At 72.8% G+C, this 55453-nt stretch carries 56 protein-coding genes and 1 pseudogene; 25 read left to right on the top strand and 32 right to left on the bottom strand.

Going from position 1 to position 55453, the window contains the following annotated elements; genetic code table 11:
• Positions 1 to 279: 279 nt before the first annotated feature.
• From TOK_RS24900 to TOK_RS24885, 4 genes are all read right to left on the bottom strand, one after another.
• Positions 280 to 1551: a RidA family protein gene (locus TOK_RS24900; protein ID WP_098960408.1), complete on the bottom strand. Its 1272-nt coding sequence runs from the start codon at positions 1549 to 1551 to the stop codon at positions 280 to 282.
• A 124-nt stretch (positions 1552 to 1675) separates the two neighbouring features.
• The gene (locus tag TOK_RS24895; protein WP_098960407.1) at positions 1676 to 2230 is read right to left on the bottom strand and encodes a dihydrofolate reductase family protein; all 555 of its coding nucleotides are present in this window, start codon (positions 2228 to 2230) and stop codon (positions 1676 to 1678) included.
• 43 nt (positions 2231 to 2273) lie between these two features.
• The gene (locus TOK_RS24890; protein WP_172457770.1) at positions 2274 to 2834 is read right to left on the bottom strand and encodes a DUF998 domain-containing protein; all 561 of its coding nucleotides are present in this window, start codon (positions 2832 to 2834) and stop codon (positions 2274 to 2276) included.
• Between the two features lie 84 nt (positions 2835 to 2918).
• The gene (locus TOK_RS24885; protein WP_098960405.1) at positions 2919 to 3131 is read right to left on the bottom strand and encodes a hypothetical protein; all 213 of its coding nucleotides are present in this window, start codon (positions 3129 to 3131) and stop codon (positions 2919 to 2921) included.
• A 143-nt stretch (positions 3132 to 3274) separates the two neighbouring features.
• Here TOK_RS24885 and TOK_RS24880 point away from each other — a divergent pair, with 143 nt between their 5' ends.
• Positions 3275 to 3937, top strand: a complete 663-nt coding sequence (locus tag TOK_RS24880) for a maleylpyruvate isomerase family mycothiol-dependent enzyme (protein ID WP_098960404.1) — start codon at positions 3275 to 3277, stop codon at positions 3935 to 3937.
• Between the two features lie 6 nt (positions 3938 to 3943).
• On the opposite strand, the gene TOK_RS32900 is transcribed toward TOK_RS24880, so the two are convergent.
• From TOK_RS32900 to TOK_RS24865, 4 genes are all read right to left on the bottom strand, one after another.
• Complete coding sequence (locus TOK_RS32900; RefSeq protein ID WP_172457769.1) at positions 3944 to 4120, bottom strand: hypothetical protein; 177 nt, start codon at positions 4118 to 4120, stop codon at positions 3944 to 3946.
• A gap of 72 nt (positions 4121 to 4192) precedes the next feature.
• Entirely contained in the window at positions 4193 to 5896 is a 1704-nt protein-coding gene (locus TOK_RS24875; RefSeq protein WP_098960403.1) for a GMC family oxidoreductase, read from the bottom strand.
• Positions 5893 to 6348, bottom strand: coding sequence for a gluconate 2-dehydrogenase subunit 3 family protein (locus tag TOK_RS24870; RefSeq protein WP_098960402.1), 456 nt, complete (start codon positions 6346 to 6348; stop codon positions 5893 to 5895). The genes TOK_RS24875 and TOK_RS24870 overlap by 4 nt, the downstream gene beginning before the upstream one ends.
• Positions 6345 to 7184 (bottom strand): fumarylacetoacetate hydrolase family protein, encoded by an 840-nt coding sequence (locus TOK_RS24865; protein ID WP_098960401.1) that lies wholly within the window; start codon positions 7182 to 7184, stop codon positions 6345 to 6347. The genes TOK_RS24870 and TOK_RS24865 overlap by 4 nt, the downstream gene beginning before the upstream one ends.
• 419 nt (positions 7185 to 7603) lie before the next feature.
• Between TOK_RS24865 and TOK_RS24860 the strand changes: the two genes are divergently transcribed.
• A complete protein-coding gene (locus TOK_RS24860; RefSeq protein ID WP_098960400.1) occupies positions 7604 to 9274 on the top strand; it encodes a CocE/NonD family hydrolase in 1671 nt (556 codons plus the stop codon).
• A gap of 6 nt (positions 9275 to 9280) precedes the next feature.
• Here the strand turns inward: TOK_RS24860 and TOK_RS24855 are convergent, their stop codons facing one another.
• A complete protein-coding gene (locus TOK_RS24855; protein ID WP_098960399.1) occupies positions 9281 to 10312 on the bottom strand; it encodes an AraC family transcriptional regulator in 1032 nt (343 codons plus the stop codon).
• 255 nt (positions 10313 to 10567) lie between these two features.
• On the opposite strand from TOK_RS24855, the gene TOK_RS24850 reads away from it, so the two are divergent.
• Genes TOK_RS24850 through TOK_RS24835 form a run of 4 tightly spaced genes read left to right on the top strand, consistent with a single transcriptional unit; the run spans position 10568 to position 14170 of the window.
• Positions 10568 to 11653 (top strand): LLM class flavin-dependent oxidoreductase, encoded by a 1086-nt coding sequence (locus TOK_RS24850; RefSeq protein WP_098960398.1) that lies wholly within the window; start codon positions 10568 to 10570, stop codon positions 11651 to 11653.
• Positions 11654 to 11655: 2 nt separating this feature from the next.
• The gene (locus TOK_RS24845) at positions 11656 to 12624 is read left to right on the top strand and encodes a 3-carboxyethylcatechol 2,3-dioxygenase (RefSeq protein ID WP_253258622.1); all 969 of its coding nucleotides are present in this window, start codon (positions 11656 to 11658) and stop codon (positions 12622 to 12624) included.
• Complete coding sequence (locus TOK_RS24840; protein ID WP_253258621.1) at positions 12621 to 13361, top strand: dienelactone hydrolase family protein; 741 nt, start codon at positions 12621 to 12623, stop codon at positions 13359 to 13361. The genes TOK_RS24845 and TOK_RS24840 overlap by 4 nt, the downstream gene beginning before the upstream one ends.
• Positions 13358 to 14170 (top strand): alpha/beta fold hydrolase, encoded by an 813-nt coding sequence (locus TOK_RS24835; protein ID WP_098960397.1) that lies wholly within the window; start codon positions 13358 to 13360, stop codon positions 14168 to 14170. Before TOK_RS24840 ends, TOK_RS24835 begins: the two co-directional genes overlap by 4 nt.
• A gap of 339 nt (positions 14171 to 14509) precedes the next feature.
• Here TOK_RS24835 and TOK_RS24830 read toward each other — a convergent pair whose 3' ends face one another.
• A complete protein-coding gene (locus TOK_RS24830) occupies positions 14510 to 15520 on the bottom strand; it encodes a Dyp-type peroxidase (RefSeq protein ID WP_098960822.1) in 1011 nt (336 codons plus the stop codon).
• A gap of 355 nt (positions 15521 to 15875) precedes the next feature.
• On the opposite strand from TOK_RS24830, the gene TOK_RS24820 reads away from it, so the two are divergent.
• Positions 15876 to 16502, top strand: coding sequence for a TetR/AcrR family transcriptional regulator (locus TOK_RS24820; protein WP_098960395.1), 627 nt, complete (start codon positions 15876 to 15878; stop codon positions 16500 to 16502).
• 121 nt (positions 16503 to 16623) lie between these two features.
• Here TOK_RS24820 and TOK_RS24815 read toward each other — a convergent pair whose 3' ends face one another.
• Positions 16624 to 17274, bottom strand: coding sequence for an enoyl-CoA hydratase/isomerase family protein (locus TOK_RS24815; RefSeq protein WP_098960394.1), 651 nt, complete (start codon positions 17272 to 17274; stop codon positions 16624 to 16626).
• Complete coding sequence (locus TOK_RS24810; RefSeq protein WP_172457768.1) at positions 17271 to 18002, bottom strand: enoyl-CoA hydratase/isomerase family protein; 732 nt, start codon at positions 18000 to 18002, stop codon at positions 17271 to 17273. Before TOK_RS24810 ends, TOK_RS24815 begins: the two co-directional genes overlap by 4 nt.
• 214 nt (positions 18003 to 18216) lie before the next feature.
• Here TOK_RS24810 and TOK_RS24805 point away from each other — a divergent pair, with 214 nt between their 5' ends.
• From TOK_RS24805 to TOK_RS24745, 13 genes are all read left to right on the top strand, one after another.
• Complete coding sequence (locus TOK_RS24805) at positions 18217 to 19380, top strand: ABC transporter substrate-binding protein (protein ID WP_098960392.1); 1164 nt, start codon at positions 18217 to 18219, stop codon at positions 19378 to 19380.
• Between the two features lie 80 nt (positions 19381 to 19460).
• Entirely contained in the window at positions 19461 to 20519 is a 1059-nt protein-coding gene (locus TOK_RS24800; protein WP_098960391.1) for a branched-chain amino acid ABC transporter permease, read from the top strand.
• On the top strand, positions 20519 to 21286 hold the full coding sequence (locus tag TOK_RS24795) for an ABC transporter ATP-binding protein (RefSeq protein WP_098960390.1): 768 nt from the start codon (positions 20519 to 20521) through the stop codon (positions 21284 to 21286). The genes TOK_RS24800 and TOK_RS24795 overlap by 1 nt, the downstream gene beginning before the upstream one ends.
• Positions 21283 to 21990 carry an ABC transporter ATP-binding protein gene (locus TOK_RS24790; protein ID WP_098960389.1) on the top strand — a complete coding sequence of 236 codons (708 nt, stop codon included), beginning with the start codon at positions 21283 to 21285 and terminating at the stop codon, positions 21988 to 21990. Before TOK_RS24795 ends, TOK_RS24790 begins: the two co-directional genes overlap by 4 nt.
• Before the next feature lie 4 nt (positions 21991 to 21994).
• On the top strand, positions 21995 to 22861 hold the full coding sequence (locus TOK_RS24785) for a branched-chain amino acid ABC transporter permease (protein WP_098960388.1): 867 nt from the start codon (positions 21995 to 21997) through the stop codon (positions 22859 to 22861).
• A complete protein-coding gene (locus TOK_RS24780) occupies positions 22858 to 23673 on the top strand; it encodes an enoyl-CoA hydratase/isomerase family protein (protein WP_098960387.1) in 816 nt (271 codons plus the stop codon). Before TOK_RS24785 ends, TOK_RS24780 begins: the two co-directional genes overlap by 4 nt.
• On the top strand, positions 23670 to 24731 hold the full coding sequence (locus TOK_RS24775) for a zinc-binding dehydrogenase (protein WP_098960386.1): 1062 nt from the start codon (positions 23670 to 23672) through the stop codon (positions 24729 to 24731). The genes TOK_RS24780 and TOK_RS24775 overlap by 4 nt, the downstream gene beginning before the upstream one ends.
• Positions 24732 to 24744: 13 nt before the next feature.
• Positions 24745 to 26088: an MmgE/PrpD family protein gene (locus tag TOK_RS24770; protein ID WP_098960385.1), complete on the top strand. Its 1344-nt coding sequence runs from the start codon at positions 24745 to 24747 to the stop codon at positions 26086 to 26088.
• Positions 26085 to 26591 carry a MaoC family dehydratase N-terminal domain-containing protein gene (locus TOK_RS24765; protein WP_172457767.1) on the top strand — a complete coding sequence of 169 codons (507 nt, stop codon included), beginning with the start codon at positions 26085 to 26087 and terminating at the stop codon, positions 26589 to 26591. Before TOK_RS24770 ends, TOK_RS24765 begins: the two co-directional genes overlap by 4 nt.
• Entirely contained in the window at positions 26588 to 27010 is a 423-nt protein-coding gene (locus TOK_RS24760; protein WP_098960384.1) for a MaoC/PaaZ C-terminal domain-containing protein, read from the top strand. The genes TOK_RS24765 and TOK_RS24760 overlap by 4 nt, the downstream gene beginning before the upstream one ends.
• 40 nt (positions 27011 to 27050) lie before the next feature.
• Positions 27051 to 28601: an AMP-binding protein gene (locus TOK_RS24755; protein ID WP_098960383.1), complete on the top strand. Its 1551-nt coding sequence runs from the start codon at positions 27051 to 27053 to the stop codon at positions 28599 to 28601.
• Between the two features lie 9 nt (positions 28602 to 28610).
• The gene (locus TOK_RS24750) at positions 28611 to 29243 is read left to right on the top strand and encodes a TetR/AcrR family transcriptional regulator (protein ID WP_253258620.1); all 633 of its coding nucleotides are present in this window, start codon (positions 28611 to 28613) and stop codon (positions 29241 to 29243) included.
• A gap of 93 nt (positions 29244 to 29336) precedes the next feature.
• Positions 29337 to 31328, top strand: coding sequence for an NAD(P)/FAD-dependent oxidoreductase (locus tag TOK_RS24745; protein ID WP_098960381.1), 1992 nt, complete (start codon positions 29337 to 29339; stop codon positions 31326 to 31328).
• Here the strand turns inward: TOK_RS24745 and TOK_RS34810 are convergent.
• The 3 genes from TOK_RS34810 to TOK_RS24735 all read right to left on the bottom strand — a co-directional run bounded on the left by TOK_RS34810 (position 31286) and on the right by TOK_RS24735 (position 34650).
• The gene (locus TOK_RS34810; RefSeq protein WP_256388004.1) at positions 31286 to 31420 is read right to left on the bottom strand and encodes a hypothetical protein; all 135 of its coding nucleotides are present in this window, start codon (positions 31418 to 31420) and stop codon (positions 31286 to 31288) included. The genes TOK_RS24745 and TOK_RS34810 overlap by 43 nt on opposite strands.
• A 160-nt stretch (positions 31421 to 31580) precedes the next feature.
• Positions 31581 to 32624 carry an alcohol dehydrogenase catalytic domain-containing protein gene (locus TOK_RS24740; RefSeq protein ID WP_098960380.1) on the bottom strand — a complete coding sequence of 348 codons (1044 nt, stop codon included), beginning with the start codon at positions 32622 to 32624 and terminating at the stop codon, positions 31581 to 31583.
• Between the two features lie 157 nt (positions 32625 to 32781).
• Positions 32782 to 34650, bottom strand: a complete 1869-nt coding sequence (locus TOK_RS24735; RefSeq protein WP_098960379.1) for a helix-turn-helix domain-containing protein — start codon at positions 34648 to 34650, stop codon at positions 32782 to 32784.
• A 202-nt stretch (positions 34651 to 34852) separates the two neighbouring features.
• On the opposite strand from TOK_RS24735, the gene TOK_RS24730 reads away from it, so the two are divergent.
• Positions 34853 to 35146 carry a BMC domain-containing protein gene (locus TOK_RS24730; protein WP_098960378.1) on the top strand — a complete coding sequence of 98 codons (294 nt, stop codon included), beginning with the start codon at positions 34853 to 34855 and terminating at the stop codon, positions 35144 to 35146.
• 9 nt (positions 35147 to 35155) lie between these two features.
• On the opposite strand, the gene TOK_RS24725 is transcribed toward TOK_RS24730, so the two are convergent.
• The 8 genes from TOK_RS24725 to TOK_RS24690 all read right to left on the bottom strand — a co-directional run bounded on the left by TOK_RS24725 (position 35156) and on the right by TOK_RS24690 (position 43255).
• Positions 35156 to 37336: a helix-turn-helix domain-containing protein gene (locus TOK_RS24725; RefSeq protein WP_098960377.1), complete on the bottom strand. Its 2181-nt coding sequence runs from the start codon at positions 37334 to 37336 to the stop codon at positions 35156 to 35158.
• 14 nt (positions 37337 to 37350) lie between these two features.
• On the bottom strand, positions 37351 to 38385 hold the full coding sequence (locus TOK_RS24720) for an alcohol dehydrogenase catalytic domain-containing protein (RefSeq protein ID WP_098960376.1): 1035 nt from the start codon (positions 38383 to 38385) through the stop codon (positions 37351 to 37353).
• The gene (locus tag TOK_RS24715; protein WP_098960375.1) at positions 38382 to 39671 is read right to left on the bottom strand and encodes a malate dehydrogenase; all 1290 of its coding nucleotides are present in this window, start codon (positions 39669 to 39671) and stop codon (positions 38382 to 38384) included. The genes TOK_RS24720 and TOK_RS24715 overlap by 4 nt, the downstream gene beginning before the upstream one ends.
• Positions 39668 to 40309, bottom strand: coding sequence for a BMC domain-containing protein (locus tag TOK_RS24710; RefSeq protein WP_098960374.1), 642 nt, complete (start codon positions 40307 to 40309; stop codon positions 39668 to 39670). Before TOK_RS24710 ends, TOK_RS24715 begins: the two co-directional genes overlap by 4 nt.
• Positions 40306 to 41103 carry an ethanolamine utilization protein EutJ gene (gene eutJ, locus TOK_RS24705; protein WP_253258619.1) on the bottom strand — a complete coding sequence of 266 codons (798 nt, stop codon included), beginning with the start codon at positions 41101 to 41103 and terminating at the stop codon, positions 40306 to 40308. Before eutJ ends, TOK_RS24710 begins: the two co-directional genes overlap by 4 nt.
• A gap of 8 nt (positions 41104 to 41111) precedes the next feature.
• The gene (locus tag TOK_RS24700; protein WP_098960372.1) at positions 41112 to 42500 is read right to left on the bottom strand and encodes an aldehyde dehydrogenase family protein; all 1389 of its coding nucleotides are present in this window, start codon (positions 42498 to 42500) and stop codon (positions 41112 to 41114) included.
• 83 nt (positions 42501 to 42583) lie between these two features.
• On the bottom strand, positions 42584 to 42898 hold the full coding sequence (locus TOK_RS24695) for a BMC domain-containing protein (protein WP_098960820.1): 315 nt from the start codon (positions 42896 to 42898) through the stop codon (positions 42584 to 42586).
• Between the two features lie 63 nt (positions 42899 to 42961).
• Positions 42962 to 43255, bottom strand: a complete 294-nt coding sequence (locus TOK_RS24690) for a EutN/CcmL family microcompartment protein (protein ID WP_098960371.1) — start codon at positions 43253 to 43255, stop codon at positions 42962 to 42964.
• 195 nt (positions 43256 to 43450) lie between these two features.
• On the opposite strand from TOK_RS24690, the gene TOK_RS24685 reads away from it, so the two are divergent.
• Genes TOK_RS24685 through TOK_RS24675 form a run of 3 tightly spaced genes read left to right on the top strand, consistent with a single transcriptional unit; the run spans position 43451 to position 46255 of the window.
• Positions 43451 to 44458, top strand: a complete 1008-nt coding sequence (locus TOK_RS24685; RefSeq protein ID WP_098960370.1) for a hypothetical protein — start codon at positions 43451 to 43453, stop codon at positions 44456 to 44458.
• 7 nt (positions 44459 to 44465) lie between these two features.
• Positions 44466 to 45506: an HAD family hydrolase gene (locus TOK_RS24680; protein WP_098960369.1), complete on the top strand. Its 1041-nt coding sequence runs from the start codon at positions 44466 to 44468 to the stop codon at positions 45504 to 45506.
• Positions 45503 to 46255 (top strand): tyrosine-protein phosphatase, encoded by a 753-nt coding sequence (locus TOK_RS24675; RefSeq protein WP_098960368.1) that lies wholly within the window; start codon positions 45503 to 45505, stop codon positions 46253 to 46255. The genes TOK_RS24680 and TOK_RS24675 overlap by 4 nt, the downstream gene beginning before the upstream one ends.
• Before the next feature lie 114 nt (positions 46256 to 46369).
• Here the strand turns inward: TOK_RS24675 and TOK_RS24670 are convergent, their stop codons facing one another.
• The 5 genes and pseudogenes from TOK_RS24670 to TOK_RS24650 form a co-directional block, all read right to left on the bottom strand.
• A complete protein-coding gene (locus TOK_RS24670; protein ID WP_098960367.1) occupies positions 46370 to 48829 on the bottom strand; it encodes a pyruvate, phosphate dikinase in 2460 nt (819 codons plus the stop codon).
• Positions 48826 to 49446, bottom strand: coding sequence for a hypothetical protein (locus TOK_RS24665; RefSeq protein ID WP_098960366.1), 621 nt, complete (start codon positions 49444 to 49446; stop codon positions 48826 to 48828). The genes TOK_RS24670 and TOK_RS24665 overlap by 4 nt, the downstream gene beginning before the upstream one ends.
• A gap of 77 nt (positions 49447 to 49523) precedes the next feature.
• The gene (locus TOK_RS24660; RefSeq protein ID WP_098960365.1) at positions 49524 to 50954 is read right to left on the bottom strand and encodes a hypothetical protein; all 1431 of its coding nucleotides are present in this window, start codon (positions 50952 to 50954) and stop codon (positions 49524 to 49526) included.
• 17 nt (positions 50955 to 50971) lie between these two features.
• Positions 50972 to 51391, bottom strand: a complete 420-nt coding sequence (locus TOK_RS24655) for a PEP-utilizing enzyme (protein WP_098960364.1) — start codon at positions 51389 to 51391, stop codon at positions 50972 to 50974.
• A gap of 394 nt (positions 51392 to 51785) precedes the next feature.
• Positions 51786 to 51902, bottom strand: a pseudogene (locus tag TOK_RS24650) (bifunctional 5,10-methylene-tetrahydrofolate dehydrogenase/5,10-methylene-tetrahydrofolate cyclohydrolase); the annotation flags it as partial.
• Between the two features lie 61 nt (positions 51903 to 51963).
• Here TOK_RS24650 and TOK_RS24645 point away from each other — a divergent pair.
• Complete coding sequence (locus TOK_RS24645; protein WP_098960362.1) at positions 51964 to 52257, top strand: BMC domain-containing protein; 294 nt, start codon at positions 51964 to 51966, stop codon at positions 52255 to 52257.
• 115 nt (positions 52258 to 52372) lie between these two features.
• On the opposite strand, the gene folD is transcribed toward TOK_RS24645, so the two are convergent.
• The 4 genes from folD to TOK_RS34445 form a co-directional block, all read right to left on the bottom strand.
• Positions 52373 to 53206 (bottom strand): bifunctional methylenetetrahydrofolate dehydrogenase/methenyltetrahydrofolate cyclohydrolase FolD, encoded by an 834-nt coding sequence (folD, locus tag TOK_RS24640; RefSeq protein ID WP_098960361.1) that lies wholly within the window; start codon positions 53204 to 53206, stop codon positions 52373 to 52375.
• Positions 53203 to 54201 carry a carbohydrate kinase family protein gene (locus TOK_RS24635; RefSeq protein WP_098960360.1) on the bottom strand — a complete coding sequence of 333 codons (999 nt, stop codon included), beginning with the start codon at positions 54199 to 54201 and terminating at the stop codon, positions 53203 to 53205. Before TOK_RS24635 ends, folD begins: the two co-directional genes overlap by 4 nt.
• A gap of 13 nt (positions 54202 to 54214) precedes the next feature.
• A complete protein-coding gene (gene purU, locus TOK_RS24630) occupies positions 54215 to 55120 on the bottom strand; it encodes a formyltetrahydrofolate deformylase (RefSeq protein ID WP_098960359.1) in 906 nt (301 codons plus the stop codon).
• Positions 55117 to 55453 (bottom strand): methionine adenosyltransferase domain-containing protein (locus tag TOK_RS34445; RefSeq protein ID WP_253258618.1); only part of this gene is annotated, 337 nt, incomplete at its 5' end. The genes purU and TOK_RS34445, both read right to left, overlap by 4 nt.

Below are 55453 nucleotides of genomic sequence, written 5' to 3'. Positions count from 1 at the left end.
GGCGAACCCCGCGAGCACGTACACGCCCGCGAGGTCAGCGGCGAGCTGCTCGAGACGATCGACGCCGACGTGATCATCGTCCACCCCGGCTCCCCGGAGTCGCGCACCGAGCTCGAGGGGCAGGCGCACCTGGCAGGTGCTGCGCGGGGTGCAGGGCGGCGGCGTGGTCTTCCTCGCCGGTCTGACCCCGGCGCCGGCCGAGGCGACCGGGGCCCGAGCCGACGCGCCCCCGTGGCCGGCGAGATCGCAGCAGCCACGGGGGACGGGCTCGGGGCGTGGTTACCTCGCCGGAGGGGTTCCCTCGGCATTCGCGACGACGGCGTCGACCTGGATCAGGGCACCGCCCGGCAGGGCGGAGACACCGACGGTCCTGCGGGCGGGCACGCCACCCGGGAAGAACGTGGAGTAGACCTCGTCCACGGCGGCGATGTCGGCGATGTCGGTGAGGAAGAGGTTGACCTTCACGACGTCGTCCAGCGAGTGGCCGATGCTCTCCACGATGGCCTTGATGTTCGCGAGGCTCTGACGCGCCTGGGCAGTGACGCCACCGGAGACGAGCGTGCCGGTCGCCGCGTTGACGCCCTGCTGGGCGGAGATGTGGTTGTAGTGCGAGAAGGCGACGGTCTGCGTCGACAGCGGGCTGCGGGGCGCCTTGTCGGTGTTGTTGGCCCGGATGACGATCCCGTGCCGGTCCTCCACGGCCTGCGGCGGCGTGCCGTCGCCGTGCGAGACGACCGCCTCGATCTGCACGCGGGCACCCAGGGGCAGGGCCGAGGCCTCCACCACGGTCCGGGCCGGGAGGTAACCCACGGCGCGGGCGATGGCCGTGTCCGGGAAGAAGGTGGAGTAGACCGCGTCCACCGCGTCGATGTCCCTGAGATCGGTGACGAAGATCGTGACCCGGACGATGTCGTCCAGGGGAACGTCGATGCCCAGCAGTATGGCCCAGACGTTGGCCAGGGCCTGCGCGGTCTGCTCGGCGACGCCGCCGGCCACCAGCCTGCCCGTCGCCGGGTCGATCGGGAGCTGCGCGGTGATGTTGCTGTAGTGCGAGAAGGCGACGATCTGCGAGGAGTCCGGGCTCTGCGGCGCGTCGTCGGTGTTGTTGACCGTCTTGACGAGGTCACCGGCCTGCGGGGCGTTCGGGATCGTGCCCTCGCCGTGGGTGAGGAGCGCGTCGATCTGCACCGCGGCACCGAGCGGGAGCGCGGCGACGGCGACCGTCGTGCGGGTGGGGACGTAGCCGAAGAAGGAGGCCGCGATCACCGAGTCGACGACATCGGCGTCGGCGATGTCGGTGACGAACACCGACAGCCGGACCACGTCGTCCATGACGTGGTCGATCCCCTCGACGACGGCCCGGATGTTCGCGAGGACCTGCTTGGCCTGCTCCGTCACGCCGCCCGACACGATCTTGCCGGTCGCCGGGTCGATCGGCAGCTGGGCCGAGATGTTGTTGTAGTGGGAGAAGGCCACGGACTGGGAGTACGGACCGATCGGCGTCGGCGCCTGCCTCGGATTCCGCGCCAGTACTGCGTTGTAGGCACTCATGTCGGGCGCCCCTTTCTCGTCGATTTTGACAGGCATGCTGCCAGGCCTGCCGGGTGAGGGTCAGCCGCGTCGGGGGGATCGGCCGGGGGAGACCGGCCGCGAACGGTCCTGCCGCGCCGCCCGGTCAGCTTGCCCGCGCGTACCGCAGACAGACGGCTCCGCTGCCGAAGGTGCGCTGCTCGACCAGCCGCAGCCGCAGGTCGGCGCCGAGTGGGAAGTAGGGCTTGCCGCCGCCTGTGACGGCCGGGACCACGTTGGGCCGGAACTCGTCGATCAGGTCGACCAGCGACGCGGCCAGCGCGGCCCCGCCGACGGACAGGTCGCCCTCGATCTCCTTCTTGAGCCGGACGACCTCGTCGAACGCGTCCGCGCGGCGCACCAGCCGGCAGCCGGGCGGGACCGACTCCAGCGAGTCGGAGAACACGATCCGGGGTGTCGCGGCGTACTCGCGGGCGAACTCCGCCTCCACCTCGCCGCCGTCGGCGCGCTCCGGCGCCGTCCAGAACTCCTCCATGACCTCGTAGAGGCCGCGGCCGAGCAGCATCGCCGCCGTCTCACGGGTCTGCCGGTTCGCGAAGCGGTGCAGCTCGTCGTCCGGCTCGGCGAACATGAAGCTGCCGGTCGGGTCCTCGATGTAGCCGTCGAGCGACATGGTCATCGTGTAGCTCAGGGTGCCCATGCAGGGGTGGACCGCGCGGCCCTGCCGAACTCATCGGCGCCGGTCACGACATGCGCGCGGCGCGGCCGGGCGGGTTCGCGAGGCTCACCGCGGCGGCGGCGAGCATCCACAGCGAGCAGCCGACGAGGTAGACGCGCTCGGCGACTCCGAACGCCCCGTGCAGGTCGGCCGCGAGCACGGCCACGACGGCGCCGACGAGCGCCACCGCCCCGCCCACGGCCCACCGCCGTCCCGGCACGAACGCGCGGATCCCGAGGACTGCCGCCAGCGGCAGCGCGAAGAACGCGATCGTGCCCAGGACGTCGTGCACCAGCCCCGTCGTCGACAGCGCGCCGAGCGGGTCGATCGGGAAGAACGCCTGCGGCACCTTCACTGCGCCGAAGACCGCGAGCACGAGCGCCGCCGGCCCGGCCTGCTCACGGACGGCCCAGGCCAGCGCCAGCGCGCCGAGGCCGACGAACGCCGTCGCGCCGCTCGCCACCACCCCGAACGTCCCGAGGGTGTACTCGCTGGTGGGACGGGTGACGGGGTCGACGTCCGGGCGCGCGACATGGAACACCGCGAGGACGACCAGGTCCACGACCGCCGCGACGATCGTGACCACCAGCAGGACGGTCGTCGCAGACCCGTGCGAAGCAGACATATCAGCCTTTCGTGACAGGCTGAGGATATGCCCGGTTTCGCCCTCTCAGTGGTCGAAGCGCTCCGTGTCGGCGTGCGGCTCCGTCGGGCACCCGAGGAGTGGTTCGGCGAGGTCGCCGTCGGCGGTCGTCCGGAACGCGTGCGAGTGGTGCAGGCCGAGAACGGTGCCCGCGATGATGACGACGCACAGCGCCAGCGGGATCACCCCGAACACCATCAGGGCTTCGCCGGTCGTGAGCTGGTGGAGGAAATGGTCCATGGGCGCGGCTCCTCTGCTGGAGGGTCGACCGGACGGGTGAGACTCAGGACACATACGGTACCGATCATCGCCCGTGCCGTATGGGTGAAGTCGTCGGGGAGCGGGGCTGATGACTTTCCGGGATCGGAACGGTCGTACCGGACATGAGCCCCGCATCCTCGCCCCTGCTGTCCCGTGACGTCGTCGACGCGGCGGTGGCCGCGGAGCGCCGTCGCCTCGCCGACCACGTCGCCACCCTCGGTGGCGGCCAGCTCGCGACCCGGTCGTTGTGTACGGAGTGGACGGTGCGCGACGTCGTCGCCCACCTCACGACGACCACCCGGCTGACCGTGCCGCTGGTGCTGCGCGCCGCGGTGCGGGCCCGCGGGTCGTTCGACCGGATGGAGGTCGACCTCGCTGCCCGGCGGGCGTCGGCGTTCACCACCGAGCAGCTGGTCGCGCAGCTGCGGGAGAGCGCGGAGTCGTCGCGCCGGTTCCCGGGCAGCGGACCGATGGACCCGCTGATGGACCTCGTCATCCACGGGCAGGACATCTCGCGGCCGCTCGGCCTCGCGTACGCCTCACCGCCGGAGGTGGTGACGGCGAGCCTCGCCCACGTCGCGGACAACAAGCTGATGGGCGGGCCGAAGCGGCTGGCGGGGGTGCGGCTCGTGTCGTCGGACTCCGGCTGGACCCACGGTGAGGGCGCGGAGGTACGCGGGTCGGACGTCGACCTGCTGCTGGTCGCGTCGGGTCGTCGCGCCGGGTTGGCAGGGCTGGAGGGCCCGGGTGTCGACGTCGTCGCGGCGCGCCTCGGCCCGGTGTGACGCGGGTCAGCCGTCGACGGTCGAGACCTTCACGATCTCGCCGCGGAGCGTCGCGGTGATGGTGGGCGATCCAGGCGCGCGACCCCCGCCGGGCGGCGGCGGTGTGCCCTGCAGGTCGGCGGTCACCGTGGCGAGGTCGGCGAGCGTGGTGGCCGTCATCGCCGCTGACCCGTCGGCACTCATCCCGACCTCCCCGTCGGGTGGAGGAAAGTGGTCGCGACGCCGAGGACGAGCGGCGCAGACCGGAGGTCCGGTCTAGGCCGCTCCGAGGTGCTCACGGATCGCGTCGGAGGCGCGGTAGGCCAGCGCGCAGATCGTCGCGGTGGGTCCGGTGCCGGCGCTCTGCGGGAACGCCGAGCCGCCGACGACCCACACGTTCTCGTTCTCCCACATGCGCATCCGGGTGTCCACAGTGGACCTGGCCGGGTCGTCACCCATGATCGCGCCGCCGGTGTTGTGAGTGCTCTGGTAGCGGGTGGTGTCGAAGTGCGGTTCGAGGTCCGACGGTTCGGAGACGAGGGTGGGGGCCATCTCGTGGAGGACCTCCGACAGCCGGGAGCCGAGGAAGCGGTGCAGGGCCCGCTCGTTGGGTTTCCAGTCGAAGGTGATGCGCGCCAAAGGGTCTCCCCAGGCGTCGCGGTAGACCGGGTCGAGGTCGATCGTGTGGTCGCGGTAGGGGAGCACCTCGCCGTGACCCACCCCGAGGACGACGCGGTCGTGCCACTGCCGCAGCGCCCGGGTGAACCCCGTGCCCCAGCGCGGGGTGCCGGGCGGCAGGATCGCGCCGCCGATCGGCCCGGTGACGTGCGCCGCCGACCACAGCAGGCCGCCGCCGACGAACCCCAGTCCGGTGTGGTCGACGTTGTCGGCGTTGAGGTCCGCGACGTACTCGGCCGCCCCGCCCGCGCCGATGTGGCTCGCGATGCGGCGGTCGGCGAAGAAGGCGGCGCCCGTCGTCAGCAGGTTGTAGGAGTAGTTGGCCCCGACGGTGCCGGTGCCGGTCGCCGGGTCGTAGGGCGTGCCGAGCCTCGACAGCAGCAGGAGCCGGACGTTGGTGAACGTGTACCCGGCGAGCACGACGACCCGGCCGCGCTGGTGGTGCACCTCGCCGTCGGCGTCGCGGTAGAGGACGCCGTCGGCGCGGCCGTCGCGGTGGGTCACCCGGAACACGGTGGAGTCGCAGCGCAGGTCCATGCGGCCCGACCGGAACGCGACGGGCAGCACGGTGGCGAGTGCGTCGGCCTTCGCGCCGATCTCGCAGGGGGTGCCGATGCAGTAGCCGCAGCGGGTGCACGCGGGACGGGAGACGCCGTCGGGGTTGGTGTAGGGCAGGGGGAGCGTGCCGTTGGGGACGGGGAACGGGTGCATCCCGAGACGGCGTGCGGCCTCGGCGAACAGGGTCGGCCCGGGTGTCGGGGGCAGCGGCGGCATCGGGTACTCGCCGGAGCGCGGGCCCTCGAAGGGGTTGGCGCCGGCGCGTCCCGACACCCCGGCCATGAGCTCGAAACGGTCGTAGTCGGGGGCGAGGTCGTCGTAGGTGATGCCCCAGTCGGCGAGCGTGGAGTCGGCGGGGATCGCGTCGGCGCCGTAGCGCCCGGTCAGTGCGCTGCGGGCGACGAAGTCGTGCGGCTGCAACCGTTGCAGCACACCGCCGTAGAGCATGCTGGAGCCGCCGACGCCCGTCCCTGGTGTCCACGCTCCGGCACGGCGGATCGGCAGCGCGGGCTCGGACCCGTCGTGGCGCAACGTCCAGGTGTCGACGGCGGTGTCCTGGGTGTGGACGAGCCGGCGCGGGAGCATCTCGTCATGGCTGCCTGCGACGGCCTCGCGGTCACGCCAGGGCCCGCGCTCCAGGACGACGACGTCGGCACCCGCCTTGGTGAGCTCCGCCGCCACGATGCCGCCGACCCACCCGCACCCGACGACCACGACGTCGGTCCCGGGGTGCTCGCGGGTCATCGCACGCCACCCGCGTAGCCGATCCAGCGCCAGGCCGCGCCACCCGCGTTGCCGCCGTGGCGCGGATCGGAGAGGGCGCCCTCCAGCACCCAGGTGCAGAGCAGCGCGAACGCGGCGCGGGCGAGCGGATCGCCGATGCGTCCCTCGTCGAGGTCGGTGAGCAGGGCGGTGCGGGCAGTGTCGTCGAGGGTGCACAGCGGTCCGCCGGCGGCGTCGGCGAGCATCGTGAGCAGGTGCGCGAGGCCCTGCGCGGGTGTGTCCGCCCACTGCCAGCCGTGGCCGCCGTGGTCGGGCGACCGGTGTGGCCCCGCGGCGTAACAGTGCTCGCCGCGCCCGAGCGGGCCGTCGAGGGTGGCTCGGACGTAGTCGACCGCACCGAGGTCGCTCGCGGACCCGAGCCCGTCGGTCGCGGGGAAGATCGTGTCGGCGAGGGCGGCGAGATCGTCGGTCATCGGGGCGCCACGACAGGGTTGGTGAGCGTCCCCAGCCGCTCGACCTCGACGGTCACGACGTCGCCCGCCTGCAGGTAGCGGCCCGTCGCCAGCGCGACACCGGCCGGGGTACCGGTGCAGATCAGGTCGCCGGGGCCGAGTGGGATCCGCCGGGACACGGCGGCGACGATCTCGGAGATCGTGAAGATCATGTTCGAGGTCCGGTCGTCCTGGACGGCGACTCCGTTGAGGAGGGTGCGGATCCGCAGGTCGGGGTCGCGGTCGAACTCGTCGGCGGTGACCAGGCACGGGCCGGTGGGCTTGAACGTCGGATGCCGCTTGGCGTGGGCCAGCGCGACGACGTCCCAGGGCTGGGCGGCCATGGCGCGCATCTGTTCGGTGCGTTCGGAGACGTCGTCGACGATCGTGAGACCGGCGATCGCGTCCCACGCCGCCGCCGGGTCGAGGTCGGCGGCAGTGCGGCCGATCACGACGGCGATCTCGCCCTCGTAGTCGACGCGGGCGTCCGGGTCGGCGGGCAGCCGGATCGGGGCGCCGGGGTCGTCGAGGTCGCCGCCGGGGGCGGGCAGGAACGTCGGTGCCGCCGGCCGGGGCTGACCCGCCTCGACGACGTGGTCGGCGTAGACCAGCCCGTGCAGGACGAGCTGTCCGGGGTGCGTGACAGGGGAGCGCAGCGCGGCTGCGGCGAGGGGGATGCGTTCGCGCACAGGGGCTGTCGCGGGATCGACACCGTCGCTCACCAGGGCGCCGACGTCGGGGTGCGGGAGGTCGAGGACGGCGAGCCCATCGTCGCCGTCGGCGCGGGCGATCCCGTCCGCGAGCCGGTACAGCCTCATGCGACTCCCGTCCCCAGTGACGCGACCGACCAGTCGGTCGGCGGTGAAATCTAGGCGGCCGACGCGGTCGCGGGCAAGACCGCGCCGGCCCGGGGGCCGAGCGCGGCCACGGCTGCAGGCCGATGCCGAACGAGGGGTGACGGTGCGTCATCCCGTCGTCGCCGGCGCCGTCCGCAGCGCGCGGTGCGACCGGATGCCGAGCTTCCCGTACACGTTGCCCAGGTGGTGTTCGACCGCCTTGTCAGAGCTCCGCCGCGACCTCCCGGGTCGGTCATGCCCCGCACCACGAGGGCGACGACATCGCGCTCGCGCCCGATGAGGTCGGTGCGCGAGGGCGTCGCGAAGAAGGTCGAGGCCGCACTCTGATCCGTCGGTTCGGCTAGCGTCGGGGCCGGGAACCCGACGGAGGGGAGACGCGCATGAGCAGCACGGTCGGTGCAGCACCGGCAGGGACGCAGCCGGGACGGGGAGCGCGCCTGGCCGACCGGGTGATCGACCGGGTCTGGAAGCTCCCACCCGGCGGCGCGTACACCGTCACCCTCGGCCTGCGAGCGCCCATGCGCGACGGGGTCGACCTGCTCGGCGATCTCTACACCCCCGCCGACGTCATTCCGCTCGGCACGATCCTCGTCCGCGGCCCCTACGGCCGCACCACGCTCAACAGCCTCGCGTTCGCCCGCGTCTACGCCGCCCGCGGCTGGCAGGTGCTGCTGCAGAGCGTGCGCGGGACGTTCGGCTCGGGCGGGGCGTTCGAGCCGATGCGCCGCGAGATCGAGGACGGCCAGGACACCGTCGCGTGGATGCGTGAACAGCCGTGGTTCGACGGCACCTTCGCCACCCTCGGGCTGTCCTACCTGGGCTTCACCCAGTGGGCGCTGCTCATGGACCCGCCGCCGGAGCTGAAGGCGTCGGTGATCGTCGTCGGGCCGCACGACTTCAACCGCTCCGCCCATGGCATCGGTTCCTTCTCCCTCGCCGACTTCCTCGGCTGGAGCGACATGGTCGCCCACCAGGAGGAAGGCTCCCTGTTCGGGCGGCTCCTGCGGGAGCGCTCGACGCAGCGCCGCCAGCGGGCCGCGATGGACGGCATCCCCCTCGTCGACGCCGGCGAGACCCTCCTCGCGGGCCAGGCCCCCTGGTACAAGGACTGGGCGTCGCGACCCGAGGCCACCGACCCGTTCTGGGAGCCGATGCAGCTCTCCGCCGCGCTCGACCGCGTGCAGACGCCGGTGCTGCTCGTCGGCGGCTGGCAGGACATCTTCATCCGCCAGACCCTCGACCAGTGGGCGCACCTGCACGGCCGTGGCCTCGACGTGTCGCTGACCGTCGGGCCCTGGACCCACACCGACGCCGCCGCGCGCGGCGGGGGCCGCGTCGTCAAGGAGGCGCTCGACTTCCTCGGCTCGCGGCTCGCCGGCCGGCCCGCGACGCGACCCACGCCCGTGCGCGTCTACGTGACCGGTGCCGACGCGGGCTGGCGCGGCTCCGCCGACTGGCCCCCGCCCACGACGCCGCGGACCCTGTACGTCGAACCCGGCCGTGGGCTCGCGGCGACGGCGTCCACCCGGCCCGCCGCGCCCGTCACCTTCACCTACGACCCCGCCGAGCCGACCCCCGCGTTCGGTGGCCCGCTGCTCGACGGCAAGACCGCGGGCGTCGTCGACAACGCGCCGCTGGAGGCCCGCGCGGACGTCGTGACCTTCACCGGCGAGGCGCTCACCGGGACGCTCGAGGTCGCCGGGACGATCGTCGTCGAGCTCGCGCACCGCAGCGACAACCCGCACGCCGACCTCTTCGTCAGAATCTGTGACGTCGACGACCGCGGCCGGTCCGTCAACGTCGCCGACGGTTTCGTCCGGCTCACCGACGCCGACCGCGAGCGGGTCGTGCGGGTGGAGCTCGCCGGGACCGCGCACCGGTTCGGGCCCGGGCACCGGGTGCGGCTGCAGGTCTCCGGCGGCGCGCACCCGCGCCTGGCCCGCAACCTCGGCTCCGGCGAGCCCGCCGCCACCGGCTCCACCCTGCGCCCCTCCGCGAGAACGCTCCCCGTCGACGGCCGCTCCCGCGTCGTGCTCCCGGTAGTGGGCTGACCCCGGTCAGCGCTGCGAGGTCACACGCGGCGACCGTCGCAACGTCGTCGCGGGCGCGACTCCGTACCGGGTCCGATACGCCGCGGAGAACCGGCCGTAGTGGTTGAGACCCCAGCGTCTCGCGACAGCGGCAGCAGTGGTCCGGTCCGGATCCGAGGCCTGCAGCTCGGAGTGGATCCGGGCGAGCCGGAACTCGCGGAGGTAGGTCATGGGCGGTTTCCCGACATGCCTGCGGAAACCCTCCTCCAGCGCCCGGACGCTCAGTCCTGCCGCTGTCGCGACCTCGACCACCGAGACGATCTCGGCAGCCCTGGCCTCGATGAGCTCGACGGCGTTGCGGATGCTCGCCGGTGCCTCGACCCGACGGGTGCCCTCCAGCTGGTCGGAGTAGTTGTGCGCCTGTGCCCGCAGCAGTCCGGTCATCGCGAGGCTCGCGAGTCCGCCGGCCATGACGGGGTCGCTCGTCATCCCGTCCTGTCTGTCCAGCTCGGAACGGAGCAGCTGCAGCGTACGGAGGAACGACCCGCTGCGAGGGGCCGCGAGGTCCATCGTGAGGTCGAAGCGGAGGGGCTCGACCGGCGCCCTGCCGAGGAGCGAGGCCAGCACGTCCTCCAGGGCGGAGGGCTCGAAGCGGGCGGTGACGAGCCGGCAGTCCGGGCTCCAGTCCTCGAAGAACACCGGTTCGCGCGGGGACACGAGCACGCCGCGACCCCGTGACGCCATGACCGAGTCCTTCCCCGACCCGATCCGGACGTGTCCCACGCCCGCGAACACGACGATGTGGTAGCCGGGCGGCGGCGCGTAGAGACGCACGTCCGTCCCGAGCTGGATGTAGCCGAAGTCGAGGCCGGGCATCCCGTTGGTCCACAGGCGCATGTCGAACCTGCTCGGCCGGCCGGCGATCTGCAGCTTGTGCGGGGCGTAGGCGGCCGAGATGGCGGCGCTCGCCTCGTCGACGTCACTGGTGTGGACAAGTGCGCCGGCCGGCGGCTGCACGTCGGACAGGACCCCGGCCCCGGGCGGTCGGCTCGGCTTCATCGCCGCGGACTCCTCCCCGCGTCACGGCATCGTGACGACCGGTCACCGAAGACAGAGCCGGTCCATCGTATGTGGCGGGCGGAGCGGCGGAAGCCGGTTTCCGCCGACGGTCATCCGCTTCTCGCGGCGCGAGAAGCGGACGGACCGGCGCGCGCAACGGCTCGGTGGCCCGACGAGCCCGCAATACCGTCACTCCGGGCTCCAGAGTGCCGTGAACACGGAACCGGCCTCGTGTCGAGATGAACGGAACATCACATGGTCAAGTCATGGCTCTTCGAGATCTTCAGCTACCCGTACGACCCTGACCCGGCGAAGTTCGACCCGCAGCTGTGCAAGGAGCTCTACGACTGGAAGCTCGAGTCCTGGGTCGCCGCCGAGGGCCAGGGTTTCGACGGCGTCTTCTTCTCCGAGCACCACTTCACCCCGTACAGCATCAGCCCGTCACCGAACCTCCTCGTCGCGACGCTGGCCCAGCGGACGAGCCGGATGAACATCGGCGTCATGGCCAACATCACCGCGTTCCACAATCCGCGGCGGCTCGCGGAGGAGGGCGCGATGCTGGACCACCTCACCGGTGGCCGCCTCGAGATCGGCATGGGCCGCGGCGTCGACGAGCCCGAGTTCCTCCGCGAGGGCGTGCGGATGGAGGAGACCCGCGCCCGGTTCGAGGAGTCCGTCGCCCTCATCCAGTCGGCGTGGAAGGAACCGACCTGGTCCTTCCACGGTGAGTTCTACAACTACGACAACGTCGGCATCTGGCCCCGGCCGCTGCGCCCCGAGCTGCCGATCTGGGTCACCGCGTTGAGTCCGCAGACCGTGGCATGGGCGGCCCGGCAGAACTTCAGGTTCACCTCGGTCTTCTCGCCGACCGAGAACATGCGGACCATCTTCGAGGGCTACAAGAAGGCCGCCGCGGACGCCGGGCGCGATGCCGAGGCCACCGACATGGGCGTGTGCCGCAACGTGTTCATCGCGGACTCCGAGCAGGAGGCACGTGATCTCGCCGAGCCCGCCTTCGATGCGCTGTTCGCCGCGTTCAAGGAGGCCGCGGTGTTCCACGACCTCGACAACGTGCCCGCCGGCTACGAGCACTACCAGTCCTTCTTCCGCCCGTTCGCCGGCGAGGACGTCTCGTTCGACGCCCTCGTCGCGATCGGCGCGATCTGCGTCGGGACGCCCGCGACGGTCCGGGACCAGATCGTGGACCAGGTGGAGACGATCGGCTGCGGGAACTTCCTCAACTGGGGGTCGTTCGGCACCCTGACCAAAGAGCAGACGATGCGCTCCTACCAGCTCTACGGCGAGCACGTGGTGCCCGCGCTGCACTCGCTGACGGTCTGACGGTGACCGCGGAGACGACAGCCGAGCTGGCCCTCTGCTGCATGTCGCACGCCCCGCTGCTGTGGACCGCCGACCCCGGCGAGTCGGTGCGGCGCAGGGTCGACGACGCGCTGCGGGAGGCCCGGGAGTTCGTCACGACGTTCGATCCCGATCTGGTCGTGGTCTTCGGCCCCGATCACTACCAAGGGTTCCGGTACGAGCTGATGCCACCGTTCTGCGTCGGGACGGCAGCCAGGGCGATCGGTGACTACGGCACGAGCGCAGGCGATCTCGACGTTCCCCAGGCGCTGGCCGACGACCTGATCGCGCGCCTGCTCGAGGCCGATCTCGACGTCGCCATGTCGGAGAAGATGGTCGTGGACCACGGCATCTCGCAGCCCCTGGACATCCTGTTCGGCGGGTGCAGCGCGAAGCCCGTGATCCCCGTGTTCATCAACTCGGTCGCCGAGCCGCTCGGCCCGTTGCGGCGGGTCCGGCGTCTCGGCGAGGCCGTGGGGGAGTGGGTCGGGGGTCTCGGCCGCAGGGTCCTGCTCGTCGGCTCGGGCGGCCTGTCCCACGACGTACCGGTCCCGCGCCTGCGGGAGGCCTCGCCGGAGGCCGCCGCCCACCTCGTCGACCGGCGCCGCACCCCGGCCGAGCAGACGGCCCGCGAGGAGGCGGTCCGGCAGGCAGGGCAGGCGTTCGCGCGCGGCGAGTCCCCACTCATGCCCCTGAACCCGGACCTCGACCACGAGTTCCTCCGGCTCTTCACCGAGGGAGACCTCACCCGGTTCGACGACTACGACGTCGGATGGCTCGGCGAGCAGGGCGGCAGCTCGGTCCACGAGGTGCGGTCCTGGATCGCCGCCCACGCCGCCCTGGCGACTGCCGGGCCGTACCGCACCCTGTCGTCGTTCCACCAGCCCGTCCCCGAATGGATCATCGGGTTCGGGATCACCACCGCCCTGCCCTCTGAAAGGGGAACGACGTGATCGAGAAAGAGGTGACCGTCGAGACCGCCGACGGACCGATGGCCGTCGCGATCCGGCATCCCGACGGCGGCGGCCCCTTCCCGGTGGTCGTGGTCTTCCACGACGGGCCGGGGCTGCGCGCGGACATCCACGACGTCGCCAGGAGGGTCGCTGCTGCCGGCTACTACGCCGTGCTGCCCGACCTCTACCACCGGATCGGGCCCACGATCGCGTTCGACATGGCAGGGATCGCCCAGGGCCCGGGATCCCCGGAGTTCGAACGGCTGATGGCGGCGGTCGGCTCACTCGACGACGACGAGGTGCTGGCCGACACGGCCGCGCTGCTCGCCGTCACGGCCGAGGACCCCGCTGCGGGTGACGGGGTCAAGGCGGCCATCGGCTTCTGCGTGGGTGCGCGCCTGATGTTCCGTCTGCTCGCCGCCGACACGGACGGGTTCGCCGCCGGCGCGGCGATGCACCCGTCGTTCTGCGTGACGGACGAGCCGGACTCGCCGCACCGCAGCGTCGGCGACATCGCCGCGGACCTGTTCGTCGGGTTCGGCGCAGCGGACACCCTCGCACCGCTCGCGCTCAACGAGCCCTTGCGCGACGAGCTGGCACGCGCGCGGGCGACCGTCGAGATCTACGACGGAGCAGACCACGGCTTCATGTTCCCGAACCTCCCGGCCTACGACGAGCAGGCGGCGACGGCCTCGTGGGACCGCACCCTCGAACTGTTCCGCCGGGTGCTGGTGTGAGGACGACGGACCTGGCCACCGGACCGGACACGACCCACCTCGCGACGGCAGGGGACGGGCGCGGCGAGCCGGTGCTGTTCCTGCACGGGACCGGACCGGGAGCCACCGGGACGCTGAGCTTCGCCTCGCTGCTGCCCGCTCTCGGGGAGTACCGGTGCCTCGTGCCGGACCTCGTCGGGTTCGGCGGGAGCAGCCACCCGCAGGACGTCGACGCCGGACCGGCCCCTTGGTTTGCGCGACGGGTTGTGGCGGTGGTCGCGTTGCTCGATGCGCTCGGCCTGGAACGGGTGCACGTGGTCGGGCATTCCTACGGCGCCAGGGTCGCGCTGGAGCTGGTCCGGCGCGCCCCCGAGCGCGTCGGCCGGGTGGTGCTGCTTGCCGCGGGAGGGACTCCCGTCACGGCGAGGCTGGCCACGCTGACGGACTTCTACCGGACCCCAGACGAGGCGGCGATGCGCGCCCTGGTGGGCGCGCAGCTGTCCCGGGGTACGGCGCCGCACGACTATGTCCGTGAGCGGTTCGCTGTCGCCGCACGCCCCGAGGTCCGGCGGTCGTTCCAGGCCGCGATGGCCGTCGGGGAGCCCATGCCCGTCTACGACGAGACGGTGCTTCCCGACATGACGCACCGGGTGCTCGCCGCCCACGGGAAGGACGACGCAACCATCGGGGCCGCGGCGAGTCTGTATCTGGCGCAGCACCTCCCGAACGCGGACCTGGCCTTGTTCGCCGGGTGCGGGCACCTTCTGCAGCTCGAGGTGCCGACCCGGCTCGGATCGCTGGTCCGCGAGTTCCTGGCCACCTCGTCGTAGGTGTCATCCGAAGGGGAGCAGGCACCCGGCCGCGCGGAGGAACGACCGGATCTCGGCATCGGTGGGCAGGTCCGCCACCGGCTCCGGCGTGACGCAGGCGTCCAGCTCCCGCCGAGGGGCTGAGCGGGGTGACGTCGGCAGGCCCTCGACCGAGACGTTCGGGCGAGACCGGGCCGGAAGCCCTCAGCAGGACGTCCGTATGGCGGGCGAGCTCGACGACCTGGTCGCGCTCGACGGCGTCCGCCTTCCGCAAACACCGTGTTCGCGCTGGTCACCCTCGTCCTGCACCTCGGCGCGACCACGCGGGGCAAGCGGAGGGCGGCCTGACCGACCGACCGGTCATCGGGTGCCGCGCAGGTCCCCGATCCCCAGGTCGCCGTGGGCGGGCGCCGGCCGGGCGGCCTCGGCCGCGGTCCGGGCGGGCGGCGGGTCGTCGAGGAGTGCCGCCGAGGGCACGAAGTACAGAGAACCGGTGACGGCCGTCGAGAACTCCAGGAGCCGGTCGGTGCTGCCCTCCGGCTCGCCGACGAACATCCTGCGCAGCATGCGTTCCGGCACGTCGGGGTCGGCGGCGTAGCCGATGAAGTAGGTCCCGTACTCGCCGTCGGCGATCGAGCCGAAGGGCATGTTGTCGCGCAGGATCTCACGCTCGGTGCCGTCGTCGTCGACGATCGTCGTGAGTGCGACGTGCGAGTCCGGCGGCTTGGTGGCGTCGTCGAGCTCGACGTCGTCGAGCATCCGGCGGCCGACGGCGAGCTCCCGGGCCTCGACGCTCTGCCCCTGCCAGCCGGGGAGGTCGTGCAGGTACTTCTGGGTCATGACGTAGGTGCCACCGGCGAAGGCGGGGTCCTCGCCGCCGACCAGCACGGCGGCGGAGGCACCGTCCCCGGTCGGGTTCTCGGTGCCGTCGACGAACCCCAGCAGGTCGCGACGGTCGAAGTAGCGGAAGCCGTGCACCTCGTCGACGACCACCGCCGCGTCGCCGAGCCGGGTCCGGACCAGCCGGGCCAGCTCGAAGCACGGGAACAGGCGCACGGCGCGGACGTGCAGGAACAGGTCGCCGGGCGTCGACGGGGCGTGGTGGCGGGCCCCGGTGACCTCGCGGAACGGGTGCAGGGCGGCGGGGCGGGGGCCGTCGAAGGTGCGGTCCCACAGGTCGGCGCCGATGCCGGTGACGCAGGTGAGGCCTTCGTCGGGAAGCCGGAACCCCACGGAGCGGACGAGCCCGCCGAGGTCGGGGAGCAGGTCGCGGACGGCCTGTTCACCGCCGTCGCCGACGGTCATGGTGAGGAACACCGCGCTCTCGGTGAGCGGCGAGAGCACCGCCTGCGGCTGGGGGTCCACCGGCACCGTGCGTCTCCGATCGTCGAGCTCGACCACCGCCGGACGTGCCCCGACGACCGCGGCCGATCATGCCCGCACGCGGTTCCGGCGTCGAGACCGACTGGAGTGCTGTCCGCCGTGTCCGTCAGCGCACTCCTGTTGGTCTCGGCGAGCGGTCAGGAGGCCGTGCGGACCGCTGCGGTGAGCTCGTCGTCGGTCATCGAGGAGCGGCCGGGGTCCCAGACCGTGCTCACGGAACCCGGTGCCGGACGGTGGACCGGCGGCCCGCCGGCACGGCAGACTCGCGCCGACCGACTGGACGGTCGTGTCGTGGTCTAGTCTCGCGGGTCCGAGTGACCATCGAGGGCGACAGGAGGGGACCATGAAGGCGGCGCCCCAGGGAACGGCGAGGCGTGCCGAGATCGTCTCGGCGGCAGCCCGGCTGTTCGACGAACGTGGCTATCACACGACCTCGATGGACGACATCGCCGCGGCGGTCGGCATCAAGAAGCCCACTCTCTACCACCATGTGCAGAGCAAGACGCAGATCGTCATCTGGATCCACGACGAGCTCGTCCACGACCTGACCGACCGGCTCGAGCAGCGCGTCGCCGACAAGCTTCCGCGTGCCGAGATCCTGCTGCGGATCATGGACGACATCCTCGGCCTGCTCGAGACACGGCCCGGGCACCTGCGTGTGTACTTCGAGCACCACCGGGAGATCCCCGGCGAGGAGGGCCGCGTCGCCCGCGAGATGCGCGACCGCTACACCGAGACCGTGCGGGGCATCATCGAGGAGGGGGCGGCTGCGGGGGAGTTCCGCGTCGAGAACCCCGGTCTGACGACGTTCGCCTTCTTCGGCATGTGCAACTGGGCCTACCAGTGGTACCGCCCCGGCGGCCCGCTCACCCACCAGGCCATCGCCCGCTACTTCTGGCAGATCTTCATGACGGGCATCGCCACCGGCCCCGAGGTCCTGGAGGGCCACGCCGCCAGCCTGGGCGCCTGACCCCGGAGGCACCCTCACGGCTGCCCACGGGCCGGAATGCAGCAGCGAGGTTGCGGCCGGTTCTCTGCGCAACCTCGGCGCCGCATCCGGGCCGGACGGGAGCAGTGGTTGCGCGCGGAGGTCAGGGGCGGCCGACGGGCAGGACCGCGCGGGCGGTCGTGGTGACCGCTGTGACGGCGTCGGGGTCGAGGGTGGCGATGCCCGCGGCGAGGTCGAGGGCCGCGGCGGTGACGGTGCCCGGCTCGGCGAGGCGGCTCGCCAGGCCGATGCCCACGGCCTCGGCGCCGGTGATGCGCCGCCCGGTGAGCAGCATGTCGCGCGCCGGGGCCTGGCCGACGGCGCGGACGATCCGGTGGATGGCGCCGCCGCCCGCGAGGATGCCCAGGGTCGATTCGGGCAGCCCGAGCCGCACGCCCGGCGCGACGACGCGGATGTCACAGGACAGCGCCAGCTCGAGGCCACCGCCGAGGCAGGCGCCGTCGACGGCGGCGATCGTCGGCACCCCGACCTGCTCGAACGCGCCGTACACCTCCTGGCACAGTTCCACATAGGACATCTGGTCGTCGATGTCGGCGCGGGCCATGTACGGGATGTCGCCGCCGGCGGCGAAGATCCGCGGTACCGCACTGCTGACGACGACGGCGCGCGTCCGGGCGGGCACCCCGGCCAGCGCCTCGCCCAGCCGTTCGAGGAAGGCCCGGTCGAAGGCATTGACCGGCGGGGTGTCCATGACGATCTGCGCGACATCGCCGTGCTGTTCGACGAGGATCATGTGAACCGCGGGTCCCGCTTCTCGGCGAAGGCGGACAGACCTTCCTGGGCGTTGGCGCCGGTGCGGACGGTGTGCCACGTCGACAGTTCGGCGGCGAGCCCGTCGGTGAGGGTGTCCTGGGAGGCGCCGAGGGCGAGGCGCTTGGTCGCGGCGAGGGCCTCGGGGGAGAGGCCGGCGAGGGTGGTCGCCAGCCCGGAGGCGACGGCGGCCGGATCCACGGCGAGGCGGGTGACCAAACCCCAGGCGAGGGCGTCGGCGGCGTCGACGGTGCGGCCGGTGATCAGCATGTCGCGGGCCACTCCCTGGCCGGTGGCGCGCACGAGCCGGGCGACGGTGCCGCCGACGGGCAGGGCGCCGGCGGCCGGGCCGGAAGCGGCGACGACGACGTCCGCAGGTGCCACGCGGACGTCGCAGCAGAGTGCGAGATCGAGGGCGAGGCCGGTGCAGTGGCGCCCGAGCAGGGCGACGGTCGGCAGCGGAAGGTCCTCGACGGCGCCGAGTGCGTGCTGGCGCGCTATCACGTCGGCGGGGTCGTGGGGCGGGTCGTCGGCTGCGGCGGACGGGAGCCGCAGCAGGACGGCGCGTACGTCGGTGGCGAGGCCCGCGAGGGCCGTGACCAGCGCGTTCAGCGACGCCGTCGGCGGGGTGCCCGCGACGTCGACGACGGCGACGGCGCCGTCGCGCCCGACCGTCGCGGTGACCGTGGGGGCAGGAGGCGGCGTCTGCAACGGGCGTTCTCCTCGGGACGGACCGACCAGTCGGTCGAGAGGGTGGCGTGACGGCGTGTGCGATGTCAAGCGCGCTCCGCGAGGGATGCCGGCGGGCCGGGTAACAGGGTTGGAACACGTGCTTGACGGTCTTCTGTGACTGCCCCTACAGTTTCGGGCCACGGCACCCGACCGACTAGTCGGTCGTGCCTTTCCCTACCCCCGGAGGACCGTAATGACGCGGTGGAGAAACCGGCTGGGCGTGGCGGTGGTGGCCGCGACGGCGCTCGTGCTGACAGCGTGTGGCGGCGGCGGGTCGTCGTCGGGAACCGGTGGGTCCGGGGCCGACAAGCAGACGCTCGAGTTCGCCGTCGTCGCCGAGCTGACCGGCAAGTACGCCCCCTACGGTCTGCAGCTGCAGGCCGGCGTGAACGAGGCCGCCAAGGACCTCAACGCCTCGGGCGCCTACCCGTTCACGATCGCGCCCAAGTTCTACGACTGCCAGAGCGAGCAGGCGATCTGTGTCTCCAAGACGCGTGACGCAGTCACCAGCGACAAGATGCCGCTGGTCATGGGCCCGGTCGTCAGCCTCGACATCCTGCCGGCCGCCGAGGTCACGCAGCGGGCCAACACCCCGCACGCGGTGTTCGCGGTGCTGCCCGACATCACCGACAAGTACACGAACACGTTCCGTTGGAGCGCGCAGAACGACGTCAACAACAAGACCGTCGTCGACTTCGTGAAGGCGAAGCTGCAGCCGGGCGAGAGCGTCGCGATCGTCCACGCCAACACCGACTTCGGCAACGGCGGCGCCAAGCAGCAGGCCGAGGGCCTCGCCGCGGCGGGCATCACGCCCGTCGCCAACATCGGCCACGACCCGTCGCAGGCGGACTACACGCCGGTGATGGTCGAGCTGAACTCCAAGAAGCCCAAGTACATCCTGCTGTCGGACTCCGACCCGGCCGACGTCGCGAAGCTGCTGCGCCAGGCGCGGGAGAACGGCGTGACCGGGCAGTGGGTCGGGGCGGACGCCTCGGGTGCCATCCAGCTCGCCGGTGACGACGCCAAGGGCTACATGATCGTCTCGCCGTGGTTCCCGAACAACACGTCGGACCCGAACTCGGTCGAGCTGTCGAAGGCCTTCGTCGCCGCCGGCATCAAGGACCCGGGCTGGATCGCGGCCATGGCCTACGACGCGACCAAGGGTGTCGCCGAGTCGGCGAAGGCCAAGGGGCTCACGGCCGCCGACATCACCGCGGGCATGGAGTCGCTGACGAACATGCCGGGCAAGGCGGCCAAGTCGTGGACCTTCACCAAGGACAACCGCCGCGGCCTGACGACGTCGACCATCGGTCAGTGGGACGGCGCCGGTTTCACGACCGCGTGGCCGCAGGGCTGACCCGACCGGCACGGACGTAGCAGGACCGACAAGGACGGCCGCGGGCAGTGCCCGCGGCCGTCCTACCGGGAGGCGGAGCGGTGAGCACCCCCAGCACGACCCCGGCCACGCCGGACACCCGGCCCGACGGGCCCCCCGACGACGACCCGCAGCCGCCGTCGTTCACCGCGGAGCGCCACGTCGCCCCGCGGTGGGTGCGCTGGGGCATGCCGGTGGCACTCGCGATCGTCGCGGTGCTGCTGCCGTTCGTCGGCATCGACAGCGCCCAGCAGTTCCTGTTGGCGTACATGGCGATCATCGCGTTGCTCGCGGTGTCGCTGCACTTCCTGATGGGCATCGCCGGCCTGTTCAGCCTCGGCCAGGCGGGCTTCTTCGGCGTCGGCGCCTACGTCGGCGTCGTGCTCATGGACAAGCTCGGCTGGGACGGCGCGATCGCGCTGCCGCTGGTCGCGGTGGCCGGCGCCCTGGTCGGGCTGCTGATGGCCGTCGCAACGCTGCGCGCGTCGGACCTCTACCTCGCGCTGACCACGCTCGCGTTCGGGTTCGTCGGCGAGAACGTGGTCCGCAACATCGACTACCTCGGTGGCGCGCAGGGCCTCGCCGGGTTCGACCTCTACTTCTTCGGCCTCACCCTCGACGACCCGCTGCTCATCTACTGGGTCGGCCTGGGCTGCCTCGTCGTGTTCATGGTCATGATCATGAGCATGCGGCGCAGCCGGCTCGGCCGGGCGCTCATGGCGGCCCGGGAGGGCCCGATCGCGGCGCGCAGCATCGGCGTCGACACCGGGCGCTACCGCTTCCTCGCGTTCGGGCTGTCGGGCGCGTTCGCCGCGGTCGCGGGCTCGCTCTACACCGCCTACGCCTACGTGCTCGACCCGTCGGTGTTCAGCCTGGGCCTGACGACGACGGTGCTGACCATCGCGATCGTCGGCGGCCTGCGCTCGATGCCGGGCGTGCTGGTCGCGGCGATCGTGCTGACCTGGTTCCGCAGCGCCGTCGACGGTGAGGCCATCTCCGAGTACGTGCTGCTGTTCTACGCGGCGCTCGTCGTCGTCACCCTGCTGTTCCTGCCCCAGGGCATCGGCGGGGCGATGTCGGGCCTGCTGCGCCGTGTCGCGAACCGGAAGGGGCGCAGCTGATGGAACCGCTCCTGAGCGCGCAGGGCCTGACCCGTCGCTTCGGCGGCCTCGTCGCCGTCGACTCCGTGACGATCGACGTCGTCGAGGGTGAGGTCCACGGCCTCATCGGGCCCAACGGCGCCGGAAAGACGACGCTGGTCAACATGCTCACCGGCGTCGACCGCATCGACGGCGGCACCATGGCGTTCGCCGGCGAGGACACGACCGGCTTGTCGTCGCACAAGCTCGCCGCCCGCGGCATCGCACGCTCGTTCCAGACCTCGCAGCTGTTCGAGGACGAGGACGTGCTGGCCAACGTCATGGCCGGGCGGCACCGCCACCTGCGCTACCGCTTCCCGCACGACGTCTTCTACACCACGCGCACCGCGCGCGAGGAGAAGGCCAGCCTCGTCCGCTGCGCGGAGCTGCTGGAGATGCTGAAGCTGGCCGACGTCGCGCATCGCCACGTCGGCGAGCTGTCCTACGGGCGGCGCCGCCTCGTCGAGATCGCGCGGGCGCTGGCCACCGAGCCGCGGCTGCTCGTGCTCGACGAACCCGCCGCCGGGCTGTCGGGTGCCGACGTCGACCTGCTGGAGGCCGTGCTGCGCGACCTCTCCGCGGCGGCCTACACGATCCTGATCATCGAGCACAACATCGGGCTGGTCATGGGCATCTGCGACCGGGTCACCGTGCTGGCCGAGGGCGCGGTGCTCGCGCAGGGCCCGCCCGCGGAGGTCCGCGTGATGCCCGAGGTGATCACGGCCTACCTGGGCAGGAGTGCCGCATGAGGCTCGAGGTCGAGAACCTGTCGGTCGGCTACGGCGACGTCTCGGTCGTCCGCGACGTCGACCTGCACGTCGAGGTGGGTGAGGCGGTCTGTCTCGTCGGCCCCAACGGCGCCGGGAAGACGACGACGCTGCGCGGGATCATGGGCCTGACCAGGCCGACGGCGGGCGCCGTCCGGTGGGACGGCACCGACCATGCGACGAAGGCCGCCTGGTCGCGGGCGCACGCCGGGATCGCGCTGGTGCCCGAGGGCCGGCACGTGTTCGGGCCGTTGTCCGTCGGGGAGAACCTCGAGGTCGCGGTCCGGGCCGTCGGCGGCAAGCGGGTCGGGGCGCGGATCGACGCCGCGTTCGACCGCTTCCCGCGGCTGCGCGAGCGCCGCGGCCAGCTCGGTGGGCTGCTCTCGGGTGGCGAGCAGCAGATGCTCGCCATCGCCCGGGCGCTGGTGCAGGAGCCGCGGCTGCTCGTCATCGACGAGATGTCGCTCGGCCTGGCGCCGGTCATCTACGAGCAGGTCGGGGAGGCCGTGCGCGGCCTGGTGTCCGAGGGGCTCGGGGTGCTCATGGTCGAACAGAACGCCGCGCTCGCGATGTCGCTGTGCAGCAGGGGATACCTGATGTCGGGCGGGGAGATCCTGCTCGGCGGCACGGTCGAGGAGATGTCGCACGAGGACGCGGTCGCCCACCTCTACTTCGGGGCGGTGTGAGGGAATGGACAAGCTTCTCCAGCTGATCGTCGCCGGTCTGGTCACCGGCTCGATCTACGGCCTGATCGCGACCGGCTACGCGGTCATCTACACGGCGACGGGTTTCGTCAACTTCGCGTTGGGTGCTCAGGCCATGCTCGGTGGGTACCTGGCCTACGTGTACTTCCCCGGCCTGCCGCAGTCGCTGCGCATCGTGATCGCGCTCGTCGTCGGCGCCCTGGTGTCGGTCATGTCGTGGCACCTGCTCTACAAGTGGGCCGCGAAACGGGCGATGCTCGCCGCGGTGATCATGTCGTTCGCGCTGGCGATCGTCTTCGAGGAGCTCATCAGACTCTCGGCGGGCGGGCTGAACGTTCCGGCCCCCTCGCCGTTCGGCCGCACCGTCTTCCAGCTCGGCGCCGTGACGATCTCGGCGCACCAGCTCGCCGTCGTCGCCGTGTCGGCGGTGCTGTTCACCGGCCTCGTGGTGGTGCTGGGCAGCAAGCGGGGCTCCGCGGTCCGCGCCATGTTCTCCGACGCCGAGACGGCCGAGGTGCTCGGCATCCGCACCGCCCGGCTGACGACGATCCTGTTCGCCGTCTCCGGGGTGTTCGCCGCGGTCGCGGGCATCTTCGCGGCCCCGCTGCTGACGCTCTCGCCCTACATGGGTCTCAACCTCGCGCTGATCGGCTTCGTCGGCGCGATCCTCGGTGGCCTCGGCCGGATCGGGACGGCGATCGTCGGCTCGCTCGTGCTCGGGCTGCTGGAGGCCTTCTTCGCCGGCTATGTGTCGGCGGACTTCCGCACCGCGCTGGTCTACGCGGTGTTCGTCCTGGTCCTCGTGATCCGCCCGGCGGGCCTGCTCGGCCGGGTGGCGAAGGTGAAGGTATGACGGAAAAGTACGAGACGATCTCCGTCGAGCGCGACGGGGCGGTCGCCCGCATCACCCTCGACCGTCCCGACAAGCTCAACGCGCTCGACCCCGCGATGCTGGAGGAGCTGCTCGCCGCCGTGGGCGGGCTCGCCGCCGACGAGGACGTCGCCGCGCTGGTCCTCACCGGCCGCGGGCGGCTGTTCTCCGCGGGCGTGGACCTGTCGACGCCGTTCTTCATGGAGGACCTCGACGAGAAGCAGTCGTCGACGGTGTTCTCCGGCAAGCGGCTGCTCGACTGGCAGCACCGCATCATCGCGGGCCTCTACGAGCTGCCGTTCCCGACGATCGCCGCGGTCAACGGCGACGCCGTCGGCGGCGGCGGGTTCGGCCTGGCGATGGCCTGCGACATGAGGATCGCCGTGCGCGGCGCCCGGTTCTGGATGGTGCCGGGGACGCTCGCGGTGGTGCAGGACTTCGGCCTGTCGTGGCTGACGCAGAAGGCGATCGGCCCGTCGCGCACGCTCCAGATGGCGTTGCTGGGCAGGCCCGTCCTCGCCGAGGTGGGCGAGGGCTGGGGCTTGGTCAACGAGGTGCACGACGACGTCCCCTCCCTCCGGGAGCGGGTCGACGAGGTCGTCGCGCAGCTCAACAGCATGGGCCCGGACGCGATCCGGATGCTCAAGCTCGTCATCCGCAACGGCGCCACGAGCCCGCTGCGCGAGCAGCTCGCGATGGAGGCCGTGTCCAACGGCCTGACCTTCCAGTCCGCGGAGTTCGCGGCCCGGAAGGCGGCGTACATGGACGGTCTGCGCAAGAAGGGCGCCAAATGACGACGAGCACGATCCCCTCCACGATGCGCGCCGCCCGGCTGCGTGAGATCGAGGGCGCGGTGCGGCTCGTCGTCGACGAGGTCGACGTCCCGGCGCCCGGCCCCGGCGAGGTGCTGATCCGGGTCCGGGCGTGCGGGCTCAACCAGGTCGACCTGCTCACGCGCGACGGCAAGACCCCCGCCGACGTCCCGCTGCCGCACGTCTCCGGAACCGAGGTGTCCGGCGACGTCGCGGCCGTCGGGGAGGGCGTGACGAAGTGGCGGGGTGGCGAGCGGGTCGTCGTCGACCCCGTGCTGAGCTGCGGCGAGTGCGCGTTCTGCCGGGTCGGGCGCGACAACATGTGCCTGCGCGGTCGGATCTACGGCGTCCAGACCCATGGCGGGTACGCCGAGTACGCGATCGCCCCGGCCGGTCAGCTGCTCCCGCTGCCCGACCACATGGACTACTCCACCGCCGCGGCCGTCGCCGTCACCGGACCCACCGCCTGGCACATGCTGCGCCGCCGGGCCGACGTCCGGATCGGCGAGGACGTGCTGGTCATCGCCGCGGGCGCCGGGATCGGGGTGCTCGCGGTGCAGATCGCCCGGCTCGCCGGCGCACGCGTCATCGCCACCGCGGGCAGCCCCGACAAGATGGCCCGCGCGATCGACCTCGGCGCCGACCACGTCGTCAACCACCGTGACCCCGAGTGGGCCGACCAGGTGCGGACGTGGACCGGCGGACGCGGTGTCGACCTCGTGTTCGAGCACGTCGGCGCCGCCACCTGGGAGGGCAGCCTGCACGCCATGGCCCGGGGCGGGCGGCTCGTCACCTCGGGCGGGCACTCGGGCTTCACCGTCTCGCTCGACCTGTGGCACCTGTTCGTCAAGGAGCACACGGTGATCGGGTCGTTCGCGGGCTCGCGCCAGGACCTCGTCGACGTCCTGGGCCTGGTGGGGCGCGGCGAGATCAAACCCGTCGTGCAGGACACCGTCGGCCTCGACGGGATCGAAGGGGCGCAACGACTTCTGGAGGACCGCGGCGTGTTCGGCAAGCTCCTGCTGGACCCGGCGCGCTAGATCGGGGGAATCGATGAGCACCATCGCGCAACGGGTCGCGGACTTCACCAGCGGCCTGCAGACCGACACGCTGCCGTCCGACGTCGTCGAGAAGATCCGGGTCACGCTGCTGCACAACCTGGCGGTCGCCCTGGCCGACGACGTCGTCACCGCGGTGCCGTTCCGCTACGCCGACGCCGTCGGCGCGGGGGAGGGGGCGCGGCTGTTCCGCACCGGCAAGGCCGTCGCGCCTGACACCGCCGCGTTCGTCAACGCGACGATGATCCACGCCCGCGCCCAGGACGACGTCTACTTCCCGGGGCTGACCCACGTCGGTGCGACCCTGGTCCCGGCTGTGCTGGCGCTGGGGGAGGAGCTCGACGCGTCGGGATCCGAGCTGGTCGCCGCGCTGGCCGCGGGCTACGAGACGGCGGGGGCACTGTCGCAGGACTTCGCGCCGCGCACCACCCCGCGCGGGTTCCGTGCCACCGGGGTCTACGGCGTCCTCGGCGCGGCGGCGGGCGCGTCGCGGCTGCTGGGTCTCGACGCCGCGACCACCGCGAACGCCCTCGGCATCGCGACGAGCCTCGCCGGCGGCACCAACCAGACCTGGGTCGCGGGTAGCCAGGAATGGCTGTTCCAGGTCGGCTTCTGCGCCCGCAACGGGCTGCTCGCCGCCCGCCTCGCCGCCGCCGGTGGCACGGGTGCGCCGGACGCCTTCGAAGGTGCGCAGGGGTTCTACCGAGCGCTGCTGGGCGAGCAGCCCGACGTCTCGCAGGTCGCGACCGACCTGGGCGGCACGTGGCGCGTCCGCGAGGTCACCTACAAGCCGCTGCCGGTGTGCGCGATCCTGCAGTCCCCGGTGTCCGATGCGATCTCGCTGCGGACCGCGAGGGAGCTCACGCCCGAGCTCGTCGGCGCCGCCCGCCTCACGCTCTCTCCCGGCGAGGCCGCCTACCCCGGCACCGACTCCACCGGACCGTTCCGGGGTGCGGGCGACGCCCTGATGAGCGCCCAGTTCTGCCTCGCGGTGGCGTTGGAGAAGGGCACGGTCACCGCGTCCGACCTGCTGCGCACCGACGACGCCGGGCTGCTCGACCTGGCCGGGCGCATCGAGGTGATCCCCGACCCCGCGCTGGAGTCGCGCTCGTTCACCCTCGAGATCGACCTGCGCGACGGCGGCCGCATCACGCACTCCTCCGACGGCGCCGCGACGTTCAACTGGGACCGCGCGGGGCTGCTCGCCCAGATCTCGGAGATGTCGGGCGAGATGCCGGCGGCCGACGTCGTCGGCGGGCTCGTCGACACGGTGCTCGACGTCGAGAACCGGTCGGTGCGCGAGGTCGTGTCGGCGACGGTGACCGGGGCGTCGCAGTGACCGCCCTCATCGACGAGGCGTACGAGAGGGCGAGGGCGGGCGTCGGCAAGGTCCAGGAGATCCCGCTCGGTGTGCTCGCCGAGCGGGACGTGCAGCGGTTCTCGCTGGTCGTCGGGCACGCCGACGGGCCGTACCAGGACCGGGCCGCGGCCGCGGACCTCGGCCACGACGGGCTCCTCGCCGCGCCGCTGTACCTGACCGCGGTGCTCGGCTGGGAGACCGGGCCCGCCGAGGACGACCTGCTCGCCGACGGCAACTCCACGACCCCGCTGGGCGACGTCGACGTCGCCGGGCTGCGGCTCATGGGCGGTGGCCAGGACCTGACGTTCCACGAACCCGTCGTCGCCGGGCTCGACGTCGTGATGCACGCGGAGGTGACGGCGGTGACGCGCAAGGAGGGCCGATCGGGCCCGCTGCTGGTGATCGAGGTGCACCGCCGCTACGTCGACGCCACCGACGGGCGGCTGCTCGTCGAGTGCCACGAGAGCTTCCTGGCCCGATGAGCGCGCAGCTGTTCGCAGGCGACGTGACGGTCGGCGACACCGTCGGCGAGCTCGTCGTGACCCCGACCGAGATCACCCTGTTCCGGTTCAGTGCGATGACCTGGAACCCGCACCGGATCCACTTCGACACCCCCTACGCCGCGACCGAGGGATACCCGGGACCGCTCGTGCACGCCCACCTGCACGGCTCCTACCTGGCGCGGCTCGTCGTCGAGTGGGCCGGGCCGCGGTCGCGCCTCACCCGTTTCCGCTGGCAGAACCGCCAGTACGCCGTCCCCGGCGACGAGCTGCGGATCACCGGGACCGTCACGTCCGTCGACGGGCGGCTCGTGTCCTGCGAGCTGGCCGAGACCAACCAGCGCGGCGAGACGTGCGCTCCGGGCTGGGCGACGGTAGAGCTACCGGAGAAGAACTCGTGACCCCACTGCGACTCGTTCTCACACGGCGAGGAGAAGACCTGTGCACGACCTGATCGGTGACCGGACCCTGCGCGACCTGCTCGACGAGCGCACGGCGCGGCACCCCGAGAAGCCCTGGATCGTCTACGAGGACGCCGAGGGCACGATCACCGAGTACAGCTACCTCGAGATGTCGCGGCGCATCGACGAGCTGGCCGCCGGGCTCGCGTCGCTGGGCATCGGCAAGGGCGACCGGGTGACCATCCACCTGCGCAACAGCCCGGAGGTCGTCGAGGCGTGGTTCGCGCTCGCGACGCTGGGCGCGGTGTTCGTGCCGTCCAACGTCGCCAACACGGCGGGGGAGATCCAGCACGTCGTCTCCTACTCGGAGTCGGTCGCGGTGATCACCCAGCCGCTGTTCGCCGATGTCGTCGCGGCCGCGGTCGCCCGGTGCCCGGCGGTGCGCCACACGCTGATGGCGCGCACGTCGTCGGCGCCCGAGGGCACGCTGCTCCTCGACGACCAGCGCCTCGCCGGCGGCGCACCGCCCGACAACGGCGTCACCTCCGACGACGTCATGGAGATGATCTTCACCTCCGGCACGACGGCGCGGCCGAAGGGCGTACTGCTCACCCACGCCAACGCCCTGCACTCCGGCGAGCGTTCCTCGCGGGCACTGCTGCTGGACTCCTCCGAGCGCTGCCTGACCTCGCTGCCCGTGTTCCACGTCAACGCGCAGTCGTTGACGGTGCTGTCGTCGCTGACCGTCGGCGGCACGGCGATCATCCTGGAGGAGTACCGGGCGACGAAGTTCTGGGACCAGGTCCGCGCCCACCGGGCCACCCAGATCAGCCTCGTCGCGATGCAGGCCCGCACGCTGCTCGCGCAGCCGCCGCGCGACACCGACGCCGAGCACTCCGTCCGCCGGGTCTTCTACGCGCTCAACATCACCGTCGACGAGCGGGACACCTTCGAGAAGCGCTACGGCGTCGAGCTGGTCAACGGCTACGGACTGTCCGAGGCGATGACGCTGGTGACGGTCGCGCCGGTGTTCGGGCCGAAGCGCTGGCCGTCGATCGGGGTGCCGCTGCACGACCGCGTCGTCAAGCTCGTCGACGCCGAGGGCGACGAGGTGGCGCAGGGGCAGGTCGGCGAGATCGTGGTCCAGGGCCGGCCCGGGCGGACCCTCATGCTCGGGTACCACAACGACCCCGAGGCGACGGCGCGCACGCTCGTCGACGGCTGGCTGCACACCGGCGACAACGCCTACGTCGACGACAAGGGCTACTTCCACTTCTTCGACCGCGGCAAGGACATGATCAAGCGGGCCGGGGAGAACGTCTCCACCGTCGAGGTCGAGTCCGTGCTGCTCGACCACCCGGAGATCGTCGAGGCCGCCGTGATCGGCGTCGTCGACCCGATCCGTGACGAGGCCGTCAAGGCGTTCGTCGCGCTGGAGGCGGGCAGCGCGCTCACCGTCGAGGCGATCCAGGAGCACTGTGCCGCCAGGCTGGCGAAGTTCAAGGTGCCGACGATCGTCGAGATCCGTGACGAGCTGCCCAAGACCTCGATCGGCAAGATCGAGAAGAAGCTCCTGCGCGGCCAGGGGTAGGGCCGGATCGTGGACGGGGGGTCGGGGGCCGGGGCCCCTGCCGTGGCCGCGGCGCGGTCGTCGCGGCACCGGGAGATCGTGCAGGCGGCCGCCCGGCTGTTCGACGAGCGCGGCTACCACCACACGTCGATGGACGACATCGCCGCCGCGGTGGGCATCAAGAAGCCCACGCTCTACCATCACGTGCCCAGCAAGGGCCGCATCCTCGTCTGGATCCACGACGACCTCGCCGACCGGCTGTTGCGCCGCCTGCGCGATCGGACCGGGACCGGCGCGGTACCCGCGGCGATCCTGCTCGGCGTGCTCGAGGACCATCTCGAGCTGCTCGACCGCGAACCCGCCAACCTGCGCTGCTACTACGAGCACCGCCGCGAGCTGCCGCCGGAGGACCAGGCCAACTCGCGCGCCCGCCGCGACGAGTACTTCGCCGCGGTGCTCGCGGTCGTCGAGGGCGGTGTGGCCCGCGGCGACTTCGCGATCACCGACCCGAGGCTGACGACGCTGGCGTTCTTCGGCGTCTGCAACTGGTCCTACCAGTGGTACCGCCCGGGCGGCGCGATGTCGGCGCAGGCGATCGCGGTGAGCTTCTGGCGCTGCTTCCTGTCCGGGATCGCGGCAGGCCGGACGGGCCCCGCACCCTGAGAGGAACGTCTCTCCGAGGGTGGTGCCACCTGGGGGTATGTTGACGACGTCGTAACCCGACCGACTAGTCGGTCGAGGCCTGGAGGGAAACTGATGCTCGGTCCCGTCGACCTGCCCGCCGTCACTGCGGACGACGCCGCCCTGCGCGACGCACTCGTCGCCGGCAACATCCCCACGCTGCTGCTCGTGCTGCGCACCATGACCGGCGACCCCCGCTGGTTCGAGCCGCCCTACCGGCCGTCGCGGACGATCGCGATGAACGACAACGACACCGGTGGGCTGCCCGAGGAGATCCAGCAGGAGATCCGCGACGCCGTCCTCGACGTGCTGCGCGACCTGCGCGCCGGCACCCGGCCGGTCGTGGCGCCACCGCTCGGCGACGACCTCGTCGCGATCCTCAGCGACTCCCTCGGCGAACAGGTCCCCCACGAGTACTCCGTCTCGATGGCCGAGGACGCCGGCTTCGTCCCGTCGGACACCTTCGACGGGCCGCCGCTCGGCGCGGACCTCTCCGTGGTGATCATCGGCGCCGGCATCTCCGGCATCTGCGCAGGCACGGCCCTGCGCCGGATCGGCGTCGACGTCACGATCCTCGAACGCAACGACGACGTCGGCGGCACCTGGCTCGACAACGACTACCCCGGCGCAGGCGTCGACACCCCGAGCCACCTCTACGCGTTCTCCTTCGCGCCCTGGGCGAGCTGGACCCGCTACTACGCCAAGCAGCCCGAGATCCTCGCCTACCTGCGCCGCGTCGCCGACCAGGAGGGCCTGCTCCCGGTCATCCGGTTCGGCACCGAGGTCGTCGGCGCGACCTGGGACGCCGATGAGTCGGTGTGGCGGACGCGGATCGTCTCCGGGGGCGTCGAGTCCGAGCTGGTGAGCGACGTGCTCGTCAGCTCCGTCGGGCAGCTCAACCGCCCCGTCGTCCCCGCCCTGCCAGGGCTCGACACCTTCCCGGGCCCGGCCTTCCACACCGCCGAGTGGGACCACACGGTCGACCTGGCCGGCAAGCGCGTCGGCGTCGTCGGGACCGGGGCGTCGGCGATGCAGGTCGTGCCCACGATCGCGGAGGAGGCCGGCTCCGTCGTCGTCTTCCAGCGCTCACCGCAGTGGGTCGCGCCCAACGGCAACTACCTGCGTGAGGTCGATCCCCGCACCCAGCTGCTGTTCGAGCAGGTCCCCTGGTACCGGCCCTGGTACCGGCTGCGGCTGATGTGGATGTTCCAGGACAAGCTGCACCCGACGCTGCAGCGCGACCCGGCGTGGGAGCACTCGCACACGACCGGTGACGGCCGGTCGATCAACGCGGTCAACGACAAGCACCGCGAGTTCTTCACCCGCTACCTGCGTGAGCAGCTCGGCGACCGCGACGACCTGATCGGGAAGTCGCTGCCCGACTACCCGCCCTACGGCAAGCGGATGCTGCTCGACTGCGACTGGTTCTCCACCCTGCGCCGCGACGACGTCTCCCTCGTCACCTCAGGGGTGGCGGCGATCGACGGCAGCACGGTCGTCACCGACGACGGTGGCCGCCACGACGTCGACGTCCTGGTCTTCGCGACGGGCTTCTCCGCCCGCAGGATGCTGCACCCCTTGGACATCCGCGGCCGGTCCGGCGCGTCGTTGCGCGAGCAGTGGGGTGACGACGACGCCTGGGCCCACCTGGGGATCGAGGTCCCCGACTTCCCCAACCTGTTCCTGATGTACGGGCCCAACACGAACCTCGGGCACGGCGGCTCGACGATGTTCCACGCCGAGTGCCAGGTGCACTACGTGGTCGAGCTGCTGCGCGAGATGGTCGCCGCGGACGTCGCCGCCGTCGAGGTGCGCCGGGACGTGACCGAGGACTACGTCGCCCGCGTCGACGCCGCCCACGAGAACATGATCTGGACCCACCCCGGGATGAGCACCTGGTACCGCAACGCCGCGGGCCGCGTCGTCACCAACAGCCCGTGGAAGCTCGTGGACTACTGGACGATGACACGCCGGCCGTCGCTGGCCGAGCACGTCGTGACCTCGCGGCAGCAGAGCTCTTCCCGTCAGAGCTCGTCTCGGCAGAGCTCGTCGAAGGGCGTGGCGTAGCGGAACGTGCCGGTCGGCACCGGCTCGGACCGGGCGAACACCTGGAAGTGCACACCCCACGCGGGATCGGAGGCGTCGATCACGGCCGCCATGAGTGCCCGACCGCGACCAGCGACAGATCCGGCAGGTACCGGTGGTGTCGACCGGACTGTCCTGCGCGCTCCCCGGCCTCGTTGCAGGAACAGCACTCTCCCGCCACTCGGCTGACGGAAAGTGCCGTTCCTGCACAACGGGTGACCCCGGGGGCAGGGGTCAGGGGGTGATGACGACCTTCAGGGCCTGGTTGGCCGCGGCGTTCTTGAACACGTCGTAGGCCTCGTCGATCTGGCCGAACGTGAACCGGTGCGTGCCCATCTTCTCCGCCGGGATACGGCCGCTGGCCACCATCTTCAGCAGTGTCGGGATGGACACGGTGTCGACCAGGCCCATGGTCAGCGTGACGTTGCTGATCCACATGTCCTGCATCGGCAGCTCCACGGGCGTGCCGTGGACGCCGACGTTCGCGATCGTGCCACCGGGCCGGACGAGCGATGCCGCTGTCAGCAGCGTCTCCGGGTATCCGACCGCCTCGATCGCGACGTCGACACCCAGCCCGTCGGTCAGCGCGGTGACGTCGCCGACGGTGCCGGGGCCGACCTCGACCGCGTCGGTGGCGCCGAACTCCAGCGCCTTCTCCAGCCGGAACTTGTTGGAGTCGATCGCGATGACCCGCGACGCGCCCCACAGCCCGGTCGTGAGCACGGCGGACAGCCCGACCGCACCGGCGCCGACCACCGCGACCGTGTCGCCCGGCCGCACGCCGCCGGCGAGGACGCCGACCTCGTAGCCGGTCGGCAGGGAGTCGGCGAGGAAGATCGCCTGGTCGTCGGAGACACCCTCGGGGACGGCGTAGAGGGAGGTGTCGGCGTAGGGGACGCGGACGAACTCGGCCTGGGTGCCGTCGATGAGGTGGCCGAAGATCCAGCCGATCCCGCCGACGGTCTGGCAGTGCGACGGCATCCCGCGCTGGCAGTACTCGCAGCGGCCGCACTTGGTGATCGCGGGCACGAGCACCCGGTCGCCGACGGCGAAACCGCTGACCGCGGCCCCGACCTCGGTGACGGTCCCGACGGCCTCGTGGCCGAGGATGCGCCCGTCGGTGACCGCGGGCACGTCGCCCTGCAGGATGTGCAGGTCGGTGCCGCAGATCGTGGTCGTGTCGACGCGGACGACGACGTCGGTCGGGTCCTGGATCGTGGCGTCGGGAACGTCCTCCCAGCGCTTGTCGTCGGGGCCGTGGTAGACCAGTGCCTTCATCTGCTCACTCCGTCGGTCGCAGGGGGCGGGCCGACACGTGGACCGCGTCGGCGTCACCGACGCTAGTGACGTGGACCACTGATGCCTGTCCCGATCTGGGACCATCCCGCTGCCACGCGCGGAGCCTGCGGAGCCGGGTGACCCGGGATCGGGACACTCACCCGATGTAGGAGATCCCGAAGGCGTCGATCTTGCGGTAGAGAGACGATCGGGCGATCCCGAGCATCTCCGCGGCCTTGTAGCGGTTGCCGCGGGCCTCGTAGAGCGCCTGGATGATGACGTCGCACTGCGCGGCCTCGAGCATCGACATCCGCGGCGCCCGGTGCGCGAAGCACGACGGCGGCAGGTCGGGGGCCTGGATGACGCCGACGGGCTTTCGGGCCACGACGTAGCGCAGCACGTCCTCCAGCTCGCGGACGTTGCCCGGCCACGCGTAGCCCTCCAGCACCCGCACGACCTGCATGCTCAGCCGCAGCGACCGTCCACCCGCGAGCCCGTGCAGGATCGACAGCGCGATGTCGCCCAGCTCGTCGGCGCGGTAGCGCAGCGCCGGCACCCGGACGGTCTCGTGGAAATGCCGCAGCAGCAGGCCGTAGGGGCGGGTCGCGTCGGCCGAGGCGGTGTCGATGCACCCGGCGACGACCAGCGGGTCCGGCATCGCGACCAGGGTGCGCAGGGACTCGTCGAGACGCCGCGCGGCGACGGGGGAGAGCAGGTTCATCTGGCGCAGGACGAGCAGCCGGGGGCGGTCGCCGGGCTCGCGGGCGACACGGTCGAGAGGATCGGGGCCGCTCGCGGAGTCGCCGATCCGTGAGCAGTCGACGACGTGCACCATCGCCGACGGGTGCGCCCGGCGGAACTGCCCCACCGCCAACGTCTGTTTGCCGACGCCCGCCTCCCCGATGAGCAGCTGGTGGCGGCGTCGCCCGACCGCGGCCGCGACCTCGTGGCGGGCTCGCAGGTAGGGACTGAGCAGCTCGCGGTTGGCGCGCATCCGGGCCTCGGCGTGCAGCCGCGCCGAGTGGTCGCCGCCGCGCAGGTCGGCGGCGTAGTCGCGACGGGCCGTCGGCGCCACGTGCGAGCCCTGCCGCCGCACCGCCTCGGGGACGGCCGCGCGGGTCGCGTGGTCGATCGGCCCGCCCGCGACGACGCACCCGGCGACGACCCCCGCGTCGGTCACGGGTTCGACGGCGAGACCCGCGCAGTGCCCGGACGGGAGGTCGACGTGCCGCTCGCCCGCGTCGGCCTCACCGAGGACGGCGGCGGCGAGTGCGAGGTCGGCCAGCGCGCGCTGGTCGTCGTGCCCCAGCCGGCGCACGCCCGGGCAGGTCAGCAGGACGTCGCCGTCGGTGGCGACCGTCCACTCGGCGCCGGTGTCGCGCGCCGCGGTGAAGGCACGGTGGACGAGCAGGCCGCGGCGGTGCGCGCGGTCGGCGACCGCCTGGGAGACCCGGTCGGCGAGCAGGCCCGCCAGCGCGGCCGTGGTGTCGTCGGTGTCCGCGACGTGATGCAGGACGACGACCGCGTCCGGTGCTGCGCCATCGGTCCGGTGCACGGTCGCGGCGGCTTCCGACAGCCAGGTCAGCTCGGGATGCAGGTGCTCGGGCCCGTCGACGCGCACGATGGCGCCGGTGTGGGGGAGCAGCGCCGCCGCGGTGGTGCCGACGTCCCCCTCCGCGCAGCGGAAACCGGGCGTGACCAGCACGCCGTCGAGCAGTGCGGCGAGCGCGGGGTCGCCGTCGTGGCGGACCCGGACGACGCCGTCGTGGTCGACGAGCACCACCGAGCAGCGCGGGCGCGGGACCAGGGCGAAGAACGCGGCGAACACCTCGTCGGCCTCCGCGACCGCCGACCGGCCGGGTTCGTGCCCGACGTAGCGGGCGCCGACGGTGTCGAGCCGCACCCCCGCGTCGACCGTCCGCAGCCACGACGCCAGGACCTCGGGGCGCACGGCGTCGCAGGCCGGGTCGATGCGACCCGTCCGACGGAACCGCTGCGCGGCGGCCTCGACGCCGGTGGGGTCCACCGTCCCAGGCTAGGGCCGCGAGCACCGGGAACCGGCGGACTGTCGCACGTTGCGACGCTCGCCCCTGTCCCGGCCCGGGTACGGAAAGGTCGCCACTCACGGGTGGGGGCGGACAACAGGGGCGCCCGCGGTTGTCCCTGCGGGACAGCGTCGTCGGGGCAGAGGGGCAATACCGTTGGACGCAGCGGCGGAGGGAGCCACGATGGCCGGCGGCGGTGCGCTCGGGATGATCGAGACGCGGGGTCTGGTGGGGGCGATCGAGGCCGCGGACGCGATGGTGAAGGCCGCGAACGTCACGGTCGAGGGCTACCGGGCGCTGCGCAACGGGCAGGTGTCGGTGCTGGTGCGCGGTGACGTCGGCGCGGTCAAGGCTGCCGTCGACGCGGGCGCCGCGGCCGCCGCCCGCGTCGGCGAGCTCTACACCTCGCACGTGATCCCGCGCCCGCACGGCGAGACCGAGGGCGTCATCGGCGCGGCGGTCGTCCCGCTCGACTGAGCCCGCGGATCAGCCCGGCTGCTCGCCGTCGTCGGTCGCCGTCTGGTTGACCTGCAGCAGCCGCAGCGCGAAGTCGGCGCGCATCCGGTCCTCATGGCGGCTCAGGTCGAGCCCGGTGAGCTGACGGATCCGCTCCAGCCGGTACCGCAGCGTCTTGTGGTGCACGAACAGCCGCTCGGCGGCGACCCTCTGGGAGCAGTCGGCGTCGAAGAAGGCGCGGAGCGTCCGGATCAGCGCACCGTCGTTGTCGCGGTCGTAGGCCACGAGCGGGCCGGTGACGTCGTCGATGAACGTCTGCAGGTCGGGGTCGTCGCCCGAGCCCAGCAGCAGCCGCACGATGCCGAGCTCCTCGTAGAGGAACGCGTTCTCCCCGCCGAGCCGGCGCGCCGCCGACAGCGCGGTGCGGGCCTCGTTCCAGGCGCCCGGCAGGTCGACGACGTCGCTGTGCTCGCGGCTGATGCCCCACGTCATGCGCAGGTCGGGCCACTCGGTGCGCACGGCCGCGGAGAAGGCGTTGACCAGGTCCTTCGCCTCGCCGCGGCCGACGTCCGACGCGATCGCGACGAGCAGGTCCCCGCGCAGGCTCGCGAGTGCCAGCCCCCGACCGTCGTCGAGCGTGCGGACGGTGCGCAGCACCTTCCGGCGCAGCCGCTCGGTGCCGGAGGTGTCCCAGCCGTGGTCGGCGGCGAGGGTCTCGACGTCCTCGATCCGGCCGTGGACGACGCGCAGTGACCCGGTGAGGGCGACGCCCAGCTGCTGGGCGCGGGCCCGTGCGGCGAGCCGGTGCTCGACGGGGCCCTGCAGCAGGTCCCACAACACCTGCTCGGTCGCCTCGGCCCGGGCCCGGCTCGCGGCGCGTTCGCGCAGCAGGGCCAGCGAGCAGGCCATCGCGACCTGACCCGCGGTGGCCTCCATGATCTCGTCCGAGCCGCCACCGGGCAGCAGCACGACCTGCCCGACCTGGTCGCCGTCGGCGTACACGGGCCGGACCCAGCTGCGGTCGGCGGCGTTGCGCCGGCGCCTGCCCGGCCTGCCGACGGTCGCGGGCAGCGCCGACACCAGCCGTCGTCCGCTGTGCGAGGCGAGCAGGGTGCCGTCGGGGCCGTAGACGCCGACCTCGCAGTCGAGCTCCGAGGCGACGGTCCGCACGATCGACGGGAGGCCGCCGCCCTCGACGACCGTCGTCAGCAGGTCCTGCTGCAGCCGTGAGCTGCGGCCGAGCACGGCGACCTGGTGCTGCAGCGCGTCGCGGGCGCGTTCGGCGTCGGCGGTGGCGGCGGCCTGCTCGTCGTGCAGGCGCGCGTTGTCGATGGCGACGGCCGCGAAGTCGGCGAGGGTGACCATCCGGCGGACGTCGCGTTCGGTGAAGATCGACGTGCGGCGCCGCCACACCTCCAGGACGCCGACGAACTCGCCGTGCAGCCGCAGCGGGACCGCCAGCGCGGAGCGGGTCTCCTCCTTCGCGGCCAGCGACATGAAGTCGTGGCTGATCGTCTCGTCCTCGAGGTAAGAGTCGACCTTCGCCGGTTCCCCGGTGAGGAACACCAGCCCGGCGACGCCCTGGCCGCGGTGCATGCGCAGCCGGGCGGTCTCGGTGACCCGGTTGCCGACGCACGCGCGCATCCGCACGACGTCGTCCTCGCGGAGCATGACGCCGCAGATGTCGGACTCCAGCAGCCGCAGCGTCCGCTCGGCGATGGTGTGCAGGGCCTGGTCGACGTCGCGCGCGGTCAGCAGCTGGGCGACGACCTCCCGCACGGCCTCCGCCTCGGCGTCCGCGTCCTCGACCCGGCCGGTGGCCGAACGCCCGGCCTGGGCCAGCGACAGCCATACGCAGGCCTGGCGCAGCATGCAGCGGGTGCCGGGGTCGACGTCGGTCGCGGGGTCCCAGCACAGCGCCACGGCCGTGCCGGGAGGTGCCACGAGCCCGCGGCGCTCGGCGGCCCGGTGCGTGGGCGGCCCGGCGCGCGGCAGCCCGGCCAGCCCCGTCCCGGCTCCGGCCAGCGCCCGCCAGCCACCGTCCGCCCACGCGGCGACGGTGACGGGCGTGCCGATCAGCAGCGATGCGAGTGCGGCGACGTCGCCGGACGCGGCCGCGAGGTCCGCGGGCATCGACCCCAGCAGGGTCGGCAGGCCCGGGTGACCTGCCACGGCGAGGGCCGGGAGCTGCCGGGACTCGGCTGGCGTCATGTCACCCCCGGCCGTCAGGTCGCGATCAGCGTTTTGAGCGTACGTCGCTGCGCCATCGCCCGGTACGCCTCTGGAACGTCGTCGAGCGCGACGGTCCCGCTCGCGACGACCGTCGGGTCCAGCACACCGGACGCGACGAGCGCGACGAGCGCCTCCCCGTCGCGCATGAGGTCGCCGATCGCGAACCGCATCGTCAGCTCGTCGGCGAAGGCGCGGGCGACGGGCAGTGCGAACGTCGCGTCGGTGTGCACGCCGACCGAGACGATCGTGCCACGCCGCCTGACCAGCGTGAACGCGGTGTCGAGGCCCAGCGTGCCGCCGACGGCGTCGATCACGGCGTCGGCGCCGCGGCCGTCGGTCAGGTGGGCGACGATCGCCTCGGCGATCGTGGGGTCGGCGACGACGGCGCCCTCGCGCGCGGCGAGGTCGCGGCGTGCGGCGACGGGCTCGACGACGATGACGGTCCCCGCGCCGCACGCCTGCGCGGTCAGGCTCGTCAGCTGTCCGACGGGCCCGCCACCGAGGACGACGACGGTGTCGCCCGGGGTGAGCTCCGCGCGACGGACGGCCGCGTAACCGGTGGCGAGGGTGTCGCCGAGGAAGACGGCGGCGTCGAGCGCGATCCCGGCGGGCACCGGGCGCAGCACCGTGTCGGCGAACGGGACGCGCACGAGCTCGGCCTGGCTGCCCGCCAACGGCGGTCCGTACGCAGCACCGGTGCCGAAGAACCGCCGCTGCGGGCACTCCCAGTGGTCGCCGCGGCGGCACCACCAGCACGTTCCGCACGCGGTGAAGTCCGCGCCGACGACGAGGTCCCCGACCTGGTGGCCCCGCACCGCGGGGCCGGTCCCGACGATCTCGCCGACGTACTCGTGGCCCAGCACACTGCCGCGGGGCAGGTGCTCGCCGTGGGTGACGGCGTGCAGGTCGGTGCCGCACACCGCGGCGCGGCGGACCCGGACGACCGCGTCGGCGGGGTCCTCGACCACGGGCTCGGCCACCGACTCGACGGTCACCGTTCCGTTGCCCGCGAAGAGGACCGCCTTCATGTCAGCGCGCCCAGCCGTTCCCTGATGCGCTCGGCCGCCTCCCGCAGCGCCGCGAGCTCGGCGGGTCGCAGGTCCAGCTCGACGATCCCCAGCACACCCCCGCGGCCCAGGCGGGCGGGGAGCCCGACGTAGACGTCGCGGATGCCGTAGCTGCCGTCGGCGAGCACCGCGGCGGGCATGACGTCGCCGCGGTCGGCGACCATCGCGAGCACCATCCGGGCCGCCGACATCCCCGGCGCCATGAACGCACTTCCCGAGCGCAACAGCCCGACGACCTCCGCGCCCGAACCGCGGGCGCGGTCGACGGCGGCGTCGAGGTCAGCAGGCCCGACGCGCTCCAGTATCGGCCGTCCACCCGCTGTGGCCTGCGACAACGGGATGACCATCTCCTCGCCGTGGCTGCCCAGCGCCCACGCGGCGACACCGTCGGCCGCCCCGGCGCCGGCCAGCGAGGCGAGCGCCTGGAACCGGGCGGTGTCGAGCACCCCCGCCATCCCGACGACCCGCTGCGGCGGGAAGCCCGACGACACCCATGCGTGCTGGGTCATCTCGTCGAGCGGGTTGGTGACGACGACGATCACCGCGTCCGGCGACGTGCGCGCGACCCGGGCGGCGACGTCGCCGACGATCTCGGCGTTCGTCGCGATCAGGTCCGAGCGGCTCATCCCGGGTGTGCGGGGGCGGCCGGCGGTGAGGACGACGTAGGCGGCGTGGCCAGCTTCCTCGACGGTGCCGACGCCGCGGACACGCGTCGTGAACCCGCTGAGCGCCGCGGTGTGGCTGAGGTCGAGCGCGATGCCGGCGGCGCGGCCCTCGTCGATGTCGACGAGCACGACCTCGTCGAACGTGTCGGCGTCGGCGAGCCGCATCGCGGCGATCATCCCGACGTTCCCCGCGCCGACGACGACGACCCGTCCGACCCGAGCGACCCGGCCGCCGCGGCCGTCCGCGGCGCTGCCGCGACGCGGGGACGGGCGCCCGGACGACGGGGCGAGCGGTGCACCCCGGCGGAAGAGTGCGCCCGACGGTGGGCGGACGGGCCGCGGCGCGGAACCCGGTCGGGCCGACACCGAAGCGGGGTCGGGGAGCGGACGGGTGGCCAGGGGCGGCCCGGCGGTGGGCAGGGCCGCGGGGGACACAAGGGCGGTGGGGGAGCCCACGACGATCTCGACCCCCAGCTCCCGGGCCCGCTCCCGGGCCAGCGGCGTCACGACGTCGCGGGCCCCGACGTGGACGACCCCGGCCCCGGCCGCCTCGTCGACGGCCGCCGCCCCCCACACCGTCATCGGCGGTCCTCCCGCCCGTGCATGCCCTCCAGCGCCGCGACGGCCGCGTCGCGTGCCGTCTCCACCTCGCTCTCGGTGCCCGACAGGAACATCCGGCCGAACCGGCCGACCGCGCGCAGCTCGATCACGGTGATCGACGCCGCCTTCTCCGCCTCGTTGGCCGCGACGGCGATGTAGGCGGCGGGCGCGACCTCCATGACGAACAGGCTCTGCCCCGGCATGAGCATGGATCCCTTGCGCCACTTGTTGAGCAGCTGCGCCTGGTAGGGGTGGACGTTGGTGATGAACTGCGTCGACGCGATCGTCGGTCTGATCCGGTCGGCCTCGGTCATGCCGAGCGAGTCGAGCACCGCCTGCCCCGAGGCCAGCACCTCGGCCTGCTGCTCGGAGTGGATCTCCAGCAGCCCGAACTCGCGCTCGATGATCTGCAGCGCGGGCCGGACCCCGGCCGCCTTGAGCGCGATGTCGGCGGCGCGGAACACCTCGTTGCCCGGCGCCATCTCGATGTAGAGCTCGGCCATGCCCGCGAGCGGGACGTCGCCGGGGCTGGTGGCTGCGATGTGCGCCGCGCACTGTGGCTGCATGCGGTCGACGAAGGCATAGGTGCGCAACGTCGGCGCCGGGTTGGAGGTCGTCACGGCGCCGACCTCGCGATCCCGACCGGGGTGATCAGCAGGGCGTGCGGGTAGGTCACGACGGTTCGCTCCAGGTAGCCGGCCAGCACGTCGCCCGCGCCGGGGATCATCAGTGCGCCGCCCGCGAGGTGCAGCGGCAGGTCCTCGTGCCCGACGGTCAGCGCGCGGACGTTCTCCGCGATCCGCTGCAGCCCGGGGACCAGGACGGGCAGCGCCTCGCTGGGGTGGGCCCTCTTGTACGGCTCGGCGTCCTCCAGCGAGAGACCGAGGGCACCCGCGAGGACGAGGTCGAGGTGGTGGCCACCGCCCGCACGGTCGTCGAGGCGCACGAGCGCGCCGTCGCGGTAGACCCCGACCCCGGTCGACCCGCCGCCCACGTCGACGACGACGCCGTCGCGCACGTCGAGGGTGCGCTGCGCGGCGGTGACCTCGTCGACGAGCGCGACCTCGTCGAAACCCGCCGCCTCGCAGACGAAGGTGCACGCGCGGGCGTCGGCGGTGGGGATGCAGGGCGGGTAGGCGGTGGCGGCGCGGGTCAGGGACGTGCCGAGCGCGTCCTGCGCCGCCTCACGCAGGCCGCGGACGGAAGCGACGGCGCGTGCGAAGTCGACGACGACGCCGTCGGCCAGCGCCCCCGACGGCCTGGAGTCGACCCGCACCGGCCGGCCGTCGGCCAGCACGACGAGCACGCAGCTGGCCGTGCCGAGGTCGACACCCACCTGCAGGCGTGCACCGTCGGTCGGCGCGCCGGAGCCGGCGGCGGCCTCGACGAGGAGATCGTGGACGGAGTCGGCCACGGCCGGCACTAGAGCTCCACCGGGTCGTAGACCGTGCGCCACGGCCGGACCTCGTGGGCGATCCGCTTGATGTTGATCAGGTGCAACGGCGTCACGTTGTCCGAGCAGATCGACCCGCTCCACGTGCCGGTGCCCAGCTGGAAGGAGGGGTCGACCTCCGTCGAGAAACCCATGCCGCCGAAGAGCGCCGGGGTGTTGACGACGATCCGTCCCGCCGGCAGCGTCCCGAACGGCGCGATCTCCTCCGGGTCCGCGGCGTGCACCGCGGTGGTGTGGCCCTCGCCGTCGAGCGCGAGGATCTCGCGGCACCGGCGCAGCCCGGCCCCGGCGTCGGGCACCCGGTAGACCGACAGCACCGGCCCGAGGATCTCCCGCGACAGCGGGGTCTCGGCGCCGACGCGGTCGAGCTCGCAGGCCAGTACCCGCGTCGTCGACGGGACGCCGAACCCGGCCAGCTCGGCGAGCCTGATCGCGGTCTGCCCGACCGCGTCCGGGCGCAGCGCACCGCGTTCGTCGAACAGCACCCGCACCAGCGCGGCCTGCTGCGGGGCGTTCATCCAGTAGGCGCCGCGGGCCTCGAACGCGGCCAGGAACGCCGGCGCGACGGCGTCGACGACGACGACGGACTGCTCGGCGACGCAGGCGGTCCCGTTGTCGAACGACTTCGAGGTGATGATCATCTCGGCGGCCTCGGCCGCGTCGGGGACCGTGGCACCGACGTAGGCGGGCACGTTCCCGGCGCCGACCGCGATGGTCGGCTTCCCGCTGGAGTAGGCGGCGCGGACCATGCCGGGCCCGCCCGTCGCCAGGACGAGGGCGATCTCCTTGCGGCTCATCAGCTCGGCCGTCGCGGGCAGGGTCGGGTTCTCCAGGCAGGAGATCAGCCCCTCGGGGGCGCCGGCTCTCGTCGCGGCCTCGGCCATGACCTCCGCGGCGCGCAGCGTGCACCGGGCCGCTCGCGGGTGCGGCGCGAGGACGACGGCGTTGCCCGACTTCACCGCGGCCAGGCACTTGAACAGCGCCGTCGACGTCGGGTTGGTGACGGGGATGATCCCCGCGATGACGCCCATCGGGCAGCCGACCGCGGTGACCCTGGCCTCGTCGTCGACCCACAGGACCCCGACCGCCCGGCGCTCCAGCATCCAGCGCGCGACGAAGCCGGTGTTGTAGCGGTTCTTGTGGATCTTGTGCTCGTAGACGCCGTAGCCGGTCTCGTCGACGGCGAGCCGGGCCAGCTCCTCGGCGGCGGCGGTCCCGGCGCGGGCCATCGCCCGCACCCATCCGTCGAGCGTGTCCTGGTCGGTGCCCTCGGCCTGCTCGAACGCGCGCCTCGCGGCCCGGGCCTTCACGCGGACGTCCGCGAGGCCGGCCAGGTCGGCGTCCAGTGCTGCGGTCATCTCCCACCTCGGGGGTCGGACGGACGTGCGGGCACGGCGGGGCGGCGGGCCGCGTCACGCGTGGCCCGCACCCGTGCGCCGGGTCAGCTCTTCGGGCGGGTGAGGACGGCGAGGATGCCCTCGGTCTCCTCATGGGGGCGCGGAATGACGTGGACGGACACGACCTCGCCCGCCTTGCCCGCGGCGACCGCGCCGGCGTCGGTGGCGGCCTTCACCGCGCCGACATCACCACGCACCATCACCGTCACCAGGCCGCCGCCGATCTCGCGGTGCCCGACGACCTGCACGTTCGCGGCCTTGACCATCGCGTCGGCGGCCTCGATGGCACCGACGAGGCCCCTGGTCTCGATCAGGCCCAGGGCGCCCTGCGGCGTCGAGCCTGCGGCGGTGGTCGCCATGTCGTCCTCCATGTCGTGGTGGTGCAGGTCGTGGTGTTGCGCGGAGCGGGCTGTCCGCCGGCGTCAGGTCTTGCGGTAGGTGACCGTCCCCGACCGGATCACGGTGTCCGCGATCGCGACGACCGCACGGTCGGTCGGGGCGTCGGCGCCGGCAGCGACCCGTGCGGCGCCGCCGGCGGCGACCAGGACGACCTCGCCCACCCCGGCGCCGACGACGTCGACGGCCACGTAGGCCGTCCCGCTCGTCTGCTCGGGGTCGACGTCGGCGGCGTCCTGCACGAGCAGCAGGGTGAACCGCTCGAGCCCGGGGTCCTTGACCGTCGAGACGACCTGGCCCAGCACCGTGGCCAGCTGCATGCCGGGTCACCTCCGTCGGTCGGCGGGCCGCACCGGGCGGTTCCGCTGGCCGGACAGTAGGGCGGCCGATCACGCGGCGGCGCTATCCCGCCGGGACAACGTCGCCGGGTGCCGTTGTCCGTCGACGTACTGGCCGCGGGTGCGGGACGGACCAGACTGGTCGGACACGACGCACCCGCGCGAGGAGGCTCATCGGTGATCCGTCCGGAGGACGCGCAGTTCCACGCCCCGACCAGCGACGACCCACTGTGGGCCGAGACGAACTACTTCGGCCTCTACGCGGGTCAGGACACCGGCCGACCGCTCAACATCGGTGTCTACGGCCTGTTCCGCGAGCCGCTCGGCGTCGTCGGGTCGACGGTGTCGGTCAACAGCCGCCGGGTCACGATGCCGTGGGCGGCCGACTACTGGGACGCGTGGGAGCACCTCGTCGTCCCGCAGCCGTCGAACCTGTGCGACTACTCGCTGGCCAACGGGCTGCGCGTCGTCTGCTCGGAGCCCAACAAGGTCTGGGACGTCGACTACTCCGACGCCGCGGCCGACCTCGAGCTGCACTTCCGCTACACCGCGCTGATGGAGCCCTACGACATCAACGACCCCGACCAGGACCCTCGGGCCGCGGGCCGCGACATGGACCTGACCTGGGGACATGCATACGCCGGGCACTTCGACCAGACGGGCCGCTTCGAAGGTGAGATCCGGCTGCGCGGGACGACCACCCCGATCGACTGCGTGTCCACGATGGACCACAGCTGGGGAGTGCGCGCCGAGCGGCAGACGTCGCGGCTGAGCTGGATGCACGCCCACGTCGGCCCCGAGCTGGCCGTGCACGCGCTGTTCGACTTCACCACCGACAACGGCCCCGACGGCCCCTCCCCGCTGACCATGACCCACGGCTACGTGCTCGACAACGGTGTCGTCCGCGGGCTGGCGTCCGGCTCGGGGGAGACGACCCGGTCGGGGCTGTACCCCGAGCACGTCGAGTTCACCGTGACCGACGCCGAGGGCCGCAGCTGGGACGCCGTCGGGGACGCGCTCACGACGTTCCCGTGGCAGTCGCAGCCCGGCGTCGTCGGGCACAACAGCCTGCTGCGCTGGACGTTCGACGGCCGGACCGCGTACGGCGAGTGCATGGACTTCGTCGGCATGGGGGAGCTGGGCCGTGTCTACGACCGCGTGCACGCCGCCGCAGCCCGCACGTGAGCCGACAATGAGTGCCCCGCCGGTCCAGGCGGTGATCTTCGACCTGGACGGCACGCTCGTCCAGACGCGGATCGCGTCCTGGGAGGTCTTCGAGAAGATCAACCGGCGCTTCGCGCTGGGCGTCGACGAGCCCGAACGCTATTTCGACCTGTTCCGCGGCAACATCTACGACTCGATCGCGAAGCTGTGCCGCGACGACGTGCACGCCGCGCAGGTGCGCGAGGAGTTCCTGCGCCTGCTGCGCCGCGAGTACACCCCGCCGCTCGTCCCCGGCGTCGCCGACGTCGTGCGCCGGCTCGCGAGCACCTCCACGCTGGCGGTCATGTCGTCGAACGCGATGGAGGTGCTGCGCCGCGTGCTGACCACCAACGACCTCGCGTTCTGCTTCGCGCACGTGTTCGGTGGCGACGTCACCCCCGACAAGCGCACCGCGATCCGGACGTTCCTCGCCGACCCCGGCAGCGGCTTCGGCCGCCGCTGCGCCGCCGACTACGACGAGGCGGGCCTGCGCCCGCTGCCCGACCCGGCCGCGACCGTGCTGGTCACCGACACCGCGGGCGACGTCCGCGACGGGCTGGAGGTCGGCATCCGGGTGGTGGGGGTGGCGTGGGGGATGCACAGCGTCGAGGAGCTGACCGAGGCCGGCGCGGAGTTCGTCGCGCTCTGGCCGCAGGAGATCACCGCCCACCTGCTGGGCGGCGCCGCCGCCGACCCCGCAACGGGCGCCTGCGCGGTGACCCCTGTGAGTGGCGATGGTCGCCATGGCGACCATCGCCACTCGCGAGGGGACGAGGACGACGGCGGGCGCGCCCGGGCCGCCGAGGTACGCCGCGGGCGCCGCCGGTCCGCGGCCGCCCGGCCCGCCCCCGCCCAGGAGCCCGCGCCGGCGCGGCACGGGGACCCTGCGACGGCGCCGCCCGGGCTCGACCCTGTGCGTGCGCCCACCCCTGGTCCGGTGGCTCACCGGCCCGACGGAAGGGCGGCGCGTGCGGCCGGCGTGGCCGATGCCGAACTGCTCGATGCCGTCCGCCGGGTGGCGCGCCGATGACCGACACCTCGTCCCCGGTGACCGACGGGCCCGGCGGCCTCGACGGCGCGTTCAACTTCCGCGATCTCGGCGGCCTGCGCGCGGGTGCGGACCTGCGCGTCCGGTCGGGTGTGCTGTTCCGCAGCGACACCCTGCAGGCTCTCACCCCGGCCGACGTCGTCCACCTCACCGAACGGCTGCGACTGGAGCTCATCGTGGACCTGCGGATCGGGTCCGAGGCAGTCTCCGAGGGCCGGGGCCCGATGGCCGAGGTGCCGGTGAGCTACCTCAACGCCCCGCTGCGCGACCTGCCCGTCTCGGACCTCCCCGCCCACGAGCAGAGCCTGCGGTTCTACGTCGAGCACCTCGAGTCGCCCACCTCCGTGCTCTCGACGGTCGTGCGCATCGTCGCGGCCATGGCCGGGCGGCCGGTGCTGCTGCACTGCGCGGCGGGCAAGGACCGGACCGGGCTCGTCGTCGCGCTGCTGCTGCGGCTGCTCGGCGTCGACGACGAGGACGTCGTCGCCGACTACCTGCGGTCGGGGTCGAACATGCCACGGATCAAGGAGCGGTTCCTGGGCTGGCCGCGCTACCGAGACCACATGGCGACGGTCCCCGGCGAGGTCTACGACGCACTGGAGTACACGATCCGCGGCTTCCTCGCCGAGCTCGACGCCCGCTTCGGCGGTGCCCGGGACTGGGCCCACGAGCGCGGCATCGGTGACGAGGACCTGGCCCGGCTGCGCGGCGGCCTGCTCACCGGTGTCTGACTCGTCCGGCAGACCGGGCAGGAACGACCCGCGCGCAACCTCACGGTCGTCCGGAGGGTCCGGAACGACCGTCAGGGTGCGCGCGGGGTTCGCAGGTCCCCGTGCGCGCATCGGTTACTGCAGCGCGGCCTTGCCCAGCGCGAGCAACAGCGGGCGGACCTCGCCGACGTCGACGGCGAACCGGCGGAAGCCGAGGCCGTGCAGCTGCGCGGCCATCTGCTCCGAGACCCGGCCCGACAGCCGCATCCCGATCCGGCAGCCCCCACCCTGCGCGGCGGCGACCCGCACGAGCAGGTCCTCGACGGCCGGGTCGAGGGCGACGCGCGGGTCGCAGGACAGCAGGCCGCGGCGCACGTAGTCGTCGAGCGGCTCCGCCGTGAGCAGGTGCCGCGCGGGGATGCCGAACACGGCGGCCTGCAGCGTCCGCACCTCGACCCACAGCACGTCGCCGGCCGTTGCGATCTCCTTGGCGGCGAACGCGGCTCGCGGCCCGGTCAGGTAGGCGCCGACCCCGACCCCGGTGTCGCGGCCCAGCTCGCGCAGGGCGGCGGCCTCGGCGGGATCGGACACGTGCCGCACGGCCAGGTGGACCCGAGACCCGCCACCGGCGTTCACGGTGGCGCGGGCCAGCCCGCGCAGCTGCGCCTCCAGCAGCGCGGGCCGCCCGAGCGGCACGGTCAGCTCCGGGTGCCGGGTGGTGACGGCGGTCTGCTGCAGCAGCTCACGGGCCTCGTCGGCGACGAGGTCGATCGCGCGGACCCCGATCTCGACGTCGCCCGCCGCGGCCAGGATCGGCGCGAACTCGCGCTCGACGAGGTCGGCGACCCCGTCGAGGGCGGCCGGCCTGCCGCCGTCGGCGAGCAGGTGCGCCACGAGGCCGTCGAGGTGCCCGGTCGCGACGAGCACGTCGTCGACCGCGGTGACCAGGCCGGTCGCGCCGGCCTCACGGGCGACCGCGACGTCCGAGGGAAGCGTGACCCGGGCGAGGACCTCCGCACCGGCGGCGTCGGCCGCGACACCCAGCAGCGCGCCCAGCGCGCCGGTGGCGGCCGCGGGCGTCGACACGGCGAACCGGCCGGCGAACAGCTCGCCGGTGGACCCGTCGAGCGAGACCTCGTCGCCCTCGCGCAGCGTCCGGCCGTCCACCGAGAGGGTCCGGGCGGCCTCGTCGACGTGCAACGCCCCGGCGCCGACGACGCAGGTGGTACCGAGCGCGCGGGCGACGACGGCGGCGTGGCTGGTCGAGCCGCCCGTCGCGGTGACGATGCCCTGCGCGGCGATCATCCCGTGCAGGTCGGCCGGGCTGGTCACGGTGCGGGCGAGCACGACGTCGGCGCCCTCGGCAGCCCGTTCGCCCGCCCGGTCGGGGTCGAGCACCAGGATCCCGCTGACCTGGCCGGGACATGCCCCGATGCCGCTCGTCAGCAGCCGTCCGGCGGATCTGGCGGCCTCGACGTCGGCGTCGTCGAAGCCCGGTCGCTGCACCTGCCGGACCTGTTCGGCGGAGACGCCGCGCAGCGCGGCGGCGGACGTCGTCAGACCCTCGGTGATCATGTCGGCGGCGATCCGGACGGCGGCCTCGGGCGTGCGCTTGGCACTGCGCACCTGCAGGAGGTAGAGCGTCGACCGTTCGACGGTGAACTCGATGTCGAGCACGTCGCCCTGGGCGCGCTCCAGGTCGGCGGCCGTCCCCCGCAGCTCGGCGAGCAGCCCGGGGGCCAGCGCGTCGGCGACCGCGTCGGGGGTGCGGGTGCCGGCAACGACGTCCTCGCCCTGGCTGTGGGCCAGGTACTCGCCGAACAGGCCGGGTTCACCCGTCACCGGGTCGCGGGTGAACACCACGCCGGAGCCGGAGTCGTCGGACAGGTTGCCGAACACCATCGACTGGACGACGACCGCGGTGCCGAGGTCGTGCGGGATCCCGTGGAACTCGCGGTAGGTGCGGGCGCGGCGGGTGTTCCAGGAACGGAACACGGCCTCGATCGCGCCGGCCAGCTGCTCACGGGGGTCGGCGGGAACCGTCTCGTCGAGCAGTGTCTCCTCGCACGCCGCCCAGACGCGGTCGTACACCGCGCCCGGATCCTCGCCGGGGTCGACGGCCGCGACCAGCGCGTCGACGCCTGCGCCGGGGTCGAGGGCGTCGAGCACGGTCTCGGCGTACATGGTGTGGAACCGTGCGACGACGTCGGCGACGAACCGGCTGTCCCCGGTGGCCTCGGCGAGCGCGACCGCGGCGCCCCGGTCGAGCCCGAGGTTGAGGATCGTGTCCATCATCCCGGGCATCGAGATCGGCGCCCCGGACCGCACCGACAGCAGCAGCGGGAGCGGACCGCCGCCGAAGGTCTTGCCCGCCTGCGCCTCCAGGGCGGCGAGGCGGGTGTGCACCTCGTCGAGCAGGCCGTCGGGAAGCGTCCCCGATGTCAGGTAGGCGCGGCAGGCCCCGGTGCCGACCACGTAGCCGGGCGGCACCCGCAGGCCCTGGCGGGTCATCCGCACGAGCCCGCTTCCCTTGCCGCCCAGCCAGTCGACGTCGTCGGGGTCGGCGTCGGCGAAGGCGCGCGTGAAGCCGCTCATTCCGTCCGGGCCCGGCCCAGCGTGCGCAGCAGGTCCTCGTGGAACTCGAACCAGATGTTGTGCACGGAGTCGAGGGTGGGGGAGGAGACGAACTCGTGGCGGCCCTGGTCGACGGCGGTCGCGGCGGCGGTGAAGCGGGCGGGGTAGGTGCCGAACCGGGCGTCGTGGCCGGCGAGCGCGTCGAGCAGCGGGCCGAGCCGCGCGACCAGCTTGTCCAGCCGGCCGATGATCTTGTCGTCGTACTCGGAGTCGGAGTGGTCGTTGGCGACCTTGCGGCCGCCGACGTCGATCTGCTGCCACGCCGACATCGTCGTCAGGAACTGGGAGTTGACGAGCTCGAACCGCCCGACGAGCTCGCCGATGCCGGGGTCGGCGCGCACCGCGACATAGAGACGGGCGGCGGCGTCGGCGAGCGCGGGTTCGGCGGAGTCGGTCGGGAACGCGGAGCCTGCGGCCATGACGACCAGCCCCTGCTCGGCGAGGCGGGCGAGGACCGGCCCGACGTCGGCCTCGCCGACCCCGGAGGCCGCGGCCACCACCTGCTGGGTGGCCATCTTCTTGAGCGCGACGACGTTGAGCACGTCGTAGTCGGTCTTGTCGGTCACGAGCGCGGACATGGATGCCCCTTCACGGCAGGACCGGGCGGCGTGGCGGGGTCCGCCACGCCGCCCGGAGATGGGAACGGACGGCCGACCTACAACCAGCGGCCCTTGGAGCTGCGCAGGTTCGCCTTGTCGGAGAAGGGCAGGTAACCGGCACCCGAGAAGATCTTGCTGGGCACCGTCTCCTGCGCGAAGCCGCGCTTGGTGATGTCGTAGTAGTAGTTGGAGACCCGCTGGTCGATCTCCCACAGGTCGTAGTCGCGGCAGGCCTTCTCGTACGTGCCGGCCTTGCGCAGGTGCGGAAGGATCATGTCGACGTAGTAGACGTACTGGCCGTTCCAGATCAGGTCGCGGCGGCACATCTTCGACGTCTTCGTGTAGAGCTTCAGCGTGGCCTGCTGCACGCGGGGCAGGTGGTCACCGAGGTCGTCGATCGCGATCGGGTACACCTCGCCCATGGGCGTGTCCCACTTCTGGCGGGCGAACACCGCCCCGCCGATGATCGCCTCGATGTAGTTCTTGGGCCTGGTGAAGGTGGTGGAGATGTCGTTGACGCGGATCTCCTCCAGCGACATCTTCTCCGGGTCGATGATCATCGCGAGGGTGTAGGAGTAGGGCAGGCCGGCGTCCTCGGACACGTCGGACCAGTGGTAGATCTCCTCGTTGACGAACAGGTCGCGCAGGATGAGCAGGTTGCCGTCGGGCAGCTCGTAGGGACCGGTGTCGCCCAGGCCGAGCCGGTTGTCGTAGTGGTGCAGGAACGCCAGGAGCTCGGTCGCTGCGTTGAACTGCGTGAACGACCCGTGCTTGGGGCTGCCCGGCTCCAGCGTCTCGATCTGGCCCACGAGCTGGTCGAGGAAGTCCTGCTCGTGGATCTGGCAGCGGTAGCGGTCCTGGGAGTTGAGGATGTAGCCGTCCTGGCGCTTGCCCCACAGCACGCGCTGCATGAACTTGAGGATCTCGTTCGACTCGGCGACGTAGTCGTCGGGACCGATGGCCTCCAGGGCCAGCAGCCCGCAGCGGCCCATGCCGAACCCGACGGCGCCGATGCACCAGTCGTGCACGGAGTTGACCTTGGTGCCGATCTCCCGGCGGGCGGAGGCGCCGATGTCCAGGATGCCCTGGGCCCCGACCTCGTCGGTGGTCATGCGCAGGATCTCCGGCCACCGGTAGAACTCGTGCATGAAGGCCAGGATCTCGTACTCCTGGCGCGGGATCATGCCGCTGACGCCCTCGGTGGCGCGCATGACGAGCACGTCCCAGATGTTCCAGGCCAGGTAGTTGTTCAGGTCGTTGAGCTCGTCGATGCTGAACTGCGGGTTCAGCACGTCGTCCTTGGAGACCTTCTCCAGCACCTTGCTCCTGGCCCGCTCCTTGAGCATCTTGTCGCCCTTGATGCCGTCGGTGACGGGCTCGAGGCCGACGAAGTTGCCGGTGTAGGTGAGGCTCTGGAAGCGGAGGCCGTCGTCGTCGGTCTCGTAGCGCTGCTTGTAGGTGGCGCGCTTGCCCTCGGTCGTGGTCATCGTGTGCTCCCCGGTCCTCAGTCGTCCGCCACGATGCGGCCGACCTCGTTGTCGGTGCAGTCGAGCCGTACCTTTCGTCCGTCCAGGACCTTGGCGATCTCCTCGAAGTGCGACGGGTCGGTGCTGCCCACGACGTAGCGGGAGTCGCTCGTGGTCAGGTACGCGGTCATGACGCACGGGGTCTGGAACTCGCGGGACAGGATCCCGAGGTGCGACTCGGGTGCGCCCGACATCGTGATGACGCCGATGGCGCCCATGCTCAGCGCCGGGGCGAGGAACGTCGTCGTGCCGCCCTGCACCAGCAGGATGTGCTCGCCGAGCTTGCCCGACTGGATCAGACCGATCACGTCGGCCGGGGACTCCAGGTACTTCACCGTTCCGCTGGGGGATTTACCGGTGTCGAAGACGTTGTAGCCCTCGGCCAGCACGTCGGCCATGGATGTTCCTCCTTGAACTGGTGGGTCGCCCGGCCGTGCCGCCCGCAGGTGACCGTGCGGGGCCGCGCGGCGTGGCCACACGGGAGTTGCGTCCGTCACAGTGCCGTGGATCACCAGCGTCGCCGATGGACCGCGCGGATAGAACTGTCCATCGGCGTTGTCCGGGCCAGATAGGCCGATGGCGCGGCCCTCGCGCAGGTGGGCGGGGGGCGGCGGCGCGGAGCGGCCGGGTCGGGACGACCCGGACGGACGCGCACCCGAGGCACAGGTCGGCTCCCGAGAGGCGGACGGACGACCCGGGCCACGACCTGTGCGCCTGGGTCGACGACAGACCGGACAGACCAGGGTCGGACCGGTCCCGGGTCGAGCTCGGCGGCGGTCCCGGCGCCGGAGGTCACTCACCGGCGCTCACCGTGTTGCGCAGGAGCATCGCGATCGTCACGGGGCCGGCGCCGGCGGGGACCGGGGTGATCGACCCCGCGACGTCGGCGACCTCGGCCGTGCGCACGTCGCCGACGAGTTGCGCTCGTCACCGGCGGGTATCGTCGGGCGCAGCGGCGAAGGGAGCCACGATGGCCGGCAGCGGTGCGCTCGGGATGATCGAGACGCGGGGTCTGGTGGGCGCGATCGAGGCCGCCGACGCGATGGTGAAGGCCGGGAACGTCGAGGTCGAGGACTACCGGATGGTGGGCGACGGCATGGTGTCGGTGCTCGTGCGCGGCGAGGTCGGCGCGGTGAGGGCCGCCGTCGACGCGGGCGCCGCGGCCGCGGCCCGGGTCGGCGAGCTGTGCACCTCGCACGTCATCGCGCGCCCGTACAGCGAGACCGAGGGCGTCATCTCCGGGACGGTCGTCCCGGTCGACTGAGCCGGGTGCTCAGGGCGGGCCCGGATGCTCGTTGTCGTCGGTCGCGGTCTGGTCGACCTGCAGCCCGTGGGCGGGTGGGTCCGCTCCGGCCGGTACCGCAGGTCGTGTGGTGCACTCACAGGCCTTTGGCGGCCGTCACGGTGTTGCGCAGGAGCATCGCGATCGTCATGGGGCCGACGCCGCCGGGGACCGGGGTGATCGCGCCCGCGACCTCGGCGACCTCGGCGGTGCGGACATCGCCGACCAGGCCGTGCTCGCCGCGGTGGATGCCGACGTCGATCACCGTCGCGCCCGCCTTCACCGCGTCGGCGCCGATCAGGCCCGGCTTCCCCGCGGCGACGACGAGGACGTCGGCGCGGCGGCACACCTCGGCGAGGTCGCGGGTGCGGGAGTGGCAGATCGTGACGGTGGCGTTGCGGGCCAGCAGGAGTGCGGCCTGCGGCTTGCCGACGAGGTCGGAGCGCCCGACGACGACGGCCTCGGCGCCGGAGAGCTCCACCCCGGCCTCGTCGAGCAGCACCATGACACCGCTCGGGGTGCAGGGCCGCAGCCCGGGACGGCCCAGCGCGAGCCGGCCGGCGCTGACCTCGGTGAGCCCGTCGACGTCCTTGTCGGCGGGGATGCGCGCGATGAGGGCGGCGGCGTCGAGGTGCGGCGGGAGCGGGAGCTGCAGCAGGATGCCGGTGACCTCGGGGTCGGCGGCCAGCTCGTCGATGACCGCGGCGAGCTCGGCCTGGGAGACGTCGGCGGGCAGGTGCCGGTGCAGGTCGGCCATCCCGGCCTCGACGCAGAGCCGGCGCTTGTTGCGCACGTAGATCGCCGACGCGGGGTCGTCGCCGACGAGCAGCGTCGCGAGGCCGGGCGTGTGGTCGAGCGCGGCGACGTCGTGGGCGACCGATGCGCGGACGCGGGCGGCGACGGCCTTCCCGTCGATCAGCCGGGCGCTCACACGGCACCCAGCGCGGAGCGCAGGACCGGCTCGATCTCCTCGGCCGCGGCGGCGCCGTGGGCGTCGCGCAGGCGGGCCAGGTCCGAGTCCAGGGAGATCGTCCACTCCTGGGCGCCGTCGGTCTCCAGGACCAGCGTCGCGACGAGGGTGCCGAGCTGCGCGGCGCGTTCGACGGGCAGCCCGCCGTCGATCCCGGCGAGGAACCCGGCGCGGAAGCCGTCTCCGACGCCCGTCGGGTCCTTGATCGTCCGGGCCGGGACGACGCCGAGCGAGAGATCGGTCCCGTCGCTGCCGACGATGCGCACACCCTTGTCCGAGAGCGTCGTGATCCGCAGGCCCACCCGGCCGGTGATCTCGTCGGCGTCCCATCCGGTCCTGCGGGTGAGCAGCTCCCACTCGTACTCGTTGCTGAACAGGTAGCGGGCGCCCGCGACGAGGGTGCGGCACTGGTCGCCGTCCAGGCGCGGCAGCTGCTGCGAGGGGTCGGCGGCGAACGCCAGCCCCAGCGCGCGGGCCTCCTCGGTCTGGGCGACCATCGCCTCGGGGTCGCTGGCCCCGACCAGCAGCAGGTCGGTGCCGTAGCGCTCGACGACCGGGGCCAGCGCGATGTTCTTCGACTCGGTCATCGCGCCGGGATAGAACGACGCGAGCTGGCACTGGTCGTCGTCGGTGGTGCAGGTGAAGCGCGGGGTGTTCGAGGAGTCGACGACGAGCACCGCGCCGCACTCGACGCCGTGGCGCTCCAGCCAGGACCGGTAGTCGTCGAAGTCGGAGCCGACCGCGCCGACGAGCACCGGGCGCTGCCCGAGCACACCCATGCCGAACGCGATGTTGGCGCCGACGCCGCCGCGGTGCACGACGAGGTCGTCGACGAGGAAGCTCAGCGAGATCCGGTCGAGGCGTTCGGCGACGAGCTGGTCGGCGAACCGGCCGGGGAAGTGCATGAGGTGGTCGGTCGCGATCGAGCCCGCGACGGCGGTGGTTCCGACAGGCATCAGCGAATCTCCATCAGAAGACGATCGTCGTGCGGTCGTTGACGAGCACCCGGTCCTCGCAGTGCCAGGCCACGGCGCGGGCCAGCACGGTGCGTTCGATGTCGGCGCCGCGGCGGGTCAGCTCCGCGACGGTCGCGCGGTGGGTCACCCGCACGACGTCCTGCTCGATGATCGGGCCCTCGTCGAGGTCCTCGGTGGCGTAGTGCGCGGTCGCCCCGATGATCTTGACGCCGCGTTCGCGGGCCCGCTCGTAGGGTCCGGCACCGGCGAACGCGGGCAGGAACGAGTGGTGGATGTTGATCACCGGGACGCCGACGCGGTCGAGGAAGTCGCCGGAGAGGATCTGCATGTAGCGGGCGAGGACGACGAGATCGACGTTGCCGCGCAACAGGTCCAGCTGACGCTGCTCGGCGTCGGCCTTGGTTGCCCTGGTCACCGGGACATGCACGAAGGGCACCCCGAACGACGCGACGTCGCCGGCCAGGTCGGGATGGTTGGACACGACGGTGACGACGTCGATCGGCAGCTCGCCGCGCCGCGCCCGCCACAGCAGGTCGAGCAGGCAGTGGTCGTAGCGCGAGACGAACAGCGCCACCCGCGTCGGGGCGGCCACCGACCGGAACCGGTACGTCGCGCCCAGCGGCCCGGCGACCTCGGACTCGAACGCCTCGTCCAGCGCCGGCAGGCCGGTGTCCAGGCCGGGCAGGTGGAACACGATGCGCAGGAAGAACCGGCCGCCGGTCGCGCCGGTGGAGTCCTGGTCGGACTGCACGATGTTCGCGCCCGACCGGTGCAGGAACGACGAGATGCGCGCGACGATCCCGGGCCCGTCCACGCACGAGACGACGAGCCGCCCGAGATCGTGGATCCCGTCGGCCGGGCCCGCGGTGGCGCGGCGCCCGTCGACGAGGACCGTCACAGGCCGGCGGCCTGGCGCAGCGCGTCGGCCCGGTCGGTCCGCTCCCAGGGCAGGTCGACGTCGGTACGCCCGAAGTGCCCGTACGCGGAGGTGGCGGAGTAGATCGGGGCGTGCAGGCCCAGGTAGGAGCGGAACGCGGCGGGCCGCAGGTCGAAGTGCTCGGCGACCAGCTTCTCGATCATCGAGCGGCTCACGCGCTCCGTGCCGAAGGTGTCGACGAGCAGCGACACCGGCCGGGCGACGCCGATCGCGTAGGCGACCTGCACCTCGGCGCGCTGCGCGAGCCCCGCGGCCACCACGTTCTTGGCGACGTAGCGCGCGGCGTAGGCCGCG

This window comes from Pseudonocardia sp. N23, assembly GCF_002583555.1.
Classification (GTDB): domain Bacteria; phylum Actinomycetota; class Actinomycetes; order Mycobacteriales; family Pseudonocardiaceae; genus Pseudonocardia.
This window is presented reverse-complemented; position numbering and strand designations above follow the sequence as displayed.

Excerpts from the sequence above, each read along its gene's own strand:
- TOK_RS24900 (WP_098960408.1), bottom strand. The coding sequence starts at position 1,551 with ATGAGTGCCTACAACGCAGTACTGGCGCGGAATCCGAGGCAGGCGCCG.
- TOK_RS24895 (WP_098960407.1), bottom strand. The coding sequence starts at position 2,230 with ATGGGCACCCTGAGCTACACGATGACCATGTCGCTCGACGGCTACATC.
- TOK_RS24885 (WP_098960405.1), bottom strand. The coding sequence starts at position 3,131 with ATGGACCATTTCCTCCACCAGCTCACGACCGGCGAAGCCCTGATGGTG.
- TOK_RS24880 (WP_098960404.1), top strand. The coding sequence starts at position 3,275 with ATGAGCCCCGCATCCTCGCCCCTGCTGTCCCGTGACGTCGTCGACGCG.
- TOK_RS32900 (WP_172457769.1), bottom strand. The coding sequence starts at position 4,120 with ATGAGTGCCGACGGGTCAGCGGCGATGACGGCCACCACGCTCGCCGAC.
- TOK_RS24875 (WP_098960403.1), bottom strand. The coding sequence starts at position 5,896 with ATGACCCGCGAGCACCCCGGGACCGACGTCGTGGTCGTCGGGTGCGGG.
- TOK_RS24870 (WP_098960402.1), bottom strand. The coding sequence starts at position 6,348 with ATGACCGACGATCTCGCCGCCCTCGCCGACACGATCTTCCCCGCGACC.
- TOK_RS24865 (WP_098960401.1), bottom strand. The coding sequence starts at position 7,184 with ATGAGGCTGTACCGGCTCGCGGACGGGATCGCCCGCGCCGACGGCGAC.
- TOK_RS24860 (WP_098960400.1), top strand. The coding sequence starts at position 7,604 with ATGAGCAGCACGGTCGGTGCAGCACCGGCAGGGACGCAGCCGGGACGG.
- TOK_RS24855 (WP_098960399.1), bottom strand. The coding sequence starts at position 10,312 with ATGAAGCCGAGCCGACCGCCCGGGGCCGGGGTCCTGTCCGACGTGCAG.
- TOK_RS24850 (WP_098960398.1), top strand. The coding sequence starts at position 10,568 with ATGGTCAAGTCATGGCTCTTCGAGATCTTCAGCTACCCGTACGACCCT.
- TOK_RS24820 (WP_098960395.1), top strand. The coding sequence starts at position 15,876 with ATGAAGGCGGCGCCCCAGGGAACGGCGAGGCGTGCCGAGATCGTCTCG.
- TOK_RS24815 (WP_098960394.1), bottom strand. The coding sequence starts at position 17,274 with ATGATCCTCGTCGAACAGCACGGCGATGTCGCGCAGATCGTCATGGAC.
- TOK_RS24805 (WP_098960392.1), top strand. The coding sequence starts at position 18,217 with ATGACGCGGTGGAGAAACCGGCTGGGCGTGGCGGTGGTGGCCGCGACG.
- TOK_RS24795 (WP_098960390.1), top strand. The coding sequence starts at position 20,519 with ATGGAACCGCTCCTGAGCGCGCAGGGCCTGACCCGTCGCTTCGGCGGC.
- TOK_RS24790 (WP_098960389.1), top strand. The coding sequence starts at position 21,283 with ATGAGGCTCGAGGTCGAGAACCTGTCGGTCGGCTACGGCGACGTCTCG.
- TOK_RS24785 (WP_098960388.1), top strand. The coding sequence starts at position 21,995 with ATGGACAAGCTTCTCCAGCTGATCGTCGCCGGTCTGGTCACCGGCTCG.
- TOK_RS24780 (WP_098960387.1), top strand. The coding sequence starts at position 22,858 with ATGACGGAAAAGTACGAGACGATCTCCGTCGAGCGCGACGGGGCGGTC.
- TOK_RS24775 (WP_098960386.1), top strand. The coding sequence starts at position 23,670 with ATGACGACGAGCACGATCCCCTCCACGATGCGCGCCGCCCGGCTGCGT.
- TOK_RS24770 (WP_098960385.1), top strand. The coding sequence starts at position 24,745 with ATGAGCACCATCGCGCAACGGGTCGCGGACTTCACCAGCGGCCTGCAG.
- TOK_RS24760 (WP_098960384.1), top strand. The coding sequence starts at position 26,588 with ATGAGCGCGCAGCTGTTCGCAGGCGACGTGACGGTCGGCGACACCGTC.
- TOK_RS24745 (WP_098960381.1), top strand. The coding sequence starts at position 29,337 with ATGCTCGGTCCCGTCGACCTGCCCGCCGTCACTGCGGACGACGCCGCC.
- TOK_RS34810 (WP_256388004.1), bottom strand. The coding sequence starts at position 31,420 with ATGGCGGCCGTGATCGACGCCTCCGATCCCGCGTGGGGTGTGCACTTC.
- TOK_RS24740 (WP_098960380.1), bottom strand. The coding sequence starts at position 32,624 with ATGAAGGCACTGGTCTACCACGGCCCCGACGACAAGCGCTGGGAGGAC.
- TOK_RS24730 (WP_098960378.1), top strand. The coding sequence starts at position 34,853 with ATGGCCGGCGGCGGTGCGCTCGGGATGATCGAGACGCGGGGTCTGGTG.
- TOK_RS24725 (WP_098960377.1), bottom strand. The coding sequence starts at position 37,336 with ATGACGCCAGCCGAGTCCCGGCAGCTCCCGGCCCTCGCCGTGGCAGGT.
- TOK_RS24720 (WP_098960376.1), bottom strand. The coding sequence starts at position 38,385 with ATGAAGGCGGTCCTCTTCGCGGGCAACGGAACGGTGACCGTCGAGTCG.
- TOK_RS24715 (WP_098960375.1), bottom strand. The coding sequence starts at position 39,671 with ATGACGGTGTGGGGGGCGGCGGCCGTCGACGAGGCGGCCGGGGCCGGG.
- TOK_RS24700 (WP_098960372.1), bottom strand. The coding sequence starts at position 42,500 with ATGACCGCAGCACTGGACGCCGACCTGGCCGGCCTCGCGGACGTCCGC.
- TOK_RS24695 (WP_098960820.1), bottom strand. The coding sequence starts at position 42,898 with ATGGCGACCACCGCCGCAGGCTCGACGCCGCAGGGCGCCCTGGGCCTG.
- TOK_RS24690 (WP_098960371.1), bottom strand. The coding sequence starts at position 43,255 with ATGCAGCTGGCCACGGTGCTGGGCCAGGTCGTCTCGACGGTCAAGGAC.
- TOK_RS24680 (WP_098960369.1), top strand. The coding sequence starts at position 44,466 with ATGAGTGCCCCGCCGGTCCAGGCGGTGATCTTCGACCTGGACGGCACG.
- TOK_RS24675 (WP_098960368.1), top strand. The coding sequence starts at position 45,503 with ATGACCGACACCTCGTCCCCGGTGACCGACGGGCCCGGCGGCCTCGAC.
- TOK_RS24670 (WP_098960367.1), bottom strand. The coding sequence starts at position 48,829 with ATGAGCGGCTTCACGCGCGCCTTCGCCGACGCCGACCCCGACGACGTC.
- TOK_RS24665 (WP_098960366.1), bottom strand. The coding sequence starts at position 49,446 with ATGTCCGCGCTCGTGACCGACAAGACCGACTACGACGTGCTCAACGTC.
- TOK_RS24660 (WP_098960365.1), bottom strand. The coding sequence starts at position 50,954 with ATGACCACGACCGAGGGCAAGCGCGCCACCTACAAGCAGCGCTACGAG.
- TOK_RS24655 (WP_098960364.1), bottom strand. The coding sequence starts at position 51,391 with ATGGCCGACGTGCTGGCCGAGGGCTACAACGTCTTCGACACCGGTAAA.
- TOK_RS24645 (WP_098960362.1), top strand. The coding sequence starts at position 51,964 with ATGGCCGGCAGCGGTGCGCTCGGGATGATCGAGACGCGGGGTCTGGTG.
- TOK_RS24635 (WP_098960360.1), bottom strand. The coding sequence starts at position 54,201 with ATGCCTGTCGGAACCACCGCCGTCGCGGGCTCGATCGCGACCGACCAC.